48 protein-coding genes (1 of these 48 running past the window's edge) are annotated in these 57,671 nt (G+C 72.1%); 22 read left to right on the top strand and 26 right to left on the bottom strand.

The genetic code is table 11. From position 1 onward, the window contains the following. Window positions 1–983: the 5' portion of a glycoside hydrolase family 18 protein gene (locus tag PUR53_RS04385; protein ID WP_329901370.1), read on the bottom strand. The gene continues 271 nt to the left of window position 1, outside the view; 983 of the gene's 1,254 nt are visible here — the first part of the coding sequence; its start codon is at window positions 981–983; the stop codon falls past the left edge of the window. Window positions 984–1,348: 365 nt separating this feature from the next. On the opposite strand from PUR53_RS04385, the gene PUR53_RS04380 reads away from it, so the two are divergent. Further along, on the top strand, window positions 1,349–2,527 hold the full coding sequence (locus PUR53_RS04380) for an acyl-CoA dehydrogenase family protein (RefSeq protein WP_329907458.1): 1,179 nt from the start codon (window positions 1,349–1,351) through the stop codon (window positions 2,525–2,527). On the opposite strand, the gene PUR53_RS04375 is transcribed toward PUR53_RS04380, so the two are convergent. Further along, entirely contained in the window at window positions 2,490–2,789 is a 300-nt protein-coding gene (locus PUR53_RS04375; protein WP_329901369.1) for a hypothetical protein, read from the bottom strand. The genes PUR53_RS04380 and PUR53_RS04375 overlap by 38 nt on opposite strands. Window positions 2,790–2,922: 133 nt before the next feature. After that, the gene (locus PUR53_RS04370) at window positions 2,923–3,381 is read right to left on the bottom strand and encodes a hypothetical protein (RefSeq protein ID WP_239752377.1); all 459 of its coding nucleotides are present in this window, start codon (window positions 3,379–3,381) and stop codon (window positions 2,923–2,925) included. Between the two features lie 268 nt (window positions 3,382–3,649). Between PUR53_RS04370 and PUR53_RS04365 the strand changes: the two genes are divergently transcribed. The 4 genes from PUR53_RS04365 (at window position 3,650) to fxsA (ending at window position 7,915) form a co-directional block, all read left to right on the top strand. Further along, a complete protein-coding gene (locus PUR53_RS04365) occupies window positions 3,650–4,090 on the top strand; it encodes an Lrp/AsnC family transcriptional regulator (RefSeq protein WP_033532524.1) in 441 nt (146 codons plus the stop codon). Window positions 4,091–4,330: 240 nt separating this feature from the next. After that, on the top strand, window positions 4,331–5,935 hold the full coding sequence (locus PUR53_RS04360; protein ID WP_329907424.1) for an amidohydrolase: 1,605 nt from the start codon (window positions 4,331–4,333) through the stop codon (window positions 5,933–5,935). A 524-nt stretch (window positions 5,936–6,459) separates the two neighbouring features. Then, window positions 6,460–7,278 carry a polyprenol monophosphomannose synthase gene (locus tag PUR53_RS04355; RefSeq protein ID WP_329901367.1) on the top strand — a complete coding sequence of 273 codons (819 nt, stop codon included), beginning with the start codon at window positions 6,460–6,462 and terminating at the stop codon, window positions 7,276–7,278. Window positions 7,279–7,324: 46 nt separating this feature from the next. Continuing rightward, window positions 7,325–7,915, top strand: coding sequence for an FxsA family membrane protein (gene fxsA / locus PUR53_RS04350; RefSeq protein WP_329907423.1), 591 nt, complete (start codon window positions 7,325–7,327; stop codon window positions 7,913–7,915). 274 nt (window positions 7,916–8,189) lie between these two features. On the opposite strand, the gene PUR53_RS04345 is transcribed toward fxsA, so the two are convergent. From PUR53_RS04345 to yczE, 4 genes are all read right to left on the bottom strand, one after another. Continuing rightward, entirely contained in the window at window positions 8,190–8,564 is a 375-nt protein-coding gene (locus PUR53_RS04345; RefSeq protein ID WP_003977404.1) for an RNA polymerase-binding protein RbpA, read from the bottom strand. Window positions 8,565–8,830: 266 nt separating this feature from the next. After that, on the bottom strand, window positions 8,831–10,195 hold the full coding sequence (locus tag PUR53_RS04340) for an MFS transporter (RefSeq protein WP_329895630.1): 1,365 nt from the start codon (window positions 10,193–10,195) through the stop codon (window positions 8,831–8,833). A gap of 41 nt (window positions 10,196–10,236) precedes the next feature. Continuing rightward, window positions 10,237–11,004: a glycerophosphodiester phosphodiesterase gene (locus tag PUR53_RS04335; protein ID WP_329907422.1), complete on the bottom strand. Its 768-nt coding sequence runs from the start codon at window positions 11,002–11,004 to the stop codon at window positions 10,237–10,239. Continuing rightward, on the bottom strand, window positions 11,001–11,711 hold the full coding sequence (gene yczE / locus PUR53_RS04330) for a membrane protein YczE (RefSeq protein ID WP_329907421.1): 711 nt from the start codon (window positions 11,709–11,711) through the stop codon (window positions 11,001–11,003). The genes PUR53_RS04335 and yczE overlap by 4 nt, the downstream gene beginning before the upstream one ends. Window positions 11,712–11,774: 63 nt before the next feature. On the opposite strand from yczE, the gene PUR53_RS04325 reads away from it, so the two are divergent. Continuing rightward, on the top strand, window positions 11,775–13,274 hold the full coding sequence (locus tag PUR53_RS04325) for an SCO1417 family MocR-like transcription factor (RefSeq protein ID WP_329907420.1): 1,500 nt from the start codon (window positions 11,775–11,777) through the stop codon (window positions 13,272–13,274). A gap of 81 nt (window positions 13,275–13,355) precedes the next feature. Here the strand turns inward: PUR53_RS04325 and PUR53_RS04320 are convergent, their stop codons facing one another. Continuing rightward, entirely contained in the window at window positions 13,356–14,906 is a 1,551-nt protein-coding gene (locus tag PUR53_RS04320) for an ABC transporter ATP-binding protein (RefSeq protein ID WP_329907419.1), read from the bottom strand. A 37-nt stretch (window positions 14,907–14,943) separates the two neighbouring features. Then, complete coding sequence (locus PUR53_RS04315; protein ID WP_005485586.1) at window positions 14,944–15,138, bottom strand: hypothetical protein; 195 nt, start codon at window positions 15,136–15,138, stop codon at window positions 14,944–14,946. Window positions 15,139–15,409: 271 nt separating this feature from the next. On the opposite strand from PUR53_RS04315, the gene PUR53_RS04310 reads away from it, so the two are divergent. From PUR53_RS04310 to PUR53_RS04290, 5 genes are all read left to right on the top strand, one after another. Continuing rightward, window positions 15,410–15,802, top strand: a complete 393-nt coding sequence (locus tag PUR53_RS04310) for an ankyrin repeat domain-containing protein (RefSeq protein WP_329895625.1) — start codon at window positions 15,410–15,412, stop codon at window positions 15,800–15,802. Window positions 15,803–16,103: 301 nt separating this feature from the next. Continuing rightward, window positions 16,104–17,522, top strand: coding sequence for a HEAT repeat domain-containing protein (locus PUR53_RS04305; protein WP_329895624.1), 1,419 nt, complete (start codon window positions 16,104–16,106; stop codon window positions 17,520–17,522). 139 nt (window positions 17,523–17,661) lie between these two features. After that, entirely contained in the window at window positions 17,662–18,792 is a 1,131-nt protein-coding gene (locus tag PUR53_RS04300) for a glycosyltransferase family 4 protein (protein ID WP_239752366.1), read from the top strand. Then, the gene (locus PUR53_RS04295; protein ID WP_329895623.1) at window positions 18,789–19,976 is read left to right on the top strand and encodes a glycosyltransferase; all 1,188 of its coding nucleotides are present in this window, start codon (window positions 18,789–18,791) and stop codon (window positions 19,974–19,976) included. Before PUR53_RS04300 ends, PUR53_RS04295 begins: the two co-directional genes overlap by 4 nt. Beyond that, window positions 19,973–20,905, top strand: a complete 933-nt coding sequence (locus tag PUR53_RS04290) for an SGNH/GDSL hydrolase family protein (protein ID WP_329895622.1) — start codon at window positions 19,973–19,975, stop codon at window positions 20,903–20,905. The genes PUR53_RS04295 and PUR53_RS04290 overlap by 4 nt, the downstream gene beginning before the upstream one ends. A gap of 43 nt (window positions 20,906–20,948) precedes the next feature. Here the strand turns inward: PUR53_RS04290 and PUR53_RS04285 are convergent, their stop codons facing one another. The 5 genes from PUR53_RS04285 to PUR53_RS04265 are packed head-to-tail and all read right to left on the bottom strand — an operon-like array spanning window position 20,949 to window position 25,407. Then, window positions 20,949–21,821 (bottom strand): biotin-dependent carboxyltransferase family protein, encoded by an 873-nt coding sequence (locus tag PUR53_RS04285; protein WP_329895621.1) that lies wholly within the window; start codon window positions 21,819–21,821, stop codon window positions 20,949–20,951. Further along, complete coding sequence (locus tag PUR53_RS04280) at window positions 21,818–22,429, bottom strand: 5-oxoprolinase subunit B family protein (protein WP_329895620.1); 612 nt, start codon at window positions 22,427–22,429, stop codon at window positions 21,818–21,820. Before PUR53_RS04280 ends, PUR53_RS04285 begins: the two co-directional genes overlap by 4 nt. Continuing rightward, window positions 22,426–23,184: a LamB/YcsF family protein gene (locus tag PUR53_RS04275; protein ID WP_329907418.1), complete on the bottom strand. Its 759-nt coding sequence runs from the start codon at window positions 23,182–23,184 to the stop codon at window positions 22,426–22,428. The genes PUR53_RS04280 and PUR53_RS04275 overlap by 4 nt, the downstream gene beginning before the upstream one ends. Before the next feature lie 52 nt (window positions 23,185–23,236). Continuing rightward, entirely contained in the window at window positions 23,237–24,082 is an 846-nt protein-coding gene (locus tag PUR53_RS04270) for a putative hydro-lyase (protein ID WP_329895618.1), read from the bottom strand. 5 nt (window positions 24,083–24,087) lie between these two features. Next, a complete protein-coding gene (locus PUR53_RS04265; protein WP_329895617.1) occupies window positions 24,088–25,407 on the bottom strand; it encodes an MFS transporter in 1,320 nt (439 codons plus the stop codon). Between the two features lie 142 nt (window positions 25,408–25,549). Here PUR53_RS04265 and PUR53_RS04260 point away from each other — a divergent pair, with 142 nt between their 5' ends. From PUR53_RS04260 to PUR53_RS04245, 4 genes are all read left to right on the top strand, one after another. After that, a complete protein-coding gene (locus tag PUR53_RS04260; RefSeq protein ID WP_329895616.1) occupies window positions 25,550–26,248 on the top strand; it encodes a GntR family transcriptional regulator in 699 nt (232 codons plus the stop codon). Window positions 26,249–26,348: 100 nt separating this feature from the next. After that, window positions 26,349–27,872, top strand: coding sequence for a hypothetical protein (locus PUR53_RS04255; protein WP_329895615.1), 1,524 nt, complete (start codon window positions 26,349–26,351; stop codon window positions 27,870–27,872). A 148-nt stretch (window positions 27,873–28,020) separates the two neighbouring features. Then, window positions 28,021–28,905, top strand: a complete 885-nt coding sequence (locus tag PUR53_RS04250; protein WP_329895614.1) for a hypothetical protein — start codon at window positions 28,021–28,023, stop codon at window positions 28,903–28,905. Between the two features lie 95 nt (window positions 28,906–29,000). Beyond that, window positions 29,001–33,713: a hypothetical protein gene (locus PUR53_RS04245; protein ID WP_329907417.1), complete on the top strand. Its 4,713-nt coding sequence runs from the start codon at window positions 29,001–29,003 to the stop codon at window positions 33,711–33,713. Between the two features lie 70 nt (window positions 33,714–33,783). Here the strand turns inward: PUR53_RS04245 and PUR53_RS04240 are convergent, their stop codons facing one another. From PUR53_RS04240 to PUR53_RS04225, 4 genes are all read right to left on the bottom strand, one after another. Beyond that, window positions 33,784–35,334 carry a GMC family oxidoreductase gene (locus PUR53_RS04240; RefSeq protein WP_329895612.1) on the bottom strand — a complete coding sequence of 517 codons (1,551 nt, stop codon included), beginning with the start codon at window positions 35,332–35,334 and terminating at the stop codon, window positions 33,784–33,786. 95 nt (window positions 35,335–35,429) lie between these two features. Continuing rightward, the gene (locus tag PUR53_RS04235; protein ID WP_329895611.1) at window positions 35,430–37,019 is read right to left on the bottom strand and encodes an APC family permease; all 1,590 of its coding nucleotides are present in this window, start codon (window positions 37,017–37,019) and stop codon (window positions 35,430–35,432) included. Between the two features lie 67 nt (window positions 37,020–37,086). Further along, complete coding sequence (locus PUR53_RS04230; RefSeq protein WP_329895610.1) at window positions 37,087–38,553, bottom strand: aldehyde dehydrogenase family protein; 1,467 nt, start codon at window positions 38,551–38,553, stop codon at window positions 37,087–37,089. 262 nt (window positions 38,554–38,815) lie between these two features. Continuing rightward, complete coding sequence (locus PUR53_RS04225; RefSeq protein WP_329907416.1) at window positions 38,816–39,367, bottom strand: hypothetical protein; 552 nt, start codon at window positions 39,365–39,367, stop codon at window positions 38,816–38,818. A gap of 418 nt (window positions 39,368–39,785) precedes the next feature. Between PUR53_RS04225 and PUR53_RS04220 the strand changes: the two genes are divergently transcribed. From PUR53_RS04220 to PUR53_RS04205, 4 genes are read left to right on the top strand one after another with little or no spacing between them, the layout of a single operon-like run. Further along, window positions 39,786–42,572 (top strand): sensor histidine kinase, encoded by a 2,787-nt coding sequence (locus tag PUR53_RS04220; protein ID WP_329907415.1) that lies wholly within the window; start codon window positions 39,786–39,788, stop codon window positions 42,570–42,572. Then, window positions 42,569–43,003 (top strand): roadblock/LC7 domain-containing protein, encoded by a 435-nt coding sequence (locus PUR53_RS04215; RefSeq protein ID WP_239752349.1) that lies wholly within the window; start codon window positions 42,569–42,571, stop codon window positions 43,001–43,003. The genes PUR53_RS04220 and PUR53_RS04215 overlap by 4 nt, the downstream gene beginning before the upstream one ends. Before the next feature lie 9 nt (window positions 43,004–43,012). Next, complete coding sequence (locus tag PUR53_RS04210; RefSeq protein WP_239752348.1) at window positions 43,013–43,408, top strand: DUF742 domain-containing protein; 396 nt, start codon at window positions 43,013–43,015, stop codon at window positions 43,406–43,408. A 58-nt stretch (window positions 43,409–43,466) separates the two neighbouring features. Continuing rightward, window positions 43,467–44,072, top strand: coding sequence for a GTP-binding protein (locus tag PUR53_RS04205; protein ID WP_329907414.1), 606 nt, complete (start codon window positions 43,467–43,469; stop codon window positions 44,070–44,072). A 113-nt stretch (window positions 44,073–44,185) separates the two neighbouring features. On the opposite strand, the gene glpK is transcribed toward PUR53_RS04205, so the two are convergent. The 4 genes from glpK to PUR53_RS04185 all read right to left on the bottom strand — a co-directional run bounded on the left by glpK (window position 44,186) and on the right by PUR53_RS04185 (window position 48,533). After that, window positions 44,186–45,706: a glycerol kinase GlpK gene (gene glpK / locus PUR53_RS04200; RefSeq protein WP_329907413.1), complete on the bottom strand. Its 1,521-nt coding sequence runs from the start codon at window positions 45,704–45,706 to the stop codon at window positions 44,186–44,188. A 46-nt stretch (window positions 45,707–45,752) separates the two neighbouring features. Then, window positions 45,753–46,538, bottom strand: coding sequence for an MIP/aquaporin family protein (locus PUR53_RS04195; RefSeq protein ID WP_329907412.1), 786 nt, complete (start codon window positions 46,536–46,538; stop codon window positions 45,753–45,755). Window positions 46,539–46,920: 382 nt separating this feature from the next. Beyond that, window positions 46,921–48,111: a lipid-transfer protein gene (locus tag PUR53_RS04190; RefSeq protein ID WP_329907411.1), complete on the bottom strand. Its 1,191-nt coding sequence runs from the start codon at window positions 48,109–48,111 to the stop codon at window positions 46,921–46,923. Continuing rightward, on the bottom strand, window positions 48,108–48,533 hold the full coding sequence (locus tag PUR53_RS04185) for a Zn-ribbon domain-containing OB-fold protein (protein ID WP_329895631.1): 426 nt from the start codon (window positions 48,531–48,533) through the stop codon (window positions 48,108–48,110). Before PUR53_RS04185 ends, PUR53_RS04190 begins: the two co-directional genes overlap by 4 nt. Window positions 48,534–48,801: 268 nt before the next feature. Here PUR53_RS04185 and PUR53_RS04180 point away from each other — a divergent pair, with 268 nt between their 5' ends. Beyond that, window positions 48,802–49,338, top strand: a complete 537-nt coding sequence (locus tag PUR53_RS04180) for an NUDIX domain-containing protein (protein ID WP_329895603.1) — start codon at window positions 48,802–48,804, stop codon at window positions 49,336–49,338. A 28-nt stretch (window positions 49,339–49,366) separates the two neighbouring features. Here the strand turns inward: PUR53_RS04180 and PUR53_RS04175 are convergent, their stop codons facing one another. After that, window positions 49,367–51,733 (bottom strand): glycoside hydrolase family 31 protein, encoded by a 2,367-nt coding sequence (locus tag PUR53_RS04175; protein WP_329907410.1) that lies wholly within the window; start codon window positions 51,731–51,733, stop codon window positions 49,367–49,369. 214 nt (window positions 51,734–51,947) lie between these two features. On the opposite strand from PUR53_RS04175, the gene PUR53_RS04170 reads away from it, so the two are divergent. Next, complete coding sequence (locus tag PUR53_RS04170) at window positions 51,948–53,915, top strand: acetoacetate--CoA ligase (protein ID WP_329907409.1); 1,968 nt, start codon at window positions 51,948–51,950, stop codon at window positions 53,913–53,915. 79 nt (window positions 53,916–53,994) lie between these two features. Beyond that, window positions 53,995–54,903 carry a hypothetical protein gene (locus PUR53_RS04165; protein ID WP_329895600.1) on the top strand — a complete coding sequence of 303 codons (909 nt, stop codon included), beginning with the start codon at window positions 53,995–53,997 and terminating at the stop codon, window positions 54,901–54,903. A 62-nt stretch (window positions 54,904–54,965) separates the two neighbouring features. On the opposite strand, the gene ptsP is transcribed toward PUR53_RS04165, so the two are convergent. From ptsP to PUR53_RS04150, 3 genes are all read right to left on the bottom strand, one after another. Continuing rightward, the gene (ptsP, locus tag PUR53_RS04160; RefSeq protein ID WP_329895599.1) at window positions 54,966–56,636 is read right to left on the bottom strand and encodes a phosphoenolpyruvate--protein phosphotransferase; all 1,671 of its coding nucleotides are present in this window, start codon (window positions 56,634–56,636) and stop codon (window positions 54,966–54,968) included. A gap of 77 nt (window positions 56,637–56,713) precedes the next feature. After that, the gene (locus PUR53_RS04155) at window positions 56,714–57,163 is read right to left on the bottom strand and encodes a PTS sugar transporter subunit IIA (protein ID WP_329895598.1); all 450 of its coding nucleotides are present in this window, start codon (window positions 57,161–57,163) and stop codon (window positions 56,714–56,716) included. 290 nt (window positions 57,164–57,453) lie between these two features. Further along, a partial coding sequence (locus PUR53_RS04150) for a hypothetical protein (RefSeq protein WP_329895597.1) occupies window positions 57,454–57,671 on the bottom strand: 218 nt, incomplete at its 5' end.

Here is a 57,671-nt window from a genome sequence, read left to right as displayed (position 1 = left end):
GAGCCGGTGACCCCGGTCCAGCCGCGGCCGTAGAAGCCGATGCCGAGCAGCAGCTTGGAGGACGGGATGCCGAGGCTCTTCAGCTTGTGGATGGTGGCGGCGGTGTTGAAGTGCGGGTCGGCGATGCCCGGGTACGGGTACAGCGGCGAGTGCGGGGCGGTGGTCGAGTCCCACGCGCCGAAGTAGTCGTACGTCATCGGGTTGTACCAGTCGACGTACTTGGCGGCGCCCGCGTAGTCCGCCGCGTCGATCTTGCCGCCGGGCTTGGCGTCGGCCGTGATCGCCGCGGTGACGAGCTCCTTCTTGCCGAATCGTTTACGCAGCGCGGCCATCAGGTCCTCGAAGGCCTCGCTGCCGCTGGTGTCACAGGTGAGGCCGCAGGCGTTCGGGTACTCCCAGTCGATGTCGATCCCGTCGAAGACGTCCTTCCACCGGGAGTTCTCGACCAGGTCGTAGCAGGAGTTCGCGAAGGCCTCCGGGTCCTTGGCCGCCTCACCGAAGCCGCCGGACCAGGTCCAGCCGCCGAACGACCAGACGATCTTGAGGTTCGGGTGCAGCTTCTTCAACTTGAGCAGTTGATTGAAGTTGCCGCTCAGCGGCTGGTCCGCGGTGTCCGCGACGCCGTCCACGGACTCCTCGGCGGTGAAGGGCTTGTCGGTGTCCGCCCAGGCGTCGCCGAGGGCGCACTTGCCGTCGACGACGTTCCCGAAGGCGTAGTTGATGTGCGTGAGCTTCTTCGCCGAGCCGGACGTCTCGATGTTCTTGACGTAGTACTTGCGGCCGTAGATGCCCCAGTCGATGAAGTAGCCGACGACCTTGGACCGGGCGGCACCGGGCGCGGCTTGCTGGGAGTCGGGCGTCGCGGAGGTGGAGGTCGCGGTCGCGGTGCCCGCTCCTGCGAGGAGCCCGGCACCGAGGGCGGCGCAACACGTGGCGGCGACGAGCGTCCGGACGGGGACGCGGGGGTTGTGCGGTCTGAGCATCGTGACTCCGGGGGAGGGGAGCGAGGCGGGGAGGGTGCTGCCTGGACCTGCTGGACCTGCTGTGCCGATGGCGTGAACGCGAAGTCGCGTTGTTGGGGGAGAACGTAGAGGACTAGACCACTGGGGTCAATGGTTCGGACCAATTCCGGGCCGGGTCGTGGCGGTCGCCGAATGTGTCCTAATGAACGGTCGTTAACTGGTGACTGGCTGCTCCGGATCGGGCATACTCCAAGCGCCACCGCCGCTGATCAGCGGCTTCCGTGATCCGGAGGAGGACCATCGGCTGTGGCACGTGAGACCCGGCGGCACCACCTCATCCCCGGTGCGTGTCCGCCGCAGTGCCCGACAGGGAGGAGAGCGTCGCCATGCCCGACCGCGCCGCGCAGCCGGTGGACCGTCAACTGCCCACGGAAGAGGCCCGGGATCTGATCTCGCTCGTCCGTGAGATCGCGCAGCGGGAGATCGCCCCGCACGCGGCCGAGGAGGAGGACGCCGGCCGTTTCCCCCGCGAACTCTTCGGCCTGCTCTCCGAGTCGGGACTGCTCGGCCTGCCGTACGAAGCGGAACACGGCGGTGGCGATCAGCCGTACGAGGTCTATCTGCAGGCCCTGGAAGAGCTGGCCACGGCCCGGCTCACCGTCGGCCTCGGAGTCAGCGTCCACACCCTCGCCTGCCACGCCCTCGCCAACTACGGCACCAAGGAGCAGCAGGTCGAGCATCTGCCGGCGATGCTCGGGGGCCGTCTGCTCGGCGCCTACTGCCTCTCCGAGCCCTCGTCCGGCTCGGACGCCGCGTCCCTGCGGACCAAGGCCGTGCGGGACGGCGACGACTGGGTGATCAGTGGCACCAAGGCCTGGATCACCCACGGCGGCATCGCGGACTTCTACACGGTGATGGCCCGCACAGGCGGCGAGGGCTCCGGCTCCCGGGGCATCACGGCCTTCCTGGTGCCGGGCGACGCCGAGGGGCTGAGCGCCGCGGCACCCGAGAAGAAGATGGGCATGAAGGGCTCACCCACCGCGCAGCTCCACTTCGACGGGGTGCGTGTCACCGACAGCCGGCGGATCGGCGAGGAGGGCCAGGGCTTCGCGATCGCCCTGTCCGCGCTTGACTCCGGCCGGCTCGGCATCGCGGCCTGCGCGATCGGCGTGGCCCAGGCGGCACTGGACGAAGCGGTCGCCTACGCCACCGGGCGGCAGCAGTTCGGACGGCCGATCTCCGACTTCCAGGGGCTGCGCTTCATGCTCGCCGACATGGCGACACAGGTGGAGGCGGGACGCGCGCTCTACCTCTCCGCCGCACGGCTGCGCGACGCGGGCAGGCCGTTCTCCAAGCAGGCGGCCATGGCGAAGCTGCTGTGCACCGACGCCGCGATGAAGGTCACCACGGACGCCGTCCAGATCCTCGGCGGGTACGGCTACACGGCGGACTTCCCCACCGAGCGGTACATGCGCGAGGCCAAGGTGCTCCAGATCGTCGAGGGCACCAATCAGATCCAGCGGATGGTCATCGCCCGTCACCTCGCGGGGCCCGAGTCACGCTGAACGAGCCACGGAAGAAGTCGGGCGCCGCGAAGGGGTCCGAGGGGGTGCCGAACTGGTCGAGGCCGCTCGGCGGCGTCACCAGTCGCACCCACTCCGGATCGTGACGCCCCGGCAGGGTGCGGCCCCGGTCGGCCCAAGTACGCATCAACGCCCGGTAGATGGGCGGGTCCTGCTGCTGGGCCGACCCTTGCGGAAGCGATTCTGCCGAAGCCGGCACGAAGATGTGACGCCGACTCCCGGTCACCGAAAAAGTTGGGGTCATACCGGGCCAACGCGCACGAGGGCGAGCCGGTCACCGTTCCCGGGAATCGTGTCTGAGTTCGCGCCGGAACCTAACGGGGCAGGACGTGCCTGCCCGCCGGGCGCGGAGAGGGTGGGCCGAAGCGGGCCCGGAATCAGGCGGCTTGACGCTGATCGGCCTGGCGCTGCTCGGGCTGCTGACGCCGCATCACCGGCACGCGCATCGGGCGCGAGCCCGGGCCGCCGACGTGCGAGAAGGGCTGGGTCCGCCAGTCGAGGCCCTGAGGGAGCGTCAGCAGCAGCGCGGTCTCCTGCTCCTGCGGCTCCACGGACTCGTCGGCCGAGCGGGCCTCGCTCGCCGAACGGCCGGTGCCGGCGCAGACCGTGAGCCCGAACGGGTTCCACGGCGACACGACGCGCGCGTGCTCGGGCAGGCTGTCCTCGTCGGACAGCAACGCGATGGGCTGAGCGCAGTCCGGGCAGATCACCCGGAACATCTCGAAGGTGTCGTACGCGTCGAACTCGTCGTCCGGTTCGACGCCCTCCGGCTCGGGCTCGACGACCGCCTGGAGCCGCTTGGGTGCGGTACGACCAGGGCGCTTAAGACTCTGCATGGGATTCTCCCCCTCGGGCTGGGCCGTGACGGCACTGCGGCCTCGACCACAGCAAGCACTTCCCGTCCCGTCTTGGCGGTAATCACGAGATCATCACGAAGCCTGTTCGGGTGCTGTGGCCTTCGTCACATGCCGCTCGCGGTTGCCCCGCAAGGTCCGGCTGTCACCCGTATGGCTCACAGGTGGCTCTCAGGCACATCACGAACCGGGCATGACCTGCGCCGCTCAGGTATCGGAGGAGATCAACCGCCCTGTAGGTTCTTGCGCCATGGAGGAGCTGGACCGACAGATCGTGCAGCTGCTCGTCGCGGACGGGCGGATGAGCTACACCGACCTGGGCAAGGCCACGGGCCTGTCCACGTCGGCGGTGCATCAGCGTGTGCGCCGACTCGAGCAGCGTGGCGTCATCCGGGGCTATGCCGCGGTCGTCGACCCGGAGGCCGTCGGGCTGCCGATGACCGCGTTCATCTCGGTCAAACCGTTCGACCCCAGCGCCCCCGACGACATCGCCGAACGCCTCGCGGGCGTCCCGGAGATCGAGGCCTGCCACAGCGTCGCCGGCGACGAGAACTACATCCTCAAGGTCCGTGTGGCGACCCCGCACGAACTGGAGGAACTCCTGGCGAGGCTACGGTCCCTGGCCGGGGTCTCGACACGGACGACGGTCGTCCTCTCCACGCCGTACGAGGCGAGGCCCCCGAGGATCTGAGCGACACGGCACGGCACGGCGGGACATGGCGCGGTGCGGCGCGGCGGGACACGGTGCGGCGCGGCCCGGTGCGACCGCCACCGCCTGCCGGTCTACCGCCCGTCTGCTTGTCGTCGGCTGCTCACCACTGTGGGCAGTCGTTCCGCAGGGCGGAACGGGTGGGCACAGCCGACAGCGCCGGGTGCCTGGAAACCGCGGCCCAAGTGCGTCGCGGCACCCCGCACACGCGAGACTGTCCCCATGAGTGATCGCACCGCCCCGTCGGACACCGTGCTGCTCCGCGGTGGAGAAGTCCACAGCCCCGCCGACCCGTTCGCCACCGCGATGGTCGTGGAGCACGGCCAGATCGCCTGGGTCGGCTCCGAGGGCGCCGCCGACGCCTTCGCGGCCGGCGTCGACGAGGTGGTCGACCTCGAAGGCGCCCTGGTCACCCCGGCCTTCACCGACGCCCATGTGCACACCACCGCCACCGGCCTCGCGCTCACCGGCCTCGACCTCTCCGCCGCCCCTTCATTGGAGGCCGCGCTCGTTCTCGTACGGGAATTCGCGGCCGCCCGCCCCTCCGACCGCGTCCTCCTCGGCCACGGCTGGGACGCCGCCCGCTGGCCCGGGGGCCGCCCCCCGACCCGCGCCGAACTCGACGAGGCCACCGGCGGACGCCCGCTCTACCTGAGCCGGATCGACGTCCACTCGGCGGTCGTCACCACCGCCCTGCTGGACCTGGTCCCGGGCGCCGACGCCTTCGAGGACGGCCCTCTCACCCGCGACGCCCACCACGCCGTACGCGCCACCGCCCTCGGTGCCATCACCCCCGTCCAGCGCACCGAGGCCCAGCGTGCCGCGCTCGCCCACGCCGCCTCGCTCGGCATCGGCTCGGTCCACGAGTGCGCGGGCCCCGAGATCTCCTCCGAGGACGATTTCACGGGGCTGCTGAGGCTCTCCACCGAGGAGCCCGGCCCGCGCGTGGTCGGCTACTGGGCGGAGCGCGACGTGGAGAAGGCGCGCGCCCTCGGCGCGGTCGGCGCCGCAGGCGACCTCTTCGTCGACGGCGCCCTCGGCTCGCACACGGCATGCCTGCACGAGCCGTACGCCGACGCCGCCCACACCGGCACGGCCTACCTGGACGCCGACACCGTGGCCGCCCATGTGGTCGCCTGCACCGAGGCGGGCCTCCAGGCGGGCTTCCACGCCATCGGCGACGCGGCGGTGGCCTCGGTCGTCGAAGGCGTGCGGGCCGCGGCCGAGAAGACCGGTCTGCCCCGGGTGCGGGCGGCGCGGCACCGCGTCGAGCACGCCGAGATGCTCACCCCGGACAGCGTCGCCGCCTTCGCCGAACTCGGCCTCACCGCTTCCGTCCAGCCCGCGTTCGACGCGCTGTGGGGCGGGGAGGAGGGCATGTACGCCCAGCGGCTGGGCACCGTCCGCGCCCGCACCCTGAACCCGTTCGCGGCCCTGCTGCGCGCCGGCGTGCCCCTGGCGTTCGGCTCCGACAGCCCGGTCACGGCCCTCGACCCCTGGGGCACGGTCCGGGCGGCGGCCTTCCACCGCACGCCGGAGCACCGGGTCTCCGTACGCGCCGCGTTCACGGCGCACACGCGGGGCGGCTGGCGGGCGATCGGACGGGACGACGCGGGCGTTCTCGTGCCGGGAGCCCCCGCGGACTACGCGGTGTGGCGCACCGGCGAACTCGTCGTCCAGGCCCCCGACGACCGCGTCGCCCGCTGGTCCACCGACCCCCGTTCCGGCACCCCCGGTCTGCCCGATCTGAGCCCCGGCTCCGACCTGCCCGTCTGTCTGCGGACCGTGGTGGCGGGGCGCACGGTTTTCGTACGGCCGGGCGAGTGATCTCCCGGGACGGCGGGGAGCCGATCATGGCTCGCCGACGCGCCGCGCGACCTGCGGGTCCTCCCCGCCGACCAGGCATTTGAGGGAATCGTCGCAGGTCAAACGGCAGTTGACAGTTGGCCGCGGGGGGCCGGTAGGTTCTGCCGGGTCCACCACCGGACGTCCGACCGGGGGAACTTCCGCGCGGTCGTCGAAGCGCCGCTGGGTCAGGGGGCGGTGTGCCGCACCGGCGCACCACCACTGGGAGCCAGGCCCAGGGTTCGCGCTCCGGCGAGGGAACGTTCCGGCCCGGTCGGGTAGGTGCGACCCGGGTGGGGCCCGGACGTTCAGTAGACAACGGCTTTCGGTCGACCCGCAGCCAGCGGGCCCCAGGTCGGCCCGAAGGGCGCCGGGCCCCCATCCGCAGCGGGCGCCACCCCTCCCCGCTGTGGAATCGACACCCCTCTGGACACCGGCCGACACTCCATCGCAGGCCGCGGCCACTATGGTGGTTCCCTGCGTACGGAGGACTTGAAGGGGCAGCAGTGAACGACGGCGACGGGACCCTCGCGGCTCAAGGCCAGGAGAGGCGGTTCGGCCCGCTCGGCACGGCCTTGGTGATCATCCCGACCTACAACGAGGCGGAGAACATCAAGGCGATCGTGGGCCGGGTGCGCAAGGCCGTTCCCGACGCGCACGTGCTGGTGGCCGACGACAACAGCCCCGACGGCACCGGCAAGCTCGCCGACGAACTGGCCGTCGAGGACGACCACGTCCAGGTGTTGCACCGCAAGGGCAAGGAAGGGCTCGGCGCGGCCTACCTCGCGGGCTTCCACTGGGGAATGGAGAAGGGCTACGGCGTCCTCATCGAGATGGACGCCGACGGCTCGCACCAGCCCGAGGAACTGCCCCGCCTGCTCACCGCGCTCAAGGGCGCCGACCTCGTCCTCGGCTCCCGCTGGGTGCCGGGCGGGCGCGTGGTGAACTGGCCCAAGTCCCGCGAGTTCATCTCCCGTGGCGGCAGCCTCTACTCGCGCGTGCTGCTCGACGTCCCCGTCCGTGACGTCACCGGCGGCTACCGGGCGTTCCGCCGCGAGACCCTCGAAGGGCTCGGCCTCGACGAGGTCGCCTCCCAGGGGTACTGCTTCCAGGTCGACCTCGCCCGCCGCGCGATCAAGGCGGGCTACCACGTCGTCGAGGTGCCCATCACGTTCGTCGAGCGCGAGCTGGGCGACTCCAAGATGAGCCGCGACATCCTCGTCGAGGCGCTGTGGCGGGTCACGGCGTGGGGAGTGGGGGAGCGGGTCGGCAAGGTGCTGGGACGGGACGACAAGGCGCCGGGACGGGACGACAAGAAAGCCTGATCATCCCCTTATCCCGTGCTGAGCCTGGGCCAGGCACACTGGGAGCATGACGACTGGCGTTCCGTCCTCGACCCACCCCGCCCGGCCCCGGCGTTCCCGGCTGCGCACGTTTCTGCCGTTGGGCGTCGCCGCTTGGCTGGTGCTGGAGATCTGGCTGCTCACGGTGGTCGCGGGCGCGGCCGGCGGGTTCACCGTCTTCCTGCTGCTCGTCGCCGGGTTCGTCGGCGGCTCGGCTGTGGTCAAGCGGGCCGGGCGGCGGGCGTTCCGGGCGTTGTCCGAGACGCTGCAACAGCAGCAGGGCGGGGCGGCCGGGGCCGAACCCGGTTCCGGTTCCGGGGCTGGTTCCGGGAAGAGCGAGGGCAACGGCTTCCTGATGCTGGGGGGTCTGTTGTTGATGCTGCCGGGGCTGGTCTCGGACGTGGTGGGGCTGGTGCTGTTGATTCCGCCGGTGCAGAGGGCGTTGGGGCGTTATACGGAGCGGACCTTCGAGCGGAAGATTCGTGAGGCGGGGGCGGGGAGTTTCGGGGACGCGTTTCAGCAGGCGCGTATTCATCGGCCCGACGGGAAGGTGGTGCCGGGTGAGGTGATCCGGGACGACGCGCCGCCGGCTGGGCCGTATCCGCCGCTCAGCAACTGACGGGTTTCTCGTCAGCAACTGACGGGTTTCTCGCCCCCGCCGCCCCTACCCGTCCCATCCTCAAGGGGCTGCGCCCCTTCGACCCCCAAGCGTCCGTCCGGTGGGGCTTCTCGCGCAGTTCCCCGCGCCCCTCAAAAAGCAGGCGCTGCGCCCCTTCGACCCCCCACCGGAGCCGCACCCGACAACGCATGACAAAGACCGCGGGCGCCGTACATGTTCGTACGGCGCCCGCGGTCATCGGTTGCGCTGTGTGTCCGCCCGACCCCCGGAGGGGTTACGCGGACTTGCGGCTGTCTCGCGGATGTACCGCGATGTTCATCGCGCCGGAGCGGAGGACCGCAAGGCGCTCTTCGAGGACCTCTTCGAGTTCCTCACGGGTGCGCCGCTCCATCAGCATGTCCCAATGCGTACGCGCGGGCTTGGCCTTCTTTTCCTCAGGGCCGTCGCCGTCCACGAGGAGTGCTTGGGCCCCGCAGACCTTGCACTCCCACTCCGGCGGAATCTCCGCCTCGACCGAGAAGGGCATCTCGAAGCGGTGCCCCTTCTCGCATGCGTACTCCACGGCCTGGCGCGGAGCCAAGTCGATGCCGCGGTCCGTCTCGTAGCTGGTCACCACGAGGCGCGTGCCGCGAAGAGCTCGCTCACTCATGAATCGTGCCTCCCGGGCTTGTCGCCCACAGGACAGGTGTCGCTGTCGTCGTCATCCGGTCAACGTCCGGTCGGCGGTAAAGATTCCCGTTCCGTGTCCCGTTCCGGGTCATGCGTCGCCGTCGTAGCCGCCCTTGTTGTACCCACCGGCGCCCGGTTTGTCACATCTGACAGCAGATGTCACCCAGCGTTTCGGCTTCTTTGACGCGCAGTAACGGTACGCCTGGCAGGCCAAACGCGTACACTACAGCCCTTTCGCTTCCAGCGCTAAATCCTGTCCGGCACGGGGTTGCCCGCGTCGCTGATCGCCCGGCGCACCGGAACCCTCGTGAGCAGGGCGAATCCCAGGACGAAGAAGGCCACCAGCGAGATGATCGCGTCCCGATAACTCCCGGTCAGCTGGTAGGTCACGCCGAACAGCAGCGGGCCCAGCCAGCTCATGCCGCGGTCGCTCATCTCGTACGCGGCGAAGTACTCGGCCTCCTTGCCGGGCGGCACGAGGTGGGAGAAGAGGGAGCGGGACAGGGCCTGGCTGCCGCCGAGGACCAGCCCGATGCCCGAGGCGAGGACGAAGAAGAACAGGGGGGCGCCCGCCGGGAGGAAGTAGCCGGCGGCGAGGATCAGCGTCCAGGCGACCAGGGAGCCCAGGATGGTGCGCTTGGCGCCGTAGCGGCGGGCGAGCCGGCCCATGCCGAGGGCGCCGCCCACCGCCAGGACCTGCACCAGCAGCACCGCCACGATGAGCGTGGACTGCTCCAGGTCGAGTTCCTCGGAGCCGTACACCGAGGCCTGGGAGATCACCGTCTGGATGCCGTCGTTGTAGACGAGGTAGGCGAGGAGGAAGCTCAGGGTCAGCGGGTGGCGGCGCATGTCACGGACGGTGGCGGCCAGTTGACGCAGCCCTGGGGCCGTCGCCCCCTCGGCCCCCGCGGACTCTCCGGCCGGTCGACGCCGGTCGCGCAGACGGTTCAGCGGGATCAGGGTGAAGGCGCCCCACCACAGGCCCGCCGAGGCCAGGCAGATGCGGACGGCCATGCCCTCGGAGATGCCGAACGAGTCGTGGGCGGTGAAGAGGATCAGGTTCGCGACCAGGACCAGGGAGCCCGCCGCGTAGCCGAAGGCCCAGCCACGGGAGGAGACGGCGTCGCGTTCCTCGGGCGGGGCGATCTGGGGCAGGTAGGAGTTGTAGAGCATCATCGCCACGGACTGCGCCGCGTTCGCCACGATCAGCAGGACGCCGCCGAGCAGATAGCGGTCGCCGTCCAGGAAGAACATGCCCGCCGTCGCGGCCGCGCCGACATAGGCGGTCGCGGCCAGGAGGGGCTTCTTGCGGCCCGTACGGTCGGCGGCCGCGCCCACCAGCGGCATGATCACCACGGCGAGGATCACCGACAGGGACACCGAGTACGCGAAGAAGGAGCCGGCGCGCACCGGTATGCCCAGGGGGTGGACGTAGCCGTCGGGGTCGGCTGCGGATTTGGCGACCTCGGTCAGATAGGGGCCGAGGAACACGGTCAGGACGCTGGTCGAGTAGACGGAGCAGGCCCAGTCGTAGAAGTACCAGCCGCGCTGTTCGCGCCGCCTGCCCGCGGCCTCGTCGGCCTCGTCCGTCCGCACGGTGTCGGTGCCCACCCGTGCCCCTCGCTTCCCCGTGAACGGGCCGCGCGAGGGCGTCAGACCCAGGCCCCCCGGTCCTCAAGCACCTTGCGCAGCGTGTCGATGTGATCGGTCATGATGCCATCGACGCCCAGGTCCAGGAGTCGGTGCATACGTTGCGGTTCGTTCACGGTCCAGACGTGCACCTGCAGGCCGCGCGCGTGGGCCGCCCGCACGAACCGGTGGTCGACCACGGGCACCCCCGCGTGCGACTCGGGCACCTGCGCGGCGACCGCCGAGCGCCGCACCGTGGCGGGGACGCCCCACGACCGCAGCCGCAGCCCCAGTACGCCGCTCGTGCCGTAGGAGGTGGCCAGGCGCGGACCGGCGAGACGCTGGGCGCGGGCCACCCGGGACTCGGAGAAGGAGCCGACGCAGACCCGGTCCCAGGATTCGGTACGGGCGATGAGGTTGAGCAGGGGGTGGAGGGCCGGCTCCGCCTTGACGTCGATGTTCCAGCGGACGTCGGGGAACTCTTCCAGGAGATCCTGGAAGAGGGGGACCGGCTCGGCGCCCGCCACGCGCGCGCGGCGGATCTCCTTCCACGGCAGGTCGGCTATCCGGCCCGCCCCGTCGGTCATCCGGTCCAGGGTCGAGTCGTGGAACGCGACGAGCTTGCCGTCGAGCGTGGCGTGGACGTCGGTCTCGATGTAGCGGTAGCCCGACTCCACCGCCCGCCGGAACTGGGCGGTGGTGTTCTCCAGGCCGTCGGCCGCCCCGCCCCGGTGGGCGAAGGCGATCGGGCCCGGGTGGTCGAGGTAGGGGTGGCGTATGGGGGCGGTCACCCGGGCAGTATGGCTCGCTTCGATGGACCGGTGGCAACGACCGTGCTGCCGGATCCCGAGGGCACGGCGAACACCCGCAGGAAGAACTGGGCGAGGAGGCCTATGCAGAGGGCGTAGAGCAGGGTGCCCACCCCGACCGTGCCGCCGAGGGCGAAGCCGGTCGCCAGCACCGCCACCTCCACGGCTGTCCGCATCAGCCTCAGCGAGCGGCCGGTACGTCGGTGCAGCCCCGTCATCAGGCCGTCACGCGGGCCCGGGCCGAAGCGGGCCGCGATGTAGAGGCCGGTCGCCGCGCCGTTCAGCACGATCCCGGCGGCCAGCAGGGGGATCCGTACGGCCATGGAGTGCGCCTCCGGCACCAGCGCCAGGGTGGCGTCCATCGCGATGCCCACCACGAAGACATTGGAGACCGTGCCGAGGCCCGGGCGCTGACGGAGCGGGATCCACAGGAGCAGCACCACGGCGCCCACGACGATCGACACCACTCCGATGGTCAGGCCGGTCAGCTCCGCCAGGCCCTGGTGCAGCACGTTCCACGGCTCCAGGCCGAGACCCGAGCGTACGAGGAGCGCGGAGCTGGCGCCGTACAGCGCGAGACCGGTGTAGAGCTGGACCAGCCGGCGGCCCGTGTGCCTCTGTGGCTCGTGCTGTGGTTCGTGCTGTGCGGGCAAGGCTTCCCCCCTGGTGGTGCCGGTGGCCTGACGCATGACACTCTGTGGCTTGGAGAAAGTTGGCATCCATGGCCAATTCGCGGAAGGTGGACTGGAATCATGGCGCAGTGGACTTCGGCGGTCGGCGCGGCTCAGCTGGCGCGGCTGCTCACCTCGCAGCAGGAGCGTCCCGCCGGCCCCGGCACCCGCCGCCCGCCCGCCTATCGCGCGCTCGCCGACGGGATCCGTCTGCTGGTGCTGGAGGGCCGGGTGCCCGTCGCCGCCCGGCTGCCCGCCGAGCGGGAGCTGGCGCTCTCCCTCTCCGTGAGCCGTACGACCGTGGCGGCGGCCTACGAGGCGCTGCGCACGGAGGGGTTCCTGGAGTCCCGGCGGGGAGCGGGCAGCTGGACCGCCGTACCGGCGGGAAAGCCGTTGCCCGCGCGTGGCCTGGAGCCGCTGCCGCCCGAGGCGCTCGGCTCGATGATCGACCTGGGCTGCGCGGCCCTGCCCGCGCCGGAGCCCTGGCTCACCCGGGCCGTGCAGGGCGCGTTGGAGGAACTGCCGCCCTATGCCCACACGCACGGCGACTACCCAGCCGGGCTGCCCGCCCTGCGCTCCATGCTCGCCGACCGGTACACCGCGCGCGGCATCCCGACGATGCCCGAGCAGATCATGGTGACCACCGGGGCCATGGGGGCCATGGACGCCATCTGCCATCTCTTCGCGGGGCGCGGTGAGCGGATCGCGGTGGAGTCGCCGTCGTACGCCAACATCCTGCAGCTGATGCGGGAGGCGGGGGCGCGGTTGGTACCGGTGGCCATGGCGGACGGGCTCGCCGGGTGGGACATGGACCGGTGGCGGCAGGTGCTGCGGGACGCGGCGCCCCGACTGGCGTACGTCGTCGCCGACTTCCACAACCCGACCGGGGCGCTCGCCGACGATGACCGCAGGCGTGGGCTCGTCGACGCGGCTCGGGGCGCCGGGACGGTGCTGGTCGCCGACGAGACGATGAGCGAGCTGTGGCTCGACGATGGCGTGGAGATGCCGAGGCCCGTGTGCGCGTTCGATCCGGCGGGGTCCACGGTGATCACCGTCGGGTCGGCCAGCAAGGCGTTCTGGGCGGGGATGCGGATCGGGTGGGTGCGGGCGGCGCCGGATGTGATCCGGAGTCTGGTCGCGGCTCGGGCGTACGCGGATCTGGGGACGCCGGTGTTGGAGCAGTTGGCCGTGAACTGGCTGATGAGTACGGGGGGTTGGGCGCAGGCCGTGGGGGTGCGGCGGGCGCAGGCCCGGGAGAACCGGGACGACCTGGTGGCCGCCGTGCGTAGGGAACTGCCGGACTGGGAGTTCTCGGAGCCCCGGGGTGGGCTGACGCTGTGGGTCCGCACCGGGGGGCTCTCGGGGTCGCGGCTCGCCGAGGTGGGGGAGCGGGTGGGGGTTCGGGTGCCGTCCGGGCCCCGGTTCGGGGTGGACGGGGCGTTCGAGGGGTATGTGCGGCTGCCGTTCACGGTGGGGGGAGCGGTGGCCGAGGAGGCGGCGGTGCGGTTGGCGGCCGCGGCACGGTTGGTGCGGGACGGGGCCTCGGGTGGGGGTGAGGGGCCGCGGACCTTCGTGGCGTGAAGGGTCGGTGGGCGGGTGTGCGGCGGGTGCCGCCGCACACCCGCCCACCCGTGCCGTCTACATGACTGCCCGCGGTGGGGCTCACGTCTCCGCCGGGGCCGCCTTCGTGAACGCGTCCGCCGCGGGTGTGTGCGGCGGGAGCAGGTCCAGGACTGCCTGGCGGTCGGGTTCCGGGGTGGTGTCGTCGTAGGGGTCCGGGGTGGTGGGGACCTGGAGGCGGAGCGCGGGGGCCGGGCCCAGCCGGGCGTAGCCGCGGCCCGGCGGCATGTCCGGGGTGGGCGTGGTGGGGGGCGCGGCGCCCAGGACCGTCTCCACCTGTTCGGGGGAGGCGGGGCCGAGGACGACACGCGCGCGCGTGTGCTGACGTACCGCGTCCGTGAGGGAGTCCAGATGGTCGAACTGTTCGGTGATCACGACGGCGACGTCGACCGCGCGGCCGTGTCGGAGGGGGATCTGGAGGAGGGACTGCGGGTCGGGCCGGCCCTCGGCCGCGGCGAGGTGGGACAGCACGCTCGGGCGGTCGAGGAGGAGCCAGAGGGGCCGGCGGATGTCGTCGGGCGGTGGATGGCCCGCCTGCCGGGCCCGGTTCGTGGCGATCAGCCGGCGCTCCGTCTCCTGGGAGGCCCACTCCAGGCTCGCCAGGGCCCCGGAGAGTCCGCTCTCCACGGCGAGCACCCCGTCGCGGCCGGTGAGACACGCGTATTCACCGCTGCCGCCGCCCTCGACGATGACGACGTCGCCGTGCTGGAGCGCCTGGAGGGCGATCGAGCGGAGCAGGGTCGTGGTGCCGCTGCCGGGCTCGCCCACGGCCAGCAGATGCGGTTCGGTGGACCGGACGCCGGTGCGCCAGACGACCGGCGGCACGTCCCGCTGCTCCTCCCCGGAGGACAGGGGAAGGGTGCGCTGGACGTGGGTCTCGTCGGTGAAGCCGAGGACCGTCTCGCCCGGTGCCGTCACGAAGCGCTGGGCGGTGATGTCGGTGGCGAGCGGGGGGAGGACGGCGACGGTGAGCTCGTTGCCCTCCTCGTCCCAGGTGAACCGGTACTCGCGGCCGCGGCCCGCCTTGGTGTGCAGCAACTGCTCGACGCGTGCGCGGGCCTCGGCCTCGCCGTCCGGGAAGTACGCCGGGTAGCGGATCAGCAGCCGGCAGACGCGGCCGGTGCCGTCGAACGCGTACGTGGGGAAGGCCTTGTCCCAGGCACCGCCGTGCGTGTAGAGCGGCTCGGGGTCCTCCGCGGCCGAGAAGGAGGGGACCAGCGCCTCGTAGAGGGAGCGCAGGCGCTGGGTCTGGGACTCGTCCGGGCCGGCCGGCTCGGTGACGGCACCCTCGCGGCCCGCCCACGCCGCCGCCGCCATCAGGGCGATGACGGCGAGCAGCGGGCCGTACGGCACCAGGGTCACGACCAGGACGATCGAGGCCGCGAGGAAGAGCAGTGACCCGCGACGGTCGTTCGGGGTCTCGGCCCATCTGCGGCGCCCGGCGGCGACCAGCCGGCGCAGTCCACGCGTGATCGTGATCAACGGGTGGAGGATGTCGGTGGCGCCGTCGGCCGCGGTCCGGGCCAGCTCCCGGCTCCTGGCGAGGTGCGCGCCACCGGTGCTCAGAATGCGGGGGAGGGTGACCCGGGCCACGGCTGTCTCCTGGGGGTGCGTGCGGATGGGGGCGGGGTCAGAACTTGATCCCGCCGAGGAGGCTCGCGAGGCTCTCGCCGCCCGCTGTGATGCTCGGGGCGATGCCCGTGCTGGCGAGGTAGAAGCCGAAGAGCGTGACGACGATGCAGTGCGATGCCTTCAGGCCGTCCTTGCGGAAGAACAGGAAGACGATGACGCCGAGCAGGACGACGCCTGAGATGTTCAGGATCATTTGGGCTCTCCTGGTTGATGGGGACAATCACCATGAGTTCTTCCAGGGTCACAGGATGTATCCATACGATAAAAGATGCATATGGGTGAAATATGGAAGTTTTCGCCCAAGTGGTCGCACCGGGGCTGGGCCGTCCGGGCTGGGCTGTTGCGCGCGACGGGACTCGGTGTGATCTTTGCCTCGGCTCTGTCCGCTGATGTGCGCGTCGAGCCAGTACCCTGACGATTCACCCGTTCGGCTCGAAGTGCGTATGTGAGAGGTGGTCCCGGCGATGAGCGAAGCCCCCGACCCGGAGGTCGTGGAGCTGGCGACCAAGATCTTCGATCTGGCCCGGCGGGGGGAGACCGAGGCGCTCGTGGGGTACGTCGACGCGGGTGTGCCGGCCGACCTCACCAACGACCGCGGCGACTCGCTCGTGATGCTCGCCGCGTACCACGGTCACGCCGACGCCGTACGGGAGCTCCTGGCTCGGGGCGGGGAGGCGGACCGGGTCAACGACCGCGGCCAGACTCCCCTCGCCGGGGCGGTTTTCAAGGGCGAGGAGAGCGTCATCCGGGTCCTCCTGGACGCCGGGGCCGACCCGGCCGCGGGCACGCCGAACGCGGTCGACACCGCACGCATGTTCGGGAAGACGGAACTGCTCGAACTGTTCGCAGCACACTGATCAACATGTTCTGACCAGGTAAAACGCAAAAGACGGGGGAGGCGGTACGGGGCCGCCGGAAATTTCGGTCGCGGCAGGAAGAACCGCCGGGTCATCATGACGTCGTGATTCACGGACATGACGGCTGGGCAGGTGTTGCCGCACCGCGTGGGCCGTGACGCGGTCCGCATGGGCCACCGACGAGAGGCAGAGGAAGATGGTCTTCAGCAAGCAAGAGACGGCGGGCGCACCGACGTGTTGTCACGCGGCCAGGTAATGCAGGATCCCGGTTGCGTCGACGCTTGATGTGAGGCTGTTTCCCATGTTCGAACCGGTCATAGCGCCCAGCGGTACGCTGCTCGGCCTGCTGCAGCGGGGCCGCGGCGACGGCACCCTGCACGCGCTCACCGCCCCGCGGGCCGAGGCGCTCGCGGCGCTGAACCACTGTGTGCTGAGCGACCCCCGCCACGACTGGCAGGTGGAGAACCGCTCCCTGTACTACGCCCGTCTCTACCTCGACCTGAGCGGTGAGCTCGACGAGATCGAGCGGCACCTCTTCGACGTCGAGGACGTGCTCGACACCGACGAGTCGCGCACGGGCCTGGCCCTCGCGGTCCTCGGGCACCTCGCCTCGTACGGCAGGCGGGACGCTCTCGAACTGCTGCGCAGGTACGCCGCCGTGGGCACCAGCTGGGCCTGGGCCCTGGACGAGCTGGCCCTGCGGGACGACGACGAGGGGCTGCGCTCCCTCGCCGAACCCGTGCTGGCCCGTTTCACCACCGATCCGGAGGGCGAGGCCGAGCTGGCCGCCACCGTCCGTGACTCCTTCGAACCCCGGCCCTGGCGGCTGTGGGCCGACGACCCCCGTGAGGCGATCGCCACCCGCGTGCGGGCCGCCCACGAGACCGGCTGTTTCGACCGCTGGCAGCGGCAGATGCGACCGAGCGGGCCCCGGCCCGGGTGGAGTGTCCGGGCCGTGTTCGAGTGGGCCCAGCAGGGCATCGAACGCGGAGCCGTCCTCCATGTGCCGGCCGCCCGGTGTCTGACCGCCGTCGCCGGCCCCGAGGACCGGCCCGAGATCCTCGCCGCCGCCCGGTCGGGCGACGACGGCGCCCGCTGCACCGCCTTGCGCTACCTCGCCGACGGCAACGATCCCGACGCCCTCGACCTGATCGAGGGCGCCGTGACCGACGGCACGACGATGGTCGTGGAGGCCGCCGTCGCCGCCTTCGAACGGATGCGCAGTATGGCCGCCGTCGACCGGGCACGCGGCTGGGTGCACCGGCCCGACCCCCTCGGCGCCGCCGCCGGACGCGTGCTCGCCTGTCTCGGCGGGACCAAGGACAGCGAACTGGTGCTGGGCGCGCTGCGCGAGGCCGTACGCGGCGAAGGACCGGACGCGCCGACCCTGTGGACGCTCGTCGACGGCACCGGACGCCTCGGCATCGTCTGCGCCGCGCCCGTTCTGCGCCACATCTACCGCGAGACCGCCTCCTCCCACCTCCGCGGCCGCGCCGCCCGCGCACTCGCCGCCACCGACCCCTCCTTCGCGGCCGGCTTCGCCGTCGAGTGCCTCTGGGACTGCGAGGAGACCACCCGCGAGATCGCCGCCCGGCACGCCGAGACGGGAGACGCGCGCGTCGTCGACCAACTCCGCAGGCTCGCCGCCGACCCGGCCGAGGAGGCCGAGGTCCAGACAGCCGTACGCAGCCGAATCGGTCCTGACATGCCCGCAATGTGAACACCCCGTGACCCGGAGGTCAGGAGGGCATGGACACGGTCTGACCTGGACATGTGTGCAGCGCAACGCTCATGGGACGTTCCTCGTCCGGAAAGATCCACGTTGACGCGGCCACGTCCAGCACGACGACAACACCGGTATGCGTGTCGTCATAGTGACCGAGTCCTTTCCCCCCGATGTGAACGGCGTGGCCCACTGCGCCCTGCAGACCGCGCGGCACCTCGTCGCGCGGGGGCACGCCCCGCTCGTCGTGGCCCCGGCCACCGCCCAGGGGACCGGTGCCGGAGCCGACCTCCAGGCGCCGTGCCCCGTCGTCCGCGTCCCCTCCCTCCCGCTCCCGGGCTATCCCCAGGTCCGCGTCGCCCTGCCCAGCCGCAGGGTCGCCGCGGCGATCGTCGAGCACCGGGCCGACATCGTCCACCTGGCCAGCCCCTTCGTCCTCGGCGTGCGCGGCATGGCCGCCGCCGCCCGGCTCGGTGTTCCCGCCGTCGCCATCTACCAGACCGACCTCGCGGGATACGCCCGCACCTACGTCCACGCCGGTGAGGCGGCGGCCTGGCGGCGCATCCGCTCCGTGCACGCCGCCGCCGACCGCACCCTCGCCCCGTCCAGCGCGGCCCTGCGCGACCTGGAGGCACACGGTGTGCCCCGGGTCAGCCTGTGGCCGCGCGGTGTCGACACCGTCCGGTTCCGCCCCGAGCTGCGCGACGAGGCCCTGCGCCGCGAACTGGCACCGAACGGTGAGCTGATCGTCGGCTACGTCGGCCGTCTCGCCCCCGAGAAGCAGATCGAGCTGCTCGCGGGTGTGTGCGGTCTGGAGGGCGTGCGGGTCGTCGTCGTGGGCGACGGGCCGAGCGAACCGGGGCTGCGCGAAGCCCTGCCGGGAGCCGTCTTCCTGGGGCGCCGCACCGGCGACGAACTCGCGCGGATCTTCGCCTCGTTCGACGTCTTCGCCCACACCGGCCCCTTCGAGACCTTCTGCCAGACCGTGCAGGAGGCCATGGCCAGCGGGGTGCCCGTGGTGGCGCCGGCCGCCGGGGGCCCGCTGGACCTCGTCGCCCACGGGCGCACGGGGCTCCTGGTCCCGCCGCGCGACGCGGCCGCCGTACGCGACGCCGTGTGGTCGCTCGCCGCCGACCCGGCATTGCGGGCCGCCTACGGGGCCGCCGGACGGGCCATGGTCGAGGGGCGCACCTGGGCGGCCGTCGGCGACCAGCTCATCGGGCACTACGCCGACGTGCTGACGGCGCGGACGGCGGTGGCGGCATGAGCGGGGCCGCTGTCGCGGGAGCACCGAGGGACGGTGCCCGGACCGGGCTGCGGATCGTGCGGCTCGCCAACTTCGTCGCCCCTTCCTCGGGCGGACTGCGGACCGCGCTGCGGGAGCTGGGCCGGGGGTACGAGGCGGCCGGGCACGAGGCCGTGCTGATCGTGCCCGGTGAGCGGTACACCGACCGCGCGACCGAGCAGGGCAGGGTGATCACCCTGCCCGGACCGCTGCTGCCGGGCACCGGCGGCTACCGGGTCCTCATGGACAAGGGGCGGGTGGCCGGCCTCCTGGAGTCGCTGGGGCCCGACCGGCTGGAGGTCTCCGACCGGACGACGCTGCGCTGGACGGGGAAGTGGGCGCGGCGGGCCAGGGTGCGCGCGGTGATGGTCTCGCACGAGACCGCCGACGGGGTCCTGCGGACCTGGGGGCTGTCCGAGGGAATGGCCCGACGGGCCTCGGACAGCCTCAACGTCCGTACGGCCCACACCTACTCGCGGGTGGTGTGCACCACCGAGTTCGCCGAACGGGAGTTCGTGCGGATCGGTGCGCGCAACGTCGTCCGGGCCCCCCTGGGCGTCGACCTCGTGGGACGGCACCCTGCCCTGCGCGACCCGGGGCTGCGGGAGCGGCACGCGCGCGAGGACGAGGTTCTGCTGGTCATGTGCTCCCGGCTGTCCGTGGAGAAGCGGCCCGGCACGGCCCTCGACGCCCTGGAGGCGCTGCTGCGACGCGGGCGGCGGGCCGTGCTCGTCGTCGCCGGTGACGGCCCCCTGCGCGGCAGGCTCGAACAGCGGGCCAAGGGGCTGCCGGTGACCTTCCTCGGGCACGTGGGCGACCGCGAGACACTGGGCGCCCTGCAGGCCTCCGCCGACGTGGCCCTGGCCCCCGGGCCCGCCGAAACGTTTGGGCTGGCCGCTCTGGAGGCCATGGCCTGCGGTACGCCCGTGGTGGCCAGCTCCTCCTCCGCGCTGCCGGAGGTCATCGGCTCGGCCGGTGCCACGGCGGCCGACAACGGGGAGTCCTTCGCGGACGCCGTCGAACTGCTGCTGGACCGCACCGAGGGCGAGCGCAGGGAGGCGGCACGCGCGCGTGCCGAGTGCTTCGGCTGGCAGACCGCGGTGGACGCCTTCCTCACCGCGCACGACGCGACCGTCGGGCGCCCGGTGCGGGAGGGCGTGGGATGAGAGCCCTGCGGTTCGTGGCCCTCGGCGACTCCCTCACCGAGGGCGTGGGCGACCCCGTCGAAGGCGGCTGGCGGGGCTGGGCCGCGCTGCTCGCCGAAGGGCTCCGGGCGGACGTGGGGCCGGGCGGTGGGTCGGATGGGGGGCCAGGCCGTGGGTCGGGCGTGGGGCTCCAGGCGGGGCTGGGCGTCGGGCCCACCGTGGAGTTCGTCAACCTGGCCGTCAGCGGCTCCCAGACGCGTGACGTCCTGGAGCGGCAGCTGTCCGCCGCGCTCGACCTCCGCCCGGACATCGCCTCGGTCGTCATCGGCGTCAACGACACCCTGCGGTGCACCTTCGACATCCACGCCGTCACCGCTCGCCTCGACGCGGTCTACGGGGCGCTCCGGGAGCGCGGAGCGGTGCTGCTCACCGCCTGTCTGCCCGATCCCGGGGCGATGCTCGGCCTGCCCGGGGCGCTCGCCAGGCCCCTCGCCCGGCGGCAGCGGGCCGTCAACACCGTCGTGCACGCCCTGTCCGAGCGCCACGGAGCCGTCCATCTGCACGCCTCGGAGGGCGCCTGGCTGACGGACCGCGCGATGTGGAGCGCGGACCGGCTGCACCCCGGCGAACGGGGACACCGGCAGCTCGCCCTCCGCTTCCACGCCCTGCTCGCCGAGGCGGGGATCGCCGCGGGCCCCGCGCCCTCCGCCGAGCCCGAGTTCGAGGCGCCAGGCCGCGCCGCCGGCTTCTGGTGGCTGGCCACCGCGGGAACGGGCTGGGTGGCCCGGCGCTGCACCGATCTGCTCCCGCAGCTCCTGGCCCTCGCCGCCGCCGAGGTACGCCACAAGGCGCGCGGTACCAGCGCCCGGCTGGACCTGTCCGCCTCCCACGCGGTCGCGTCGGCCCTGGCCGCGCTGTCCGCCCCCGAGCAACGGCCGGAGGTGGCGTGAGGCGGCCCGGGGCGACCGGACCGACGCCGGGCGCCACCCCCGGTCAGCGGCGGTGCCGTACGGCGACGAACCGCACCGGCGTGCCGGGCGTGGCCTGGGCCGCGCCGGGCAGGTCCGCCGGGTGGACGACCGCGATCACCGGATAGCCCCCGGTGGTCGGGTGGTCGGCGAGGAAGACGACCGGACGGCCGTCCGGCGGCACCTGGACGGCGCCCAGCACCATCCCCTCGCTGGGGAGTTCACCCGGCCGGGAGCGCTCCAGGGCGGGTCCCTCCGTGCGCAGCCCGATGCGGTTGCTCGCGGACGACACGGCGTAGGGATGCTTGGTGAGGGTGCGCAGCGCCGTGTCCGTGAACCAGTCGTCGCGCGGGCCCAGGGTGACGCGCAGGACCAGCTCCGAGGGCGGTGCGGGGTGCGGGACGACGTCCACGCGCGCGTGCGGGCTGCTCGGGCGGCCGAGCGGGAGCACGGTGCCGTCCGTCAGCGGGGGCGGACCGAGGCCCGACAACAGGTCCGTGGAGCGGCTGCCCAGCACCGGTTCGACGGCCACACCACCGGAGACGGCGAGATAGCCGCGTACACCCGAGCGGGCGGGGCCGATGTCGAGGAGGGCGCCGCCGGGGACCCGTACGGGCGCGCCCCACGGGGCCGGGCGGCCGTCCACGGTGACCGGGCCGGGGGCACCGCCGACGGCCACGACCACCGCCGAGCGGGGCCGCACGGAGCAGCCGTTGAGGGTGGTCTCCAGCACGGCCGCCTCCGGGGCGTTGCCCACCAGACGGTTGACCAGGGCGGCCGCCGGCGCGTCCAGGGCGCCCGAGCGGGGCACGCCGAGGTGGGCGTGGCCCGGGCGGCCCCGGTCCTGGACGGTGGTCAGGGCGCCCGCGCGGACCACCACGAGGGCATCGTCCGTCACGGCGTCTCCAAGGGGATGAAGCGGACCCGGGTGCCCGGCGCCAGCAGCGCGGCCGGCACGCGCGCGTGGTCCCACAGCACCGCGTCCGTCGTGCCGATGAGCTGCCAGCCGCCGGGGGACGCGCGCGGGTAGACGCCGGTGTACGGGCCGGCCAGGGCGACCGACCCCGCAGGGACCGACGTGCGCGGGGTCGCCCGGCGCGGGACCTCGCGGGGCAGCCCCGTGAGATACCCGAAGCCGGGGGCGAAGCCGCAGAACGCCACGCGGTACTCGGCGCCCGCGTGCACGCGGACCACCTCGGCCTCGTCGACACCCCAGTGGGCGGCGACGTCCGGCAGATCGGGGCCGTCGTACCGGACGGGGATCTCGACGACGTCCTCCGCGCGCGGCGGGACCGGCGGGATGTCCCAGGAGACCAGGCGTTCGGCGAGGCGGGACGGGGCGTCCAGGCCGTCCAGGAGGACCGTACGGGCGGCCGGCACGATCTCGGTCGCCGACAGGTCGCCCGTCGCGCGGCGGCGGAGCAGCTCGGCGTGCAGGGCTTCGGCCTCCTCGCCCGTCGCCACCTCGATCAGCAGGGCGCGGTCCCCGACCGGCAGGGCTCTCATGAGAACGCCTCCACGCGCACGCCGGCGGCCGCCAGAGCGGTCCGCACCCGCCGGGCCAGCTCCACCGCGCCCGGTGTGTCGCCGTGCAGACAGAGGGAGCGGGCCCGGACGGGGATGGGCGCGCCGGAGTGGGACGTGACGGTGCCTTCCGCGGCGAGGCTCAACGACCGGGCCACCACCGCGTCGCCGTCCGTGATGACGGCACCGTCCTGACCGCGCGGCACCAGCGTGCCCAGGTCGGTGTAGGCGCGGTCCGCGAACGCCTCGGTGACGGCGGGCAGCCCGGCCGCCGCCGCCAGGCCGAGGAACCGTGAGCCGGGCAGTCCGAGGACGGGCAGCGCGGCGTCGGCGAGGAGCACCCCGTCGACGACCGCGGCCGCCTGCAGCTCGTCGTGCACGACGCGGTTGTAGAGCGCGCCGTGCGGCTTCACGTACGACACCCGCGTGCCCGCCGCGCGTGCGAAGACCTCAAGGGCGCCGATCTGGTACGCCACCTCGGCCGCCAGTTCGGCGGGCGGCACGTCCATCGCGCGCCGCCCGAAGCCCGCCAGGTCGCGGTACGAGACCTGGGCGCCGATCCGGACACCACGCTCGGCCGCCAGCTCGCAGACCCGCCGCATGGTGACCGCGTCCCCCGCGTGGAAGCCACAGGCCACGTTGGCGCTGGTGACGACGGACAGCAGCCGCTCGTCGTCGGTCAGCGTCCAGCGGCCGAAGCCCTCGCCGAGGTCGGCGTTGAGATCGATCGAGCTCATGAATCCCATTCTCCTGCTTGTGCGTCGGAGCTGGTGCGTCGGAGCGTGTGCGTCAGAGCACGCGGTACTGCTCGTCGCGGGCGTCGGTCAGGAACATCTGACCCGGGGCGTGCGTGATCGCGAACGGCGGGCGTGATGCCATCACGGCGGCCTGGGGTGTCACCCCGCAGGCCCAGAACACCGGGATGTCATCGGGTTCGGCGTCGACGGGGTCGCCGAAGTCCGGACGGGACAGGTCCGCGATGCCGAGGCCGGTCGGTTCGCCGCAGTGCACCGGGCCACCGTGCACGGCCGGCAGCAGACTGCTCTCCCGGATCGCCGCCGCCAGGTGCTCGGGCGGCACCGGACGCATCGACACCACCAGCGGGCCGCGCACCCGCCCGGCGGGCCGGCAGCGGCGGGAGGTGACGTACATGGACACGTTGCGGCCCTGCTCGACGTGGCGCATCGGGACGCCCGCCCCGGTCAGCGCCGACTCGAAGGTGAAACTGCAGCCGATCAGGAACGACACCAGGTCCGCCCGCCAGACGTCGACCACGTCCGTCGGCTCGGCCACCAACTCGCCGTCCTCCCACACCCGGTAGCGCGGCAGGTCGGTGCGCAGGTCCGCGCCCCGGGCGAGCGGGGTCGTCCACGCGCCGGCGTCCGTGACGTCGAGCACGGGGCACGGCTTGGGGTTGCGCTGGCAGAACAGCAGCATGTCGTACGCCCAGTCGGCCGGCACCGAGATCAGGTTCGCCTGGGTGTGCCCGGCGGCCACTCCCGCCGTGGGGCCCGCCACGCCGGTACGGAACCGGGCGCGCGCCTCTTCGGGGGTCCACGCGTGCGCGTGCGGGTCGATGGAGGCGAAGGGCCGGTCGTGCGGGGCGGCGGCCGGGCCGGGGTGCCGCGTGGTCATGGGGTTCACAGCAGTTCCCTTCCGCGTGTCTCCGGGAGGCCGAGCAGGGCCACCGCCGCCAGGCCGTAGCCGATCGCGCCGAAGACCAGCGCGCCGCCGACGCCCCAGCTGTCCGCCAGGAAGCCGACCGTGGTCGGGAAGACGGCGCCCACCGCGCGCCCGGTGTTGTACGTGAAGCCCTGTCCGGTGCCGCGGACGGCGACCGGGTACAGCTCGCTGAGGTACGAACCGAAGCCGCTGAAGATCGCCGACATGCAGAACCCGAGGGGGAAACCCAGCACCAGCAGCAGGGTGTTGGCGCCGTTGGGGATGTTCGCGTACGCCAGGATGCACAGCGCCGAGAGCACGGCGAAGAGCCAGATGTTCCGGCGGCGGCCCAGCAGGTCGGTGAGATAGCCGCCGGTGAGGTAGCCGATGAAGGCGCCGGAGATCAGGAACGTGAGGTAGCCGCCGGTGCCGACGACTGACAGACCGCGCTCCGTCTTCAGATAGGTGGGCACCCAGGTCGCCAGCGTGTAGTAGCCGCCCTGGACGCCGGTGGACAGCAGCACCGCGAAGACCGTGGTGCGCAGCAGCCCCGGTGCGGCGGCCGTGCCCGGCCGGAAGATCGCGGCGAACGAGCCCTTCTCGGCGCTGTTCTCGCGTGCGGCGGCGGCCTGCGGGGCGTCCTCGACCGACCGGCGCACCCAGATCACGAGCAGCGCGGGCAGCGCGCCGGTCCAGAACATCACCCGCCAGGCCAGGTCGTCGTCGAAGAAGGAGAAGACCATCGTGTAGACGATCACGGCCAGACCCCAGCCCACGGCCCAGGAGCTCTGGATCGCGCCGAGCGTACGCCCCCGGTGCTTGGCGCTCGCGTACTCGGCGACGAGGATCGCGCCGACCGCCCACTCACCGCCGAAGCCGAGCCCCTGGAGGGCGCGGAACACCAGCAGGGTCTCGTAGTTGGGCGCGAAGCCGCAGGCCACGGTGAACACGGCGTACGTGATCACGGTGATCATCAGCGCCTTGACCCGGCCGATCCGGTCCGCGAGCACACCCGCGGCGGCGCCGCCGATCGCGGAGACGACCAGGGTGACCGTGGTGAACAGCCCGGTCTGGCCGTTGTCCAGGCCGAAGTAGGCCGTGAGCGCGACCATGCTCAGCGGCAGTGTGAAGTAGTCGTAGGAGTCGAGGGCGTAGCCGCCGAACGCGCCGCCGAAGGCGCGGCGGCCGCGCGGGCCGAGGGCCCGCAGCCAGCCGAGGGGGCCGTCGTCGGCGGGCCGGCCGTCGGGGTCGGGCTTGCTCGTGGAGGTCAGGGCCTGGGAAGGGGGGTTCGTACTCATGTGCACCTCGCGGTGAGGGGGGGAGGGTGCGTGAGGACTGAGCCGTGGTGCGGAGGGCGCCTGTCCAGCAAGGTAGAGGATCGTTGAACGATCCTTCAATACCCCTGTTGTTTCGTTCTCCTCTCTGCGATTGAATTCCGGCATGGCCGCCGAACTGACGGGACTTGCCGACGACCGCGCCCTCCTGGGGCGCACCAGCACCGCCGAGCGGGTCTCGGACATCCTCCGCAGCCGCATCGCCGAGGGCTTCTTCCCGCCCGGGACCCGGCTGTCCGAGGACAGCATCGGCGGCGCCCTCGGTGTCTCCCGCAACACCCTCCGCGAGGCGTTCCGCCTGCTCACCCATGAACGGCTCCTCGTCCACGAGCTCAACCGGGGCGTCTTCGTACGGGTGTTGACCGTCGAGGACGTGGAGGACATCTACCGCACCCGCCGCCTCGTCGAGTGCGCCGTCGTGCACGGGCTCGGGGAGCCGCCGTACGGCCTGGAGGGGCTCGCCGCAGCCGTCGCGGAGGGGCAGCGCGAGGCCCGCGAAGGCGACTGGAAAGGGGTGTCCACCGCCAACATCCACTTCCACCGCGAACTGGTCGCCCTCGCCGGCAGCGCCCGCACCGACGAGCTGATGCGCAGCGTCTTCGCCGAACTCCGGCTCGCCTTCCACGTGGTGGACAACCCGCGCAAGTTGTACGAGCCGTACCTGGCACGCAACCAGCTCATCCTGCAGACGCTGCGGCGCGGGGAGCGGGACGAGGCCGAGCGGATGCTGGCGGCGTATCTCGACGACTCGCTCCGGGGGCTGGTGGAGGTCTACGGGCGGAGGGTCCGCGACAGCGCCCCGTGAACGGCAGCGCCCCGTGAGCGGCAGCGCCCCGTGAACGGCGAGGGGCCCGCCCGGCGGCGCGTTTGGGTCGATGTCAGACCCAGGACCTAGTCTGTGCACCGTGACTTCACCCGCATCGACGGACAGTGTTCCGCCCCAGCTCAGCGCGGGGCCGCGCCCCGCGCCGGGGCCGGCCGCCGACGAGGGACTGGCGCGGCGGCTGCGCGCGCTCGCCTGCACCGCGCCGCTGCACGACCTGGACGCGCGCAAGGCGAACCTCGCCGGTGAGTACACGGTGTACGGCATGGCCGAGGTCGCCCTCGCCGCCATCGACCTGGTCACCCTGAACATGGACTTCGACACGGGCGCGGACCACGACCAGATCGTCGCCCGCCTCATCCCGCGCATCGCCGCCCAGGCCCCCCGGCGGCCCGTCGAGGAGCACGAGCGGGTGGCCCGCTGGGTCCTGGAGAACCTGATCAACGTCGGCAGCGTCGACCGCGGCTTCCGGGCCGTGTACGGGACCTTCGCGCCCGACGGCACCTACGTCCGCCGCGACTACGACTTCAAGCTGATCGAAGAGGTCCCCGGCTACGGCGGCGGTGTCTACCTCCGGACGACCGACGAGGCCGTCAACGTCCTCGTGGGCGCCCTCGACACCGATGTCACCAGCGCCCAGATCGCCGCCGAGGTCAAGCTGGAGGTCCTGATCAGCCGGGGCCGCCTCGCCGACGCCCAGCTCGCCGCCGAGCAGGCCCGCTACCGGACCGTGCAGTACTCCGAGACGCTGCGCAGGGCCCTGGACGCCACCCGGCGCAACGTCCGCGCGGTGGACTGGCTGCGGACCGTGCCCGACATGATCGCCGAGGCCCTCGACCACGTCGCCGACCGCTACCGCCACGAGAACGCGATCCTCACCAACATCCGCAAGGCCCGGGACGAGTCCGAGGAACCCGAGCAGAAGCGGCGCGCCGCCGAGCTCGTCGACATCGTCAAGGACTGCATCCGGCGGCACACGCAGTTGCAGTCCCGGCTGCTGGAGGCCGGGCCGCTGTTCCGTGCCGAGCAGGACCGGCAGGCCTTCGCCACGCCGATGACGACCTCCGGGATCGATCTGTACGGCCATCTCTTCGGACCCCTGCTGCCGCTGCCCGTGGAGCAGGCCCGGCGGGTGACCGACGCGTTCTTCGCTCGCGGCACCGGCTTGCGCACGCCCGGGTCCGTGCGGGTGGGGGACCTCGTGGAGCTGCTGTTCACCCCGCCCGTCGAGCGGGAGCACCTCGGCGCGGAGATGCCGGAGCCGGACCTGATCGCCACGCCCGACGACAGCCGGTTCAGCGAGGAGCAGCTGGCCGCGGCGAAGCGGCTGCTGGACCTGCCGGCGGACGCGCCCCGGCGGCTGTCCGGGCTGTTGGCTCAGGCCCGGCTGCAGGATCCCGAACTGCCGTACCTGGTCGCCCTGTTGGCCGTCCACGCGGCAAGTCCGCCGGTCGGTACGGCCTACCGGCAGGGCGAGGAGAAGCTGCTGTTCGCCGTGGACGACGGGGTGGAGCTGGACGATCCCGAGTTCGGCGGAGCGGATCTGATCGTGGGGATGGCTCTGCTGGACTCCGCGGGAATGGCAGCGGACAGGGAGGCCGTGTGAGAACGCCGTCAGGCTTCCGGCCGCTGATCGAGAGCGGCTTGCCCGTGGCCGGTCGCGCAAACGCGGCTGAGCCGCCTCTGTCACAGCCCCACGCCCCTGCGAGGGCGCTCGCCGTACGCCCTGGTTATGAGATCGAGGAGTTCTTGTCGTGAGTGAGCATGTCGAGTGGAGCGAGCCGGAGGCGCCGGCCGCTCCGGTGGCTGCCGCCCTCACTCCCGCCGACGCCGCCGACGCCGCTCGGCTCGTCGCCTTCGGGCTGCAGCCGAAGTTGCAGCCCGCCCGTGACCAGGAGTACGGCGAGCTGTTGCGGCGGTACCGGGAGGATCCGGCGTTCGCCCGGCTCGCCGACGCCGTCGCCACCGGGCTGGGGCTGGTCGTGCTGGAGGTGTCGCCGCGGGCCGGCATGGCGGTGACCGCCGCCGAGGACTCGGTGTTCGCCGTGCGGATGGGGGAGTACGCACGGCGGACGTCGGCGGACTCGGTGGACCGGTTCCTGCACGGGCTGGCCCATCTCGCGGTGGCCGCGATGGCGTTCCCCCGCCCGGAGGACCTCGCGGACGACGGATACATCGGCCGGGTCTCGGTCAACGGGGTCGACGCCTTCGTACGGCAGGCCTGTCGGCGGCTGGAGGAGCGGGCCGAGGAGCAGGGGGAGAACACCGACCCGGCGACCGAGGCGCCCGGCCTGGAGTCGGCCTGGCGGATCTGGGCCAGACGCAGCTCCACCGGGGCCACCAAGGATGCCCGCCGACTCGCCGGGTCCACCACCGGCATCATCGGCAAGGCGGTGGGCTTCCTGACCGACTCGGGTTTCCTCCAGCGCACGGGCGACGACAACGGCGGTACGTACCGCACGACCGCGCGCTACCAGCTCCAGGTGCGGGACATGGCGGGCAGCGCCGCGATGGCCGAACTGCTGGAGCTGGGCGTGGTCCCCGTCACCGACGGTTCGGCCACACTGCTGCCCGCCGAGGACACCGACGACCTGGAGCTGGTGGCCGACGCGGGACTGCCGTTCCACTCACCCTCCTGACCCCGCAACCGCCCTGACCCCGCAACCGCCCTGATCCCACAACTGCCCTGATCCCCCCGCACGATCCACCGTCACGACCGCGAAAGTCCGCCGCCATGTACGAGCTGTCCCGGGTCCGCCTCTACTCCATCGGGCCGGCCGGTGCGCGCTACGCCGACACCGTGCTGGACCTGAGAGGTGTGGGCGAGTTCGTGCCCGACCCCGCGCCGCAGCAGGCGGAGTTCTTCCAGGAGGAGCCGACCGAACCGCCACGCCGGCCGGCGCCGGCCGGCGTGCTCTTCCTGGAGAACGGCGGCGGTAAGTCCGTGCTGCTCAAGCTGATCTTCTCGGTGATGCTGCCGGGCCACCGCAACACCCTGGGCGGTGCCAGCTCCGGAGTGCTGCGGAAGTTCCTGCTGGCGGACGACTGCGGGCACGTCGCCCTGGAGTGGCAGCACACCCTGACCGGCGAGTGCGTGGTCGTCGGCAAGGTGAGCGAGTGGCGGGGACGGCAGGTCTCCAACGACCCACGGAAGTTCGCCGAGGCCTGGTACTCCTTCCGGCCCGGCCCGGGGCTGAGCCTCGACAATCTGCCCGTCGCCGAGTCCACCGCCGTACGGCCGCTCGTCGAGGGCGCCTCTGGCGCGCAGGGACGGCGGCGGACCATGAAGGGGTTCCGGGACGCCCTTACCGAGGCGGGCAAGACGTATCCGCACCTCGAAGTGCACTGGGAGGAGATCCACGACCGCTGGAACGAGCATCTGACGGACCTCGGTCTCGACCCCGAACTCTTCCGCTACCAGCGGGAGATGAACGCCGACGAGGGCGAGGCCGCCGGCCTCTTCGCGGTGAAGAAGGACTCCGACTTCACCGACCTGCTGCTACGGGCCGTGACCGACACCCGTGACACGGACGGACTGGCCGACCTCGTCGCCGGGTTCGGCAACAAGCTCGGGCGGCGGGCGGAGCTGATCGCCGAACGGGACTTCACGGCCGGGTCCGTGGATCTGCTGGGCCGCATCGTGGAGGCGGCCGAGGGGCGGTCCCGGGCCCGGGACGTCCACGCCGGCGCCGAACGCCGTACCCGCACCCTGGCCCGGCGACTGTCGGCACGCGCCGCCCGGGAGCGCCTGCGGGGCACCGATCTCGCCCAGCGGGTCACCGCCGCCGCGTACGCGGTCACCCACTCCGAGGCCGCCCGTGACCGCAGCGCGCTCATCGCCGCCGAACTGGCCTACCGGCACGCCTCGTTGGCGCTCGCCGCCGCCGAGAAGTCGGCCGCCGCGCAGAAGCGGGAGCTGGCCGACGCACGCACCCTGCACTCCGCCTGGCAGGCCGCCGAGGCCGTGCTCAGGCACCGGGCCGCCGCCGACCGCGTCGCCCGGGTGGCAGCCGCCATCCAGGAGGCCGAACGGGACGCCGCCCCCGCGCTCGCCGCCCGCGCCAAGGCCGCCGTCGACCTCGTACGGGCCCTGCACGCCGCCGCCGAGAGCGCCGAGAACCTCGCGAACGAGGGCGAGGAGAAGTCGGCCGCCCTGCAGGAGGTCGGCGAGGCCGCCCACCGGGACTCGACCGTCGCCGCCACCGAGGCACAACGCGCCCGCAGCGAGATCGGGCACCTGAAGCAGCGGCTCAGCGAGGTCGAGCAGGAGACCGCCGAGGCGGTCCGCGCGGGCTGGCTGGACGACAGCGCGCCGGACGCCGACCCGGCCAGGGCCGCCCTTGCCGCAAGCGACGCCGAGAAGACGGCCGTCGCCGCCTGGGACACCGCGCGCGAGGCCTCGCGCCGCGCCTCCGAGCAGGCCCGTGAGGCGGCGTCCGCCGAGTCCCGCGCGGAACTCACGGCCGCCCGCGCGGCGGACGCGGCGATCGCCGCCGAGCGGGCCTACGACGGGGAGCGACGCACCGCGGAGGCCCTCGCGGGGGAGGAGCGGCTGGCGGAGCTGCTGAGTCTGCCGGGTGCCGTGGGCAGGGCATCGGCAGGGGTGCCGGGACCACGCAGGGGCGGGTCCGACGCCGACGGCGCGACCGGTGTCGGCGCCACCGCACGGGCGGCCGGCGCGGACGCCGTCGGCGGTTCGGGTGAACGCGATCTCGCCGAGGGCCCCCTCACCCCCGAGGAGCTGGACCGCTTCGCCGACGAACTGCGCGAACTGCTCGACGAGAACGTGTCGTCCGCCGAGCGCCACCTCTTCGAGCTGCGCACCGCCGCGGCCGACGACTCCCGCATCCTCGGCGCCCTCGGCGACGGCGGACTGCTGCCACCGGGCCCGGACGTCCTGGCGACCGTCGAGTTCCTCGGTGAGCACGGCATCCCGGCCCTCCCCGGCTGGCGCTACCTCGCCCAGGCCGTCGATCCCACCGACCACGCGCGCGTGCTCGCCGCGCGCCCCGAGCTGGTCGACGGTGTGATCATCACCGACCCCGACTCGCACGCCCGGGCCCGCGAGGCACTGAGCGACGCCGCCCTGCTCCCGAGGTCCGCCGTGGCCGTCGGCACGGCCGCGGCCCTGCTGGCACCGACGCCGCCCATGAACGGCGCCGACGGGCCCTCCTCCGACGTCTTCCTCGTCCCGCCGAACCCGGCCATGCACGACGAGCACGCCGCCGACGAGGAGCGGCAGGCGCTGCGCGCGCGGGCCACCGCACGGGACGAGGAGATCCGGGAGCTCGCGGCCCGTCTCGGCAAGGACCGGGAGCTGGCGGCCCGGCTCTCCTCCTGGCGCACGGGCTGCCCGGCGGGACGCCTGACCGAGCTGGCCGACGCCGCGCGGGAGACGCGCGCGTTCGCCGAGGAGGCCGAGGCGGAGCTCTCGGAGGCGCGCACCGTGCGGGCCGAGGCCGAGGAGGCGGCCGCCGAGGCGGCCCAGGTGCGGGACGAGCGGCAGGAGGCGGCGCAGAAGGCCCGCCGCGCCGCCGACGCCCTCGCCGGACTGGCCTACCGGCTGCGCGAGCGCGCCGGCTGGCAGGCGAAGCTCCGTGAACTCGCCGACGAGGCCGCCGAGTCCGAGGCCCGCGCCCAGTCCTGCCTGGAGCGCGCCCGCGCCGCCGACGAGGACCGGCGTGCCACCCAGCGCGGCGCGGACGACGCCCGCCGCACGGCGCGTGCGCTGCGCGGCGAGCGCGCCGAGATCGCGGGCGCCCCCGACGACGTACCGGAGACGGACTCCGACGCGCCCAGGCAGCCCCTCGCGGCTCTCCGTGAGGCCTACCGGGCCGCGTCCCAGGTGTACGAGAAGGTCGGCGTCGGTGCCGACCTGCGGGCCGAGCAGGCGCGGGCCGAGAGCGAAGAGAGTGCCGCGATCGCCGAGCTGGACCGGCTGACCAACAAGGTCCGCAACCGCGCCGAGCAGCTGCTGCAGTCGCCCGACGGCTCCGACGGGCCCTCGCGGCAGGCGGCGGCGTCGCGCGCCGAGGAACTCGTCCAGCTGCTGGAGACGCGGACGTCCACCGCGAGCGAGCAGCTCGGCCGGTTGCGCGGCGAGGCCGAGCGTCTCGCCCCGGAGGACGGCGAGACGCACACGGAGCTGCCGGAGGAACTGCTCCCGCGCGACGCCGACCACGCCCAGGCCCTGCTGCGCACGGCCACCGCCGAACTGGCGTCCCGCGCCGAGGCGTTGACCCAGGCCCGGGAGGCCCACGCCGAGCTGCTGGAGTCCCACCGCGCCGCCGAGGACGCGGCCGGCGGCTTCGACGAGACCGCCGCCCTCCTGCGGGACCTGCTGCGCGACCACTCCACCGACGACGAGCAGGACGAGCCCGAGCCCTACCCCGGAGGGCTCGAAGAGGCCCGCAGGGCCGCCGCGGAGGCCCGCCGCTCCCTGCGGGGCTGCGCCGCCGACCTCTCCGCCGCCGAGGGCTCCGTGCGCGAGGCGAGCGACGTCCTCGTACGCCACGCCAACTCCACACGCTACGAACAGGTCCGTACGCCGGCCCGCCAGCAGATCCGGGAGCTGCCCGCCTCCTCGCTACCCGAGCACGCCCAGAAGTGGGCCGACGCGTTCGCGCCCCGACTCCGGGTCCTCACGGACGAGTTGGCCCAGCTGGAGCGCAACCGGGACTCGATCGTCGACCGGCTGCGGGGCCTCGTGGAGTCGGCCCTCGCGACCCTCCGCTCCGCCCAGCGGCTCTCCCGGCTGCCCGAGGGCCTGGGGGAGTGGTCGGGCCAGGAGTTCCTGCGGATCCGCTTCGAGGAGCCCGACCAGGCCACCCTCACCGAACGTCTCGGCGAGGTCGTCGACGAGGCGACCCGCGCGGCCGTGAAGAAGAACTCCGACATGCGCCGCGACGGCATGTCCCTGCTGCTGAGGGGCGTCAGCGCCGCGCTCCAGCCCAGGGGCGTCGCCGTGGAGATCCTCAAGCCCGACGCGGTGCTGAGGGCCGAGCGCGTCCCCGTCGGCCAGATGGGCGACGTCTTCTCCGGCGGCCAGCTGCTCACCGCCGCCATCGCCCTGTACTGCACGATGGCCGCGCTGCGCAGCAACGACCGGGGACGGGACAAGCACCGTCACGCCGGCACCCTGTTCCTGGACAATCCCATCGGCCGCGCCAACGCGACGTACCTGCTGGAACTCCAGCGCGCGGTCTCGGACGCCCTCGGCGTCCAGCTCCTCTACACCACCGGCCTCTTCGACACGACCGCCCTGGCGGAGTTCCCCCTGGTCATCCGCCTCCGCAACGACGCCGACCTACGAGCGGGCCTCAAGTACATCAGCGTGGAGGAACACCTGCGCCCGGGCCTCCCCCAACCGCCCCAGCAGGGAGAAACGTCCCACACGGAGATCACGGCGACACGCATGTACAAGAGGCCCACCACAGCCGCGCCCTGAAGGGGCGCGGGGAACTGCGCGACCAGCCCCTACGGACCCGCAGTTCCCCACGGCCTTGTCAGCACGGCGACTACGCGTCGGCTTTCAAAAGATCCGCACACTTCTCGCCGATCATCATCGTCGTGATGCACGGATTCACGGTCACCAGATCCGGCATCACCGACCCGTCCGCCACCCGCAACCCCTCGATCCCCTTCACCCGCAGCCGCGCGTCCAGCGGGGCCGAGGCGTCGTCGTCCGCGCCCATCTTCACCGTGCAGGCCGGGTGGTAGACGGTGTTGTGGGTCTTGCGGATGTAGTCGAACAGTTCCTCGTCGGTGCGGACGTCGGGCCCGGGCGCCAGCTCGGCCCCGGCCCACCCGCTCAGCGCCGGCTGCGCCGCGATCTGCCGGGCGAGCCGCAGCCCGTACGTCATCACGCGCACGTCGTGCTCGTGCGTGAAGTAGCGCGGGTCGACCTTCGGCTTGTCCCGGTAGTCCCGGGTGCGTAGCCGCACGGTGCCCCGGGACTTCGCCCGCGTCACGTTCGGCGTCAGACAGAACGCGTTCTCGGACGTGGGGTAGCCGTGCCGGGCCGTGTTCATGTCGAACGGCACGGACCCGTAGTGGAACATCAGGTCCGGCCGGTCCAGGTCCGGTTCGGTGTCGTAGAAGATGCCCGCCTCCCACCACTGGTTGGACGTGGTGGGCATCGGCTGCGCGGCCTCCCACATGATGACGCCCTCGGGGTGGTCCTGGAGGTTCTCGCCGACGCCCACCGAGTGCACCACCACGTCGACGCCGACCTCGCGCAGCTGTTCGGCGGGGCCGATGCCGCTGAGCATCAGGATCTTCGGGGTGTCGATGGCGCCGCAGGAGACGATGACCTCACGCCGCGCGCGCACCGTCCGAGTGTGGATCAGGTCCGGGTCCAGATACTCGGCGCCGACGCAGCGCCGCCCGTCGAGCACCAGCTTCTTGGCGCGGACCCCGGTGCGCACCTCCAGGTTCGGACGTCGGCCCATGATCGGGTGCAGATACGCCACCGACGAGGACTGGCGGATGTTGTTCTCGTCGGAGTTGATCTGGAACCAGTTGGCGCCCCGGATCACCGTCTTGCCCGTGTTGAACGGCGTCGTCGGGATACCCGCCTGGACGCACGCCTCCAGCAGGGCGTTGCCGCAGGGGTCCTCGCTCTTGATGGTGCGGAGCTTCACCGGACCGCTGCGGCCGTGGTGGTCGCCGGGTGCGTCGTTGGTCTCCAGCCGCTGGTAGAGCGGGAAGAGGTCGGCCGCCGACCAGCCCGTACAGCCCGCGGCCGCCCAGTCGTCGAGGTCCTCCGCCGGTGCCCAGAAGGCGATGCAGGAGTTGTGGGACGAACAGCCGCCGAGCACCTTCGCCCTCGCGTGCCGCATGAAGCTGTTGCCGCTGGCCTGCGGTTCCACCGGGTAGTCCCAGTCGTAGCCGGACTCCAGCAGGCCCATCCAGCGTTCCAGCTTCAGGACGTCGTCGTCGCCGACGTCACTGGGGCCCGCCTCCAGGACGCAGACCGTGACCGACGGGTCCTCGGAGAGTCTGGCCGCCACCACGTTTCCCGCGGTTCCGCCGCCGACCACGACATAGTCGAACTCGTCTTCGATCATGGGGAGTTGACCTCCTGGGTGCTGTGCAGTCGAGCTGCGTGCTGTGCTGTCCTGTGCTGGGTGGTGCTCTGCCGTGTGACGCCCGGTGGGGGCTCTCAGTCCGCCGCGGGCGTGGCGAGGGGGGCGGCGGGCGGCGCCGACGGGGCGGCCCCGGCCTCGGAGGCCACGCAGTGCTCGGCGAGCACGCCCGTCCTGTGCCGCTGGACGAACCAGTAGTAGGCGAAGCCGCCACCGGCGATGATCCCGACGAAGAGGACGGCACCCCACTGCAGGTACCAGTGGAAGGGGGCGGCCGCGTTGTAGACCGCGGCGCGCGGCCAGATCAGGTTGAGGGTCATGCCCGCGCCCCACAGCACGGCGAGGATGTTCACCGGCAGTCCCCAGCGGCCCAGCGAGAACCGTCCGCCCCCGGCCGGCTGCCACGTGCCGCGCAGCCGCGCCACCAGCATCGGTACGGTGACGCCCAGATAGGCCAGGTAGATCATGATGATGCCGATGCTGGTCACCACGGTGAAGATCTGCGGCTGACGGATGTTGACCACCAGGATCGCCAGCGCCAGCACCCCGATGATCACGGTCGGCAGCACCGGCGTCTGGAAGCGCGGGTGGATCTTGGCGAGCTTCGAGGAGGCGGGCAGGTTGTTGTCCCGGGCCATGGCGAAGGTCAGCCGGACGGCGGCGGTGTGCACGGCCAGGGCGCACACGGTGACCGCGATCAGGACGCACCACAGCATCGCCTTGCCGGCCGTCGGGCCGAGCACGTTCAGCACGACGTACTGCAGGCCGTCCGTGGACAACTGCTCGCCCTTCAGGCTGGAGACGCTCATCAGCGCCAGCAGCAGGATCAGACCACCGAGGACGAAGGAGGCGACGATCGCCCGGATGATCGCGCGCGGCGCGTTCCGGGTCGGGTCCAGCGACTCCTCACCGAGCGAGGCGGCCGTGTCGAAGCCGTACATGACGTACGCCGACGCCAGCGACGCCACGAGGAACGCGCCCAGATAGCCGTTGCCGTAGCTCGCGCCGGTGCCGTTGGTCTCCAGGACCACCTGCGGACCACGGGTGATGTGGACGGCGAACAGTACGATCAGCACGACGGTGGCGATCAGCTCGATGAACACGCCCGCCGTGTTGATCCGGGCCATCAGCTTGACGCCAAAGGCGTTCACCAGGGTGGTGAAGAGGATCAGCACCGCAGCCAGGATGACCGCGTTGGTCGCCACGTCGTACGTGCCGGTGCCGTCCCCGACGATCTGGAACACGTCCGAGATCTGGGGCAGCGTCAACTGGTAGGCCAGCGCGACCGCCGCGATGGACACGATGGAGGCGGTCAGCATCATCCAGCCCGCGAGCCAGCCCAGATGCGGATTGCCTATCTTCTTCGACCAGTTGTAGACCGAGCCCGCGACCGGGTAGCGGGCCGCCAGCTCGGCGAAACAGAGCGCGACCATGAACTGGCCGACGAACACCATCGGCCACGACCACCAGTAGGCCGGGCCGCCGCTGGCGAAGCCGAAGTAGAACAGCTGGAAGGTACCGGTCAGGATCGAGATGTAGCTGATCCCGGCGGCGAAGGTGTGGAAGTTGCCCAGGGTGCGTTTGAGTTCGGGCTTGTAGCCGAACTCGGTGAGTTCGGTGTCGTCGGACGCGCTCTTCGGTCCGGTGGGTTGCTCAAGGGTCGTCATGAGCGGACTCCTGGTGGGCCTTGGGGAGGGGAGGGGGAGTGGCTCTGCGGGTGCCGAGAACGACGGACTAGGCGAACCAACCCTGCGGTGCCGGAGCCGTGTTGCGCCAGATGTGCTTCGCCTCGCGGTACTCGGCGAGCCCCGCGGGCCCGAGTTCACGGCCGAAGCCGGACTGCTTGTAACCGCCCCACTCGGCCTGCGGCACATACGGGTGGAAGTCGTTGATCCACACCGTGCCGATCCGCAGCCGGGCCGCCATCCGCTGCGCCTTGGCCTCGTCGGTCGTCCACACGGCACCGGCCAGACCGTAGATCGTGTCGTTGGCCAGCCGTACCGCCTCGTCCTCCGTGCTGAACCGTTCCACCGTCAGCACGGGCCCGAACGACTCGTCCTGGACCACGGACATCCCGCCCGTGCACTCGTCCAGGACGGTCGGCAGGTAGTAGAACCCCTTGTCGTACGCCTCGCCGCTCGGCCGCTCGCCGCCGCAGCGCAGCACCGCGCCCTCGGCGATGCCGCGGGCGACGTACTCCTCGACCTTCGCGCGGTGGGCGGCGGAGATGAGCGGGCCGGTCTGCGCCCGCTCGTCGAAGGGACCGCCGAGCCGGATCTCCCGCGCCCGGCGGACGACCTCGTCGACGAACCGGTCGTGCAGCGAGTCCTCGACCAGCAGCCGGGCGCCCGCCGAGCAGACCTGCCCCGAGTGCAGGAAGACGGCGGTCAGCGCCATGTCGACGGCCGTGTCGAAGTCGGCGTCGGCGAAGACGATGTTCGGGTTCTTGCCGCCGAGCTCCAGGGCGACCTTCTTCACGCTCGCGGCGGCGTTGGCCATCAGCCGACGGCCGGTCTGCAGGCCACCGGTGAAGGAGACCAGGTCCACGTCCGGGTGGTCGGAGAGCGGGGCACCCGCCTCGGGCCCGGCACCGAGGACGAGGTTGGCCACGCCCTCGGGCACCCCGGCCTCCACCAGCAGCCGCATCAGATGGATGGCGGTGTGCGGGGTCAGCTCGCTCGGCTTCAGCACGAAGGTGTTGCCGGCCGCGAGGGCCGGGGCGACCTTCCAGGCCGTCTGGAGGAGGGGGTAGTTCCAGGGGGTGATCAGCGCGCACACCCCGACCGGCTCGTACACGACCCGGCTGTCGACGCCCGGCTGACCGGTGTCGACGACGCGGCCCGACTCGGCGGTGGCCGCGCGCCCGAAGTAGCGGAAGCAGTTCGCGATGTCGTCGATGTCGTACTCGCTCTCCACCAGCCGCTTGCCGGTGTCGAGGGACTCGGCGCGGGCGAGCGCGTCCTTGTCGCGTACGAGGAGGTCCGCCACGCGCAGCAGCAGGTCACCGCGGTCGGCGGGCGAGGTGGTGGGCCAGGGGCCCTCGTCGAAGGCGCGCCGCGCCGCCGCGATGGCCTCCACGGTGTCCTTGGCGCCGGCCTCGTCGACGACCGCGACCAGGCTGCCGTCGGCGGGGCAGCGGATCTCACGCGTCCGGCCGTCGAGCGCGGACCGCCATGCGCCACCGATGAATAGTTCGGGCATGTCTCTCGTTCCTCCTGGTCAGCGCCGTGCGACAGGCACCCTCGCGGCTGAGCGCCTAACCGGAAGACCGTGTTCTATGCCCAAGAGCGGGTCAAATGTGACCGTCGACACGCCTGGTCAGGAGAACGCCCCTGGTGAGAGAGGCCAGGAGGGGGCGACGAGAGGCGTCAGGAGGAGCGGTGGCAGGCCCGCCAGAAGAGGGCGGCCGTCATCGCCGCCCGGAGGGGGCGGGCCCTTCCAGGAAAGGCCCGCCCCGGTCGCCCTACGGGTGCGACAGCTGCCCGGCGCCACCCCGACGGCGTATTCGCTCCTGCGTACGCACCGCCGCCCGTGCCTCGCGGCGGGCCCGCCGCCGCTCCCGGCGCAGGGAGCGCGCGGTGCTGCTGGGGGTGGAGACCACCCCGTTGCGCTGCTTCCACACCTGGCGGGTCACCCAGACGTCCAGGACGCCCCAGGTCGCCGCGATCGTGCTCGCCACGCTGCTCAGCACCATGGGGAACGCCAGCCAGGAACCCGCGAGGGTGCACAGGAACGCCACCATCGCCTGAAGCAGTGTCACCGCGATGATGAGGACCGCACGCACCGCCGCCGTCCGCACCGGATCGGGCAGCCGCCGCCTGCGCGCCGGCTCCTCGATCCACAACGGCCGGTAATACACCCGCTCTTCCTCGGCGCGCGGGGAGAGCCCCCGTTCTTCCACCGCGACGCCGACCCCCGCCAGGAGGCCGCGATCCGGTGTGCGAGCGCTCCGCGCCGCCAACTCGGGCGTCGCCGCTCCGTCCCCGGACGCTGCGCGCCGCTCCGCCGTGCCCATCAACTCGTCACTCCCCACCGCCGGTGGACCAACAGATCCGGATCCGTGGACCCGGCCCCCCACTGGTGCCCGACTTCCTCTGGTTTACGCCGCCTGAGAGCGGCCTGCGGGATCTGTGGCCGATTCCGCCTCCAATTCCCGTACAGAAAGACGATCGACGTGCACCGAAGATTCCCGCGGAACGAAAAAATCCGGCCAACCGGCAGACTTCCCCGACGGGATGTCATTGGTTCAAGTGCCGGACAGCGGGCGGCAATCTCCCCCAATGAACGGACAACTCCCCCTGTCCGGTTCGCCCCTGGTGCCAGGGGCGCCCAGCCGGCTCTTCGAGATACACGCGAGTCGGTAGTAGGCTCACGCCGTTTGTTGACGCACATGTGTGCCCCCGGGCCTGGCGGGGGTCGAGCTGGGGGAGGCCATGCGCTTTCGCGGGAAATCGATCCGCCGGAAGATCGTGGCGCTGCTGCTCGTGCCCTTGGTGGCCCTGACGGGTGTCTGGACGTTCGCCACGGTGCTGACGGGCCGTGAGGCGAGCGATCTCTTCAGGGTGGCGGACATCGTCGAGAAGGTCGGCTTCCCCACCGAGGACACCATCCGTGTGCTCCAGCAGGAACGCCGCCAGACCCTCGTCTACCTCGCCGACCCCAAGTCCACCGAGGCGGCCACGGCACTCGACCGCAGCCGGGCCGCCACGGACAAGTCCGTCGAGGAGTTCCGCGCGCACGCCCGTGACGCCGACCTCCGTGAGGAGATGGGCGAGGCCACCTCGCTGCGGCTGACGACGATCCTGGACGCCCTCGACACCCTGCCCTCCCTGCGGTCGACCGTCGAGAGCGGCACCGTCACCGTCAACCAGGCCCTCGGCCACTACAACGAACTCGTCGACCCCTGCTTCACCCTGCTGTCCAACCTGCCCGCGCTCGACAGCGTGGAGATGGACAAGCAGGGCCGCGCCCTGGTCAACGTCGGCCGCGCCCGCGAACTCCTCTCCCGCGAGGACGCCCTGCTCAGCTCGGTGCTCGTCGCGGACCGCATCACCAAGGACGAGATCCGCGACTTCTCCGACCTCGTCGCGCAGCGCACCCTGATGTACGACATCAGCCTGCCGCAGCTGCCCACCGCCGACCGCGACCGCTTCGCCGACTACTGGAAGAACGCCAGCACCGCGCCCCTGCGCTCGGTCGAACAGGCCGTCATCGCCTCCCAACCCGGCAAGCCCACCACGTTCAACGCCAAGAGCTGGGACACCTCGGTCGAGCCCGTGCTCGCCGACCTCCGCGACCTCAGCGTCGAAGCGGGTGACCGCTACCAGGAGCGGGTCCGCCCGCTGGTCACCAACGTCATCCTGAAGGCCGCCGTGGCCGGCGTCCTCGGCCTCTTCGCCCTGCTCTTCTCGCTCTTCATGTCCGTCCGCATCGGCCGCGTCCTCATCCGCGACCTGCGCCGGCTCCGCCAGGAGGCCCACGAGACCGCCGGGGTGCGGCTGCCCAGCGTGATGCGCCGACTCGCCGCGGGCGAACAGGTCGACGTGGAGACCGAGGTGCCGCACCTGGAGTACGACAAGAACGAGATCGGCGAGGTCAGCCAAGCCCTCAACACCCTCCAGCGGGCGGCCGTCGAGGCCGCGGTCAAGCAGTCCGAACTCCGCAGCGGCATCTCCGAGGTCTTCGTCAACCTCGCCCGCCGCAGCCAGGTCCTGCTGCACAAGCAGCTCACCCTGCTCGACACCATGGAGCGCAGGACCGAGGACACCGACGAACTCGCCGACCTGTTCCGTCTGGACCATCTGACGACCCGTATGCGCCGGCACGCGGAGGGTCTGGTCATCCTCTCGGGCGCCGCTCCCTCCCGGCAGTGGCGCAAGCCCATCCAGCTCATGGACGTCGTCCGCGCGGCCGTCGCCGAGGTCGAGGACTACGAGCGGATCGAGGTCCGCCGGCTGCCCCGGGTCGCCGTGACCGGCCCCGCGGTCGCCGACCTCACCCACCTGGTGGCCGAACTCCTGGAGAACGCCACGGTGTTCTCGCCCCCGCACACCGCCGTGCAGGTGCACGGCGAGCGCGTCGCCAACGGCTTCACCCTGGAGATCCACGACCGGGGCCTCGGCATGTCGGCCGAGGCGCTCCTGGACGCCAACCTCAAGCTCGCCGAGACCCCCGACTTCGAACTCTCCGACACCGACCGGCTCGGCCTCTTCGTCGTCAGCCGGCTCGCCCAGCGGCAGAAGGTCCGGGTCTCCCTCCAGCCCTCCCCGTACGGCGGCACCACGGCCGTGGTGTTCATCCCCGACGCGCTGCTCACCGACGACGTCCCCGACACCAACGGCATCGGCTTCCGCCTCGACCGCGCCCACCCCACCCGCGAGGCCGAGCTGGAGGAGGAGCGCAACGCGGCGCTCTCCCAGGTGCCGGTCCGGCTCCCCGGGCTCACCGCGGGCATCCTGGACGGCCCGGTGGAACTGGAGGCTCCGGTCGACCTGGAGCCCCTGGGCGGCTTCCCGGGCGCCCTCGGCGACGAGGAGCCCGAGCAGGGCGGACTGTTCCGGCCCCGCCGCTCCCTCACCGGCGTCACCGACGAACAGCGGCAGCCGGGGCGCGACGGCGAAGGACGGCAGGCGCCGCTCACCGACCCCGACCCGACGCTCGGCCCCGTGCCACTCCCGCAGCGCCGGACCCCGCACCTCGTCAGCTCGCACGGCCGTTCGGTGACCGGGGCCAGGGCCAGGCACCCGGAGGGCGAGCCCGGCCAGGGCCGTACGGCGGGTCTCGAGGAGAGCGCCGACACCCGGCCGCTCACCGCCCTGCCCCCCGGCGGGTTCGACGGCCCCGCGCTGCCCCAGCGCCGCCGTACGACCCCGGAGGGCGACCCGGCCCGGACGACCTCGCCGTACGGCGCGGGCGAACCCACCCCGCGCGCGGACACGACGACCGGCCAGGCAGAATCAGCTCCGGGGCCGCTGCCCCGTCGCGTCCGACAGGCCAGTCTGGCACCGCAGTTGAAGGAGGGACCCGACCGGCGCACCGAACGCGAGAGGTCCCGCCCCGAGCGGCACCAGGACCCGGGCGAACGTGACGCCGACGAGGTACGCAGCCGTATGGCCTCGCTCCAACGGGGTTGGCAGCGTGGCCGCGAGGAGAACGCCGAGGGCGACGACGCCCGGGGCGTCTCAGCACCAAGAGGAACGACTAAGGGGGACGGTCGATGACCGCACCGAAGGCCGAGAGGACCGCGACCGGTACGTCCGGGGAGCTGAACTGGCTCCTGGACGACTTGGTGGAGCGTGTCGCCAGTATCCGCAAGGCGCTCGTGCTCTCCAGCGACGGACTGCCCACGGGCGTCTCCAAGGACCTCACCAGAGAGGACAGCGAGCACCTGGCCGCCGTCTCCTCCGGATTCCACAGCCTTGCCAAGGGCGTCGGCCGCCACTTCGAGGCGGGCAGCGTCCGGCAGACCGTCGTCGAGCTCGACGAGGCCTTCCTCTTCGTCACGGCCGCCGGCGACGGCAGTTGCCTCGCCGTCCTCGCCGACTCCGACGCGGACATCGGGCAGGTCGCCTACGAGATGACCCTCCTGGTCAAGCGGGTCGGCGTACATCTGGGATCCGCCCCGCGCGCCGACGGCCCCCTCGGCGGGTAGTGGGATGGCATGAGCCGAGACGGTCAGGGAAGAAGCCACTGGTTCGACGACGAGGCCGGACCAGTGGTGCGTCCGTACGCGATGACACGCGGCCGGACCAACCACGCGATCCAGCACCGCCTCGACCTGATCGCCGTGGTCGTCACGGAACCGCACGTCGACGACCTGGAGGAGGACCACTCCCTCTCCCCTGAGCACGTCCGTATCGTCGAGCTCTGCCGCGACACCCCGCAGTCGGTGGCCGAACTGGCCGCCGACCTTGACCTCCCCGTCGGAGTGGTCCGCGTCCTCGTCGGAGACCTCGTGGACGAGGAACTCGTCCACGTGACCCGCCCCGTACCGCCTGCCGAGCTGGTGGACGAGAGCATCCTGCGCGACGTCATCAACGGCCTCCGGGCGCTCTGAGCGCCACGGAGGCGGAGCGAACACGTGACAGACACCCCATCCAGCAGGAGAAAGACCGATGATCCTCGGGCGCACTGAGCGCGGTACACCCCCGGTCGAGCCCGTCACGCTCAAGATCCTCGTGGCCGGCGGCTTCGGCGTGGGAAAGACGACCTGCGTCGGCGCGGTCAGCGAGATCAAGCCACTGCGCACCGAGGAGGTGCTCACCGAGGCGGGCCGCCCGGTCGACGACACCAGCGGTGTGGAGAGCAAGACGACGACCACCGTCGCCATGGACTTCGGCCGCATCACCCTGCGCGAAGACCTCGTCCTGTATCTGTTCGGCACCCCCGGGCAGGACCGGTTCTGGTTCCTCTGGGACGAGCTCGCCTCCGGCGCCCTCGGGGCCGTCGTCCTCGTCGACACGCGCCGCCTGGAGGACTGCTTCGCCGCCGTCGACTACTTCGAGCGGCGCTCCATACCCTTCGTGATCGGCGTCAACTGCTTCGACGAAGCCGCGCGTTACCCGGCCGAGACGGTCCGCCAGGCCCTCGACCTCGACCCCGACGTGCCGGTCGTCCTGTGCGACGCCCGACAGCGTGACTCGGTCAAGGACGTCCTCGTCGCCGTCGTCCGGCACGCGATGGCCCACGCCTCGGGGCAGCGCCAGACCGTCACCACCTGAGGCACGGCCCGTACCCCCGCCGACAGGGGTACGGGCCGTGGCTTCATGGGCACGCGCGCGTGGAGCCCCGTTCGACGCAGCTGCTGACGCGACGGCGCCGTACGCGCGTGCCGTCAGCCGGCGCCGTCCTCATGCCAGCCGAAGCTCTTCTCCACCGCCTTGCGCCAGTTGTGGTACTCGCGGTCCCGCACGGAGGCCTCCATGGCGGGCGCCCACTCGACGTCCCGCTGCCAGTGCGACTTCAGCTCGTCCAGGTCGTTCCACACCCCGGTCGCGAGCCCGGCCGCGTATGCGGCGCCCAGGCAGGTCGTCTCCGAGACCCGGGGCCGGATCACCGGCACGCCCAGGACGTCCGACTGGTGCTGCATCAGCAGGTTGTTCTTGGTCATACCGCCGTCGACCTTGAGCGTCGTGATCGGCACCCCCGAGTCCTGGAACATGGCGTCCACCACCTCCCGCGTCTGCCAGCTCGTCGCCTCCAGCACCGCGCGCGCGAGGTGCGCCTTGGTGACGTACCTCGTCAGCCCGGTCACGACACCGCGGGCGTCCGAGCGCCAGTAGGGGGCGAACAGGCCCGAGAACGCGGGCACGATGTACGCGCCGCCGTTGTCGTCGACGCTCGCCGCGAGCGGCTCGATCTCGTCGGCGCTGCGGATGATGCCGAGCTGGTCGCGGAACCACTGCACCAGGGCGCCCGTGATCGCGATCGACCCCTCCAGGCAGTACACCGGAGCCTCGCCGCCGATCTTGTACCCCATGGTGGTGAGCAGCCCGTTCTTCGACGGCACGGGCCGGTTCCCGGTGTTGAGCAGCAGGAAGCTTCCGGTGCCGTAGGTGTTCTTCGCCGTGCCCACGTCGTAGCAGGCCTGGCCGAAGATCGCGGCCTGCTGGTCGCCGAGCGCCGAGGCGACGGGAACGCCGGCGAGGGGGCCCACGGCGGTGCCGTACACCTCGGCGGAGGACCTGATCTCCGGCAGGACCGCCTCCGGGACGTTCATCGCGGAGAGGATCGAGGTGTCCCACTGGAGGGTCTCCAGGTTCATCAGCATGGTGCGTCCGGCGTTGGTGACATCGGTGACGTGCCGGCCGCCGTCCGTGCCGCCGGTAAGGTTCCAGATCAGCCAGGAGTCGATCGTGCCGAAGGCGATCTCGCCGCGCTCGGCACGGGTGCGCAGGCCGGGCACGTTGTCGAGCAGCCAGGCGGCCTTCGGCCCGGAGAAGTAGCTGGCCAGGGGCAGACCGGTCTGCTCACGGAAACGATCCTGCCCGTCCGTGCCGCCGAGTTCGTTGCACAGCGCCGACGTACGGGTGTCCTGCCAGACGATCGCGTTGTGCACGGGTTTGCCCGTGGCCCGGTCCCACAGGACCGTCGTCTCCCGCTGGTTGGTGATGCCGAGCGCGCTGATCTGCTCCGCCCGCAGGCCCGCCTTCGCGATGGCCCCGGCGACGACCGCCTGCACCTTCGACCAGATCTCCGTGGCGTCGTGCTCCACCCACCCCGGCTTGGGGAAGATCTGACGGTGCTCGCGCTGGTCGACGGCGACGATGGCCCCGCCCTGGTCGAAGATGATGCAACGGCTCGAAGTGGTCCCCTGATCGATGGCGGCGACGTACTTCTGGGCGTTGTCCGGCATGACATCCCCTCACGTCTTGCGTCGATTCACGTCCTACGGCGGTGGGTCAGAAGGCTGCGTTGTAGAGGAGGCCCGCGAGGACCCCGCCGACCAGGGGGCCGACGACCGGGACCCAGGCGTAACCCCAGTCCGAGGTGCCCTTGTGGGGGATCGGCAGGAAGGCGTGCACGATGCGCGGGCCGAGGTCACGGGCCGGGTTGATGGCGTAGCCGGTGGGCCCGCCCAGGGAGAGGCCGATGCCGACGACCAGGAACGCCACCAGCAGGATCGAGATGCCGGAACCGTAGATCCCGGCCTCCTCGCCGGGGATCTGGCCGATACCGATGCCCGTGTTCCGGCCGAAGGCGAGGATCGGCAGCACCAGGGCGATCGTCGCGATGATCTCCGTGATCAGGTTGGCGACGGGGTTCCGGATCTCCGGGATGGTGGAGAAGATCCCGAGGGTCGGCGTCGGCTCGTCCGCCGTGCCCTCCGTGGTGCCCTCCTTGCGGACGTTCGCCTGGAACTGCGCGAGGTACACGAGATAGGCGAGGACGGCGCCGAGCATCGCACCGACCAGCTGGCCGAGCAGATACACCCAGACCTTCTCCCAGACCTCCGTGTCGACCGCGATCCCGAGGGTCACCGCCGGGTTGAGGTGCCCACCCGACAGGGGAGCGGCGGTGTAGGCGCCCGCCAGGACGGCGAAGCCCCAGCCGAACGCGATCACGATCCAGCCCGACGCCCTCGCCTTCGAGAACCTGAGAGTGACGGCGGCGCACACACCGGCGCCGAAGAGAATCAGGATCGCCGTACCGATGACCTCACCGACGAATATGTCTCCGTTGCTCATGGCGGCTCCTTGGCCCCGGCCCGGAGCGATCGGCCCCGGACCTCCGTGACGAGCGTGCCGGCGCGGCCGCATCGCCCGTGGGGGATGGCCTGTTGCAGGCGGGGAGCCCGAGCGGCGCGGTGCACAAAGACGCCCGAATCCGGCGATGCCGACCGACACCGGAAGTGTTCACCGGCACCCAGGGGGCGTCAAGAATCCGCACAACAACGGTTGAAGGCGCCTACGGGGCGCACACGTCGGCGCGAACAGCCCGCAGCGCCCGGCGACGCCCGCAGCACCGCGCCGGATCACGCCACGACGATCACCGAACCGCGGTGGCGAACTGCGGTGCCGAACCACGATGGCCGAAGCGCCCGCACCCGACGGCCCACCCAACCCGCCCTCACCGCACTGCGATCACCGCCGACCCGTGCCCGAACAGGCCCTGATTGGCGCTGACCCCCACCCCGGCCCCCTCGACCTGCCGATCGCCCGCCTCACCCCGCAACTGCCGGACCAGCTCGCACACCTGGGCGATCGCCTGCGCCGGAACCGCCTCCCCGAAGGAGGCCAGCCCTCCGCTGGAGTTCACCGGTATGCGGCCGCCCAGCGCCGTCGCACCGTCCCGCAGCAGCTTCGCGGCCTCGCCCTCACCGCACAGTCCCAGATCCTCGTACCACTGCAACTCCAGCGCGGTGGACAGGTCGTAGACCTCGGCGAGCGAGAGGTCCTCGGGCCCGACGCCCGCCTCCTCGTACGCCGCCCGCGCGATCGACGCCCGGAACGTCTCGTCCGGCGGCGCCACCGCGACCGCCGAGTCCGTCGCGATGTCCGGCAGATCCAGCACCGTGTTGGGATAGCGGGGCGTCACCGTGGACACCGCCCGTATCCGCACCGGCTCGGCCACCCCGTGCCGCCGTGCGAAATCCATGCTGGACAGCACGAGCGCCGCACCCCCGTCCGAGGTCGCGCAGATGTCCAGCAGCCGCAGCGGGTCGGCGACGACGGCCGAGGCCGCGACCTCCTCGGCGGTGACCCGCTTGCGATAGCGCGCGTACGGATTGAGCGCCCCCACAGCGGAGTTCTTCACCTTGACCCGCGCGAAGTCCTCCGGCGTGTCCCCGTGCACCGTCATCCTCCGCCGCGCGTACAGCCCGAAGTACGTCGGATTCGTGGCGCCGAGGACCCGGAACCGCAACCAGTCCGGATCGTCCGCCCGATCCCCGCCCGCCGGCCGGAAGAACCCCTTCGGGGCCGAGTCCGCGCCGACCACCAGCACCACGTCCGCGAGACCGGTGAGGATCTGCGCCCGCGCGGTGCCGACTGCCTGCGCCCCGGACGCACAGGCCGCGTACACGCTCGTGACCCGGGCCCCCTGCCAGCCCAGCGCCTTGGCGAAGGTCGCCCCCGCCACATAGCCCGGATAACCGCCCCGGACCGTGTCCGCGCCGACGATCGAGCCGATGTCCCGCCAGTCGAGCCCCGCGTCGGCCAGGGCCGCCCGCGCGGCCACCGTGCCGTACTCGACGAAGCTCCTGCCCCACTTGCCCCACGGGTGCATGCCCGCGCCCAGCACCGCCACCTCGCCCGTCATGTCCCCACCCCCGTCGGCCGCCACTGCCAGGTCGTCCAGATCGTCTCCGCGTCCTCGTTCAGAACCCCGGGGACGACCTCCACCTCCATGCCCACCGCCAGATCGGCGCAGGTCACCCCGGGAACGGCCTGCCCCAGCACCACGACGCGTTCTTCGGCCAGTTCCACAGCGATCAACGCGTACGGCTCCCAGGGAAGTTCCGGATCGGACACGTAGGGTGACGGGGGCCGGTACCGTCCGTCCGTGTACGACCACACCCGGCCCCGCCGCGACAGCGCGACCTCGCGCAGCTCATCGCCCGGACAGGCCGGATTGCGGCAGAAGGCGTCCTCGCGGGGGAAGAACACCGAGGCGCACGCGGAACAGCGCGTGCCGAGCAGCCGGAACCCCTCGCCCTCCCCGGTGAACCAGCCCGCGACCACAGGTGTGCGACTGCGCCCCAAAGCCCCTCCCCGAGTACAGATCTGATGAACCGTCAGAACTGTCAGGAGTCTGGCACGGTCATTCCGAATTGGGCAGGCCCCCGGGAGAACCGACGAGCCCCGTCCAGCGTCGGAGTATCGGGAGGGCCGGCCGGGGCCCACGGGGGTGGTTCCGGCCGGCCCTCACCCGTACCCGCGAACCCGGCGGTGTGGCGCATTGACCCGCCCCGACGAGACGACCAGCAGATGATCGGATACAGTCCGCCGCGTGTCCGCGAACCAACACCCACCCGCCAACTCCGCACCGGACTCGCATTGTTCGAGCTGCGGAGCGCCCTACGGAGAGGGCATCTCCGGCTGGCCCCGCACCTGCGAGGCCTGCCAGACAGTGGCCTACCGCAATCCGCTCCCCGTCGCGGTGGCCCTCCAGCCCGTGTACGACACCCAGGGCACCGCCCTCGTGGTGATCACACGGACCATCGCCCCCGCGCGCGGGGGCACCGCCCTGCCCGGCGGCTTCATCGACCACCGGGAGGACTGGCGCCACGCCGTCGTCCGTGAACTCAAGGAGGAGACGGGCATCTGCGCGGCCGACCGCGACGTACGCCTCGCCGACGCCATGAGCTCGCCCGCCGGCCATCTCCTGCTCTTCGGGCTCCTCCCGGAGCGCCCGGCCGCCGGCCTCCCGGCGCCCGTCCCCACCGACGAGACGGAGGGCTGGCACCTGCTGCGCAGACCCACCGAACTCGCCTTCCCCCTGCACACCCTGGCCGTCCAGGCGTTCTTCGACGGCCGCTACATCTGAGCCGAAGCCACCCGAGCCGTACCCGGGCTCACTCCCGGTCGAGCCCGCGCATCCGCACGGGATACGCAGGCTCGACCGGACCCTCGTCCCCGTCCCGCTCCACGACCACCCGCGGCCCCTCCCAACGCGCCGTGTACCGCTCGACCTCCGGCTCGTCCCAGCCGTCGCCCGCGTCCGGCACCACGAGCCCGCCTCCCGTCCGCCCGCGTGCGGGTGCCCAGACCTCCAGCTCCAGGCCGCCGTCGGCGCCCCGGACCGGCAACACGGCACCCGCGCGCGCGAGTACCGGGACACGCGACAGCGGCGCGTCCAGCAGCACCTGCCCCGGTCCCTCGTACGCCCGCCCGGTCACCGTGTCGTACCAACGGCCCTGCGGCAGCCGCACCGCACGCCGGTCCACGCCCGGCTCCAGCACCGGCGCCACCAGCAGACAGTCACCCAGCAGAAACGCGTCCTCGCAGTCACGCAGCGTCCGGTCCTCCGGCGCACCCCACCACAGGGGGCGTACGTACGGCGCCCCCGTACGACGCGCCAGATGGGCCAGCGTCATGAAGTAGGGCGACAGCCGCCGCCGCTCGACGAGCGCCACGCGCGCGTGCTCGACGATCTCCTCCCCGAACTCCCACGGCTCCCGCCGCCCCGCCCGCAGACTCGCGTGCGTACGGAACAGCGGCAGATACGCGCCGAGCTGGAACCACCGCAGATACAGCTCCGGCGACGGACTTCCGTCGAACCCGCCCACGTCCGGCCCCGAGTACGGCACCCCGCACAGCCCCAGCCCCATCACCAGCGCGAGCGACGCCCGCAGCCCCGGCCAGCCCGTCGCCACGTCTCCGGACCACGTCCCGCCGTAGCGCTGCATACCGGCCCACCCGGAGCGCGAGAACACGAACGGCCGCTCCTCGGGCACCAGCTCCCGCAGCGCCTCGTACCCGGCGCGGGCCATACAGAGCGCGTACACGTTGTGCGCCTCGCGATGATCGCCGCCCCGGCCCTCCAGATCGTGCCGGACCGACCGGGGCAACGTGTTCTCCCCGAACGCCGTGAACGACGTCGGCTCGTTCATGTCGTGCCAGAACCCGGCGAAGCCCTGCGCCAGCCGCTCCTCGTAGAGACCGCCCCACCACGCGCGCGTACGCGCACGCGTGAAGTCGGGAAAGACCGACTCCCCGGGCCACACGAGCCCCTCCACGACGTTCCCCGCGGCATCCCGCACGAACGCGTCCTCCGCCGTCCCGCTGTCGTACACCGCGTCGCCCGGCCGCACACCGACCGCCGCGTCGACGATCGACACCAGCCGGATCCCCTCCCGCCGCAACTCGTCGGCGAGCACCGACAGCTTGGGGAAGTTGACCGTGTCGACCGTGAACACCCGATGGGCGTCGTAGTGGTCGATGTCCAGGTGCACCGCGTCGAGCGGCAGACCGTGCTCCCGGTAGCCCGCGACGATCCGCCGCACCTCCTGCTCGCTCCCGAAGCCCCACCGCGCGTGATGATGGCCGAGCGCCCACGCGGGCGGCAGCGCCGGAGCTCCCGTCAGCGCGGCCCAGGCGTGCAGCACGCGCGCGGGGGTGCCCACTATCACCCAGCAGCGCAGCGGCCCGCCGTCCATCCGCAGCTCGGCCGTCCCGGCCCGGTCGTGCCCGGACCCGGCGCCCTCCTCGCCCTCGCGCAGCGTCACCGTGCCGTCCCACGTGGTGTCGTGGAACACCAGGTGCGTGGCCGCGTCCGCCACCACCATCTGCACCGGCATCGTGATGTACAGCGGATCGTCACCCGGCGCGAACGGATGACCGGGGTCCGTGTTCCACAGCCGATACGTCCCGTCCCGCAGCCGGGGACCCGCCGCCCGTCCGCCCAGACCGAAGAACCGCGCGTCGGCCGCCACCTCCGAGCGCTGCACCCACCGCGCCTCACCCCCACCGACCGGCTCCCACCATCGGGGCGGCAGATCACGTCGCAGGACCACCCCACCGGGCGTACGGACCTCCACGGCACCGTTCCGTGACACCACCACCGTCACCCGCTCGGCCACCACCCGCCAGGCACCGTCCTTGTCCGGCTCCAGCACGGCCCGCGGATCCGGCTCCGGACACCGGCCCGCCAGCGCGTACGACGGCTCCGGCCGCGCCCCGTCCCAGCCCCAGAAGACCGCGCCGTGCACATCGACGGTCACCCGCAGCTCGGATCTGCCGAACCGGACGATCCCGCCACCGGGCCCCGGCTCCACCCCGACCACCGGCCCCGGCACCCTGGCACGCTCGGCACCCCGCGCCGGCAGCGCGGCGGCGTCCGTACGCCTCCTGCGCCATGCGGCCCGCACGGTGCGCAGCCCCTGCGCCGCCCCCGCCGAACCGATCGCTTTCACCGAACGCACCAGGTCACGACCGTCCATGTGGCTCACCATGCCACTGACCGGCCGCTTCGTGTGAACCGTTCAACTTCCGTTCACCCGTGGTGCGGTCACATGTTCACGTCGCCGTCCAACAGCGGCTCACCCTGGTGCGGAAGTCGATCACATGGCATCGTCCGTGTCAGCCGCGTCACGCGCACACCCCTGCGCGTGCGCGCACGACGCCCACCACGCGCACCGTCCCGGGAGCCGCCCCATGACCTCAGCGAACCCCTCGCCGCTTTGGCAGCCCGACGCGGACCGCGTCGCCCGGGCCCGAATCACCGCATTCCAGTCCTGGGCGGCCGAACACCACGGAGCCCCTGCCGAGGGCGGATACCCGGCCCTACACCGCTGGTCGGTCGACGAACTCGAGACGTTCTGGAAAGCCGTCACGGAGTGGTTCGACGTACGGTTCTCCACCCCCTACGCGCGCGTGCTCGGCGACCGCACCATGCCCGGCGCCGCATGGTTCCCCGGCGCCACCCTCAACTACGCGGAACACGCCCTCCGCGCGACCGACGCCCGCGCCGAGGAACCGGCCCTGCTCCACGTCGACGAGACCCACGAACCACGCCCGGTGAGCTGGTCCGAGCTGCGCCGCCAGGTCGGCTCCCTCGCCGCCGAACTGCGCGCCCTCGGCGTACGCCCCGGCGACCGCGTCAGCGGCTACCTCCCGAACATCCCGCAGGCCGTCGTCGCCCTCCTCGCCACGGCGGCCGTGGGCGGCGTCTGGACCTCCTGCGCCCCCGACTTCGGCGCCCGCAGCGTCCTCGACCGCTTCCAGCAGGTCGAACCCGTCGTCCTGTTCGCCGTCGACGGCTACCGCTACGGCGGCAAGGAACACGACCGCCGCGACACCGTCGCCGAACTCCGCCGCGAACTGCCCACCCTGCGCGCCGTGGTCCACATCCCCGTCCTCGGCACCGCAGCCCCCGAGGGCGCTCTGGAATGGTCGGCCCTCACCTCCGCGGATGTGACCCCGACGTTCGAACAGGTGCCGTTCGACCACCCCCTGTGGGTGCTCTACTCCTCCGGCACCACCGGCCTGCCCAAGGCCCTCGTCCAGTCCCAGGGCGGCATCCTCGTCGAACACCTCAAACAGCTCGGCCTGCACTGCGACCTCGGCCCCGAGGACCGCTTCTTCTGGTACACCTCCACCGGCTGGATGATGTGGAACTTCCTCGTCTCCGGCCTCCTCACCGGCACCACCGTCGTCCTGTACGACGGCAGCCCCGGCCACCCCGACACCGGCGCCCAGTGGCGCGTCGCCGAACGCACCGGCGCCACCCTCTTCGGCACCTCCGCCGCCTACGTCATGGTCTGCCGCAAGGCCGACGTCCACCCCGGCCGCGACTACGACCTCTCCCGCGTCCAGTGCGTCGGCACCACAGGATCCCCGCTCCCGCCCGACGGCTTCCGCTGGCTCCACGACGAGGTCCGCGAGGACCTCTGGATCGCCTCCGTCAGCGGCGGCACCGACGTCTGCTCCTGCTTCGCGGGAGCCGTCCCCACCCTCCCGGTCCACATCGGCGAACTCCAGGCCCCCAGCCTCGGCACCGACCTGCAGTCCTGGGACCCCAGCGGCAAACCCCTCGTCGACGAGGTCGGCGAACTGGTCGTCACCAACCCCATGCCGTCCATGCCGATCCACTTCTGGAACGACCCCGACGGCACCCGCTACCACGACAGCTACTTCGACACCTACCCCGGCGTCTGGCGCCACGGCGACTGGATCACCCTCACCTCCCGGGGCTCCGTCGTGATCCACGGCCGCTCCGACTCCACGCTCAACCGCCAAGGCGTCCGCATGGGTTCGGCCGACATCTACGAAGCCGTCGAACGCCTCCCCGAGATCAAGGAGTCCCTCGTCATCGGCGTCGAACAGCCCGACGGCGGCTACTGGATGCCCCTCTTCGTCCACCTCGCCCCAGGAGCGACGCTCGACGAGGCCCTCCTCACCCGCATCAAGCGGACCATCCGCGAACAGCTCTCACCCCGGCATGTCCCCGACGAGGTCATCGAAGTCCCCGGCGTCCCGCACACCCTCACCGGCAAACGCATCGAGGTCCCCGTCAAACGCCTCCTCCAGGGCACCCCACTGGACAAGGCGGTCAACCCCGGCTCCATCGACAACCTCGACCTCCTGCGCTTCTACGAGGACCTGGCCCGCGAGCGAGCCTGACCCCCGCACGCGACCGCGTTGTCAGTGCCCTCGATTACTGTGAGTGAGCATTGATCGACCGTTCGCACAGGGGGAGAACATGGCACGCACCGACCACCAGAGCATGCGCCGCGTCCTGCGCCGCGAGATCGCGGGCACCATCGGCCTGCTGGCCGACGAACACGACTTCACCGCGATGCGCCGCTACCGCAGCTTCACCTTCGACGACCACACGACCTACCTCCGACAAGTGGAAGCCCTGCTCAGGACCCTCTCCGCGCAGGGCAACCACACCACGGTCGCCCTCTTCGACCCCGAGGAGTACGCGGAGTTCTGCGCCGACACCGGCCTCGAACCCGACACCCCCGCCAGCCGCACCCGCTTCACCGCCGAGCTGGCCGCGACGGGCGCCGCCGTCCCGTACGAGGGACAGCCCCTCACCGAGCTCGTCCCCGACCTCATCGACGAAGCCGTCCGCCTCGCCACCTGGGAATACGCCACCACACTCCTCGCCCAGATCGGCGACTGCGCCTCCTGCGGCGAGGACATCGGACGCGCGGCCTTCTCCCGCGCCATGCACCTGCTCAAGCGCATCCTCGACACCGCCGGCCCGGGCGAACGCCACCTCGTCTGCAGCGTCTCCGCCGAACCCCAGGCCTTGGCCGCCGTCCTCCACGCCGACCAGAACCCCGAAGGAGCCACCCGGCTCGACGAGTCCGAAGCCCTGGAGTTCGCCACCGTCCTGGCCCTGGGCATCGCCACCCGAAGCCCCGGCGGACTCGTCATGCGCACCACCGCCCCGGACCGGACCGACCGCGTCTACGGCTGGCACCTGCGCGGCGACGACCTCGCCCCCCTCACCGCGGGAGAGGTATTCGACGCCTACTGCACCGACCGGGAATCCGGAGACCTCGTCTCCCCGGAGTCCGGCGTCGACTACTGCACCCCACCCGACCTCGGGGACGACCCCGGCAAGGGAGGCACGACCCAGCACGGCCACACCCACTGAACGGGCGAGGGGCGCCCCACCCGAAGGTGGAGCGCCCCTCGACGCCCGCCGGTCCCGCCGGTCTACTCGCCCGACAGCACGGCCTGCGCCGCGCCACGCGCCTCCTCGGCCGTGTCCGCGGCACGCGCTGCGGCAGCGGCCCGCTCGCACTGCGCCAGCGTGTACTTCGCCAAGGTCGCTCGCACATACGGAATCGACGCCGCACCCATGGACAGGGAGGTGACCCCCAGACCGGTCAGCACACAGGCGAGCAGCGGATCCGACGCCGCCTCACCGCAGACACCACAGCTCTTGCCCTCGGCCTTCGCCGCCTCGGCGGACAGCGCGACGAGGTCGAGCAGCGCCGGCTGCCACGGATCCTGGAGCCGCGACACCGCACCCACCTGCCGGTCGGCCGCGAACGTGTACTGCGCGAGGTCGTTGGTCCCCAGCGAGAGGAACTCGACCTCCCGCAGGATCGACCGCGCCCGCAGCGCCGCCGACGGGATCTCGACCATGGCACCGAACTTGGCCTGCAGCCCCGCCTCACGACACGCGTCGGCGAACGCCTTGGCGTCCGTGCGGTCCGCGACCATCGGCGCCATGACCTCGAGGTGGACCGGCAGGCCTTCGGCGGCCTTCGCGAGCGCGGTCAGCTGTGTCCGCATCACCTCGGGGTGATCGAGGAGCGTCCGCAGGCCACGCACACCGAGGGCCGGGTTCGGCTCGTCGGCCGGCGTGAGGAACTCCAGCGGCTTGTCGGCGCCGGCGTCCAGCACCCGCACGACCACACGCCCCTCGGGGAAGGCCTCCAGCACCTGGCGGTACGCCTCGACCTGCTTGTCCTCGGACGGCGCCGCCTTGCTGTCGTCCAGGAAGAGGAACTCGGTCCGGAACAGCCCGACCCCCTCGGCCCCGGCCTCCACGGCCGCCGGCACATCAGCGGGGCCGCCGACGTTGGCCAGCAGCGGAACCCTGTGCCCGTCAGAGGTCGCCCCGGGTCCGCTCGACGCGGCCAGCGCGGCCTTCCGCGCCGCCGCGGCGGCCTCCAGTTCGGTCTTCTTCTCCGCACTCGGGTTCACGAAGATCTCACCGGTGCTGCCGTCCACGGCGATCACCGTGCCCTCGGCGAGCTCCCCGGCCCCCGGCAGCGCGACCACGGCCGGCACCCCGAGCGCCCGCGCCAGAATCGCGCTGTGACTCGTCGGCCCACCCTCCTCGGTGACGAAACCGAGGACGAGCGTCGGATCGAGCAGCGCCGTGTCCGCGGGGGCCAGGTCACGAGCGATCAGCACGTACGGCTCGTCGCTGTCCGGCACCCCCGGCATCGGAACCCCGAGCAGCCGGGCGACGATACGATTCCGCACATCGTCGAGGTCGGCCACGCGACCCGCGAGGTACTCGCCGGCCCCGGCCAGCAGCGCCCGATACGCGGCGAAGGCGTCGTAGACACCACGCTCCGCCGTGCTCCCCACGGCGATACGTCGCTCCACATCCGCCATCAGCTCCGGGTCCTGGGCCATCAGGGCCTGGGCCTCCAGCACGGCCTGGGCCTCACCCCCGGCCAGATTGCCGCGCGCGATCAGATCGGCGGCCACCGCGTCCACGGCCTTACGGGCACGCCCCTGCTCGCGCTCCGCGTCCTCCGCCGGGATCTGCTTGGCGGGCGGCTCCAGCACCGCCGTTCCCATGTGCCGAACCTCGCCGATCGCCACACCGTGGCTCACACCGACGCCTCGCAGCGTTGTCTCCATCTCACCTGTCTCCGATAGTGCGGCGGATCCTGCCGCCGCGGTGGTTGTGGAACTTGCGGGCCGGTACGGCCCCGAGGTCACCGCCAGCCGAAGAGCGTGTCCCCGGCCTTCACCTCGCCGTCCTCGCGGAGCTCGGTGAGGGAGTCGGCCGTGGCCTCCAAGGCCACCACAGGGCAGATCGGCGACTTGCCCGCGGCCTCCACGGCGGCGGGGTTCCAGCGCACCACGGACTGACCCCGTCGCACGGTGTCGCCCTTGTTCACGAGCACCTCGAAGCCCTCACCGTTCAGCTGCACGGTGTCGATACCGAGGTGCGTGAGCACACCGTGTCCCTCGCCGTCCACCACGACGAACGCGTGCGGGTGCAGGGAGACGATCACCCCGTCGACGGGAGAGACGGCCTCCCCTGCCTCGCGCACGGGATCGATCGCCGTGCCGGGGCCGACCATCGCCCCCGAGAACACGGGATCCGGTACGGCGGCCAGTCCGATGGCGCGTCCTGCGAGAGGTGACATCACGGTGGTCATGGGAAGCCTCCCAGGTGGAGATCTATGAGGACGCCGCCCCCGTGGGTCCCGGGACGGCGCGCTGAGCAGCAGGGTAGGTCGGTTGAAGTACCCGTTCCGCACGATAGCTCCGCATTAGAGGTCTAGACCACCCCTCGAAGCGATTTGCACGGGCTCCGCGGCCCGATGTAGAGTCTTAGACCTGCCTCGGGGCGAGCGGCACTTTGTGTCCGACCCCGGCAGCACCGAACTCGTTCAGATCGTTCAGATCCTATCCCGGGATCATCTTCTGCATGCCTGCAGGACGGTGGTCAGGGGGCCGGAAAAACACTGATAGAGTTTGGAACACCGAAGGGAAGCGCCCGGAGGAAAGCCCAGGAAATAACTTGGGTGAGTACAAAGGAAGCGTCCGTTCCTTGAGAACTCAACAGCGTGCCAAAAATCAACGCCAGATATGTTGATACCCCGTTCCCGGCCGGTCTTCGGTTGGGGCGAGGTTCCTTTGAAATAAACACAGCGAGGACGCTGT

It is taken from the genome of Streptomyces sp. SP18BB07 (genome assembly GCF_036322545.1).
In the GTDB taxonomy this organism is placed as follows: Bacteria; Actinomycetota; Actinomycetes; order Streptomycetales; family Streptomycetaceae; genus Streptomyces; species Streptomyces deccanensis.
The sequence above is the reverse complement of the archived record's forward strand: the minus strand, read 5'-3'. Positions and strand labels throughout refer to the sequence as shown.

Bases quoted from the DNA above. Each gene is read 5' to 3' on its own strand.
- PUR53_RS04260 (WP_329895616.1), top strand. From the start codon at position 25,550: ATGGCCGCCGAACTGACGGGACTTGCCGACGACCGCGCCCTCCTGGGG.
- PUR53_RS04275 (WP_329907418.1), bottom strand. From the start codon at position 23,184: ATGAGCTCGATCGATCTCAACGCCGACCTCGGCGAGGGCTTCGGCCGC.
- PUR53_RS04175 (WP_329907410.1), bottom strand. From the start codon at position 51,733: ATGGACGGTCGTGACCTGGTGCGTTCGGTGAAAGCGATCGGTTCGGCG.
- PUR53_RS04220 (WP_329907415.1), top strand. From the start codon at position 39,786: ATGCGCTTTCGCGGGAAATCGATCCGCCGGAAGATCGTGGCGCTGCTG.
- PUR53_RS04190 (WP_329907411.1), bottom strand. From the start codon at position 48,111: ATGACGGGCGAGGTGGCGGTGCTGGGCGCGGGCATGCACCCGTGGGGC.
- PUR53_RS04365 (WP_033532524.1), top strand. From the start codon at position 3,650: ATGGAGGAGCTGGACCGACAGATCGTGCAGCTGCTCGTCGCGGACGGG.
- PUR53_RS04225 (WP_329907416.1), bottom strand. From the start codon at position 39,367: ATGGGCACGGCGGAGCGGCGCGCAGCGTCCGGGGACGGAGCGGCGACG.
- PUR53_RS04205 (WP_329907414.1), top strand. From the start codon at position 43,467: ATGATCCTCGGGCGCACTGAGCGCGGTACACCCCCGGTCGAGCCCGTC.
- PUR53_RS04195 (WP_329907412.1), bottom strand. From the start codon at position 46,538: ATGAGCAACGGAGACATATTCGTCGGTGAGGTCATCGGTACGGCGATC.
- PUR53_RS04305 (WP_329895624.1), top strand. From the start codon at position 16,104: ATGTTCGAACCGGTCATAGCGCCCAGCGGTACGCTGCTCGGCCTGCTG.
- PUR53_RS04325 (WP_329907420.1), top strand. From the start codon at position 11,775: ATGGCGCAGTGGACTTCGGCGGTCGGCGCGGCTCAGCTGGCGCGGCTG.
- glpK (WP_329907413.1), bottom strand. From the start codon at position 45,706: ATGCCGGACAACGCCCAGAAGTACGTCGCCGCCATCGATCAGGGGACC.
- PUR53_RS04345 (WP_003977404.1), bottom strand. From the start codon at position 8,564: ATGAGTGAGCGAGCTCTTCGCGGCACGCGCCTCGTGGTGACCAGCTAC.
- PUR53_RS04280 (WP_329895620.1), bottom strand. From the start codon at position 22,429: ATGAGAGCCCTGCCGGTCGGGGACCGCGCCCTGCTGATCGAGGTGGCG.
- PUR53_RS04295 (WP_329895623.1), top strand. From the start codon at position 18,789: ATGAGCGGGGCCGCTGTCGCGGGAGCACCGAGGGACGGTGCCCGGACC.
- PUR53_RS04215 (WP_239752349.1), top strand. From the start codon at position 42,569: ATGACCGCACCGAAGGCCGAGAGGACCGCGACCGGTACGTCCGGGGAG.
- PUR53_RS04245 (WP_329907417.1), top strand. From the start codon at position 29,001: ATGTACGAGCTGTCCCGGGTCCGCCTCTACTCCATCGGGCCGGCCGGT.
- fxsA (WP_329907423.1), top strand. From the start codon at position 7,325: ATGACGACTGGCGTTCCGTCCTCGACCCACCCCGCCCGGCCCCGGCGT.
- ptsP (WP_329895599.1), bottom strand. From the start codon at position 56,636: ATGGAGACAACGCTGCGAGGCGTCGGTGTGAGCCACGGTGTGGCGATC.
- PUR53_RS04300 (WP_239752366.1), top strand. From the start codon at position 17,662: ATGCGTGTCGTCATAGTGACCGAGTCCTTTCCCCCCGATGTGAACGGC.
- PUR53_RS04265 (WP_329895617.1), bottom strand. From the start codon at position 25,407: ATGAGTACGAACCCCCCTTCCCAGGCCCTGACCTCCACGAGCAAGCCC.
- PUR53_RS04165 (WP_329895600.1), top strand. From the start codon at position 53,995: ATGGCACGCACCGACCACCAGAGCATGCGCCGCGTCCTGCGCCGCGAG.
- PUR53_RS04315 (WP_005485586.1), bottom strand. From the start codon at position 15,138: ATGATCCTGAACATCTCAGGCGTCGTCCTGCTCGGCGTCATCGTCTTC.
- PUR53_RS04380 (WP_329907458.1), top strand. From the start codon at position 1,349: ATGCCCGACCGCGCCGCGCAGCCGGTGGACCGTCAACTGCCCACGGAA.
- PUR53_RS04370 (WP_239752377.1), bottom strand. From the start codon at position 3,381: ATGCAGAGTCTTAAGCGCCCTGGTCGTACCGCACCCAAGCGGCTCCAG.
- PUR53_RS04155 (WP_329895598.1), bottom strand. From the start codon at position 57,163: ATGACCACCGTGATGTCACCTCTCGCAGGACGCGCCATCGGACTGGCC.
- PUR53_RS04290 (WP_329895622.1), top strand. From the start codon at position 19,973: ATGAGAGCCCTGCGGTTCGTGGCCCTCGGCGACTCCCTCACCGAGGGC.
- PUR53_RS04210 (WP_239752348.1), top strand. From the start codon at position 43,013: ATGAGCCGAGACGGTCAGGGAAGAAGCCACTGGTTCGACGACGAGGCC.
- PUR53_RS04240 (WP_329895612.1), bottom strand. From the start codon at position 35,334: ATGATCGAAGACGAGTTCGACTATGTCGTGGTCGGCGGCGGAACCGCG.
- PUR53_RS04310 (WP_329895625.1), top strand. From the start codon at position 15,410: ATGAGCGAAGCCCCCGACCCGGAGGTCGTGGAGCTGGCGACCAAGATC.
- PUR53_RS04170 (WP_329907409.1), top strand. From the start codon at position 51,948: ATGACCTCAGCGAACCCCTCGCCGCTTTGGCAGCCCGACGCGGACCGC.
- yczE (WP_329907421.1), bottom strand. From the start codon at position 11,711: ATGCGTCAGGCCACCGGCACCACCAGGGGGGAAGCCTTGCCCGCACAG.
- PUR53_RS04235 (WP_329895611.1), bottom strand. From the start codon at position 37,019: ATGACGACCCTTGAGCAACCCACCGGACCGAAGAGCGCGTCCGACGAC.
- PUR53_RS04360 (WP_329907424.1), top strand. From the start codon at position 4,331: ATGAGTGATCGCACCGCCCCGTCGGACACCGTGCTGCTCCGCGGTGGA.
- PUR53_RS04230 (WP_329895610.1), bottom strand. From the start codon at position 38,553: ATGCCCGAACTATTCATCGGTGGCGCATGGCGGTCCGCGCTCGACGGC.
- PUR53_RS04270 (WP_329895618.1), bottom strand. From the start codon at position 24,082: ATGACCACGCGGCACCCCGGCCCGGCCGCCGCCCCGCACGACCGGCCC.
- PUR53_RS04375 (WP_329901369.1), bottom strand. From the start codon at position 2,789: ATGACCCCAACTTTTTCGGTGACCGGGAGTCGGCGTCACATCTTCGTG.